Genomic DNA, 56,699 nt, shown 5'->3' on the forward strand with positions numbered 1-56,699 from the left:
GACGACGCGGGAATCGCCGAGGTGGCCCGCTCCTTCGGGGCGGAGGTCCCCTTCCTGCGTCCCGCGGAGCTTTCCGACGACCACACCGGCACCATCCCCGTGATCCGCCACGCCGTCGAGTTTGTGGCGGGGGAGGGAGAGCGCCCGGAGTATGCCTGCTGCATCTACGCCACCGCTCCGTTCGTGACGCCCGCCGACCTGAAGCGCGGCCTCGACCTGATCAGGGAGGCCGGCTGTTCCTACGCCTTCTCGGTGACCAGTTACCCGTTCCCGATCCAGCGCGCCATCAGGATCGACGGCAACGGCCGCGTCGGGATGTTCGATCCCGCCCAGTTCTCCACCCGCTCGCAGGACCTCGAGGAGGCGTTCCACGACGCCGGGCAGTTCTACTGGGGGCGCTCCGAGGCCTGGATCGCCGAAGAGAGGATCTTTTCCGATAAGGCGGTCCCCGTCCTTTTGCCGCGCCACCAGGTGCAGGACATCGACACCCTGGAGGACTGGCACCGGGCGGAACTGATGTTCAAGGCCTGGCGCGAACAGGCGGCATGACAAACAGCACGAGGTAACGATGCGCCCTGAAGAATTCAACCTGCGTCCCATCGAAGAGCGTGACCTCGACCTGGTCCTCTCCTGGCGCAATTCCGAGCGCGTGCGCTCCTACATGTACACCGACCACCTGATCGCCCCCGAGGAGCACCGGGCCTGGTTCGCCCGGACGCGCGACGCGGAATTCCCCGCGACCCTCATCTTCGAGTACCAGGGGCGGCCGGTCGGGCTGAAGAGCTTCAACCAGATCGATCGTCACTCCAACCGCTGCCACTGGGGGTTCTACCTGGGCGACGTGGAGCTGCCGCGCGGCTGCGGCACGGTGATGGGATTTCTCGCGCAGGAGTACATCTTCGAGAAGCAGGGGTTCAGAAAGCTCTGCGCCGAGGCCTTCGCCTTCAACGAGGGGAGCATCAAGTACCACACCCGCCTGGGATTCGTGCAGGAGGGGCGCCTGGTGCAGCACGTCTTGAAGAACGGGCGCTACGAGGACGTGATCGTCTTCGGCGCTTTCAAAGAGAACTGGCTGGCCAACAAGGAAGCGTTGGCGGCAAAGATATTCCGGGAGGACGCAGCGTAATGAGCTCTATCCAGATCGGCGGGAGGGCCATCGGCCCGGACCACGCGCCGTTCATCATCGCCGAGATGTCGGGCAACCACAACCAGTCCCTGGAGCGGGCCCTGGAGATCGTCGAGGCCGCGGCCGCTTCCGGCGCGCACGCCCTGAAGCTGCAGACCTACACCGCCGACACCATGACGCTCGACCTGAAGGAGGGGGAGTTCTTCATCGAGGACCCCAAGAGCCTCTGGAAGGGGCGCTCCCTGTACGACCTGTACCAGGAGGCGCACACCCCCTGGGAGTGGCACAAGCCGATCTTCGACCGCTGCCGCGAACTGGGCCTCATCTGCTTCAGCACTCCCTTCGACGCCACCAGCGTCGAGTTCCTGGAGGAGCTGGACGTGCCCTGCTACAAGATTGCCTCCTTCGAGAACACGGACCTGCCGCTGATCCGCAAGGTGGCGGCGACGGGAAAGCCGGTCATCATCTCCACCGGCATGGCGAGCCTCGCGGAACTGGACGAGACCGTGCGCGCGGCGCGCGAGGCGGGGTGTCGCGACTTGGTGCTCCTGAAGTGCACCAGCACCTACCCGAGCACCCCCGAGAACACCAACGCGCGCACCATCCCGCACCTGAAGGAGCTCTTTGGCTGCCAGATCGGGCTCTCCGACCATTCCATGGGGGTGGGGGTCTCGGTGGCGGCGGTGGCCCTCGGGGCCACGGTGATCGAGAAGCACTTCACCCTGTGCCGTGCCGACGGCGGGGTCGATTCCACCTTCTCTCTGGAGCCGGAAGAGTTGAAGAGCCTGGTGCTGGAGACCGAGCGCGCCTGGCAGTCGCTGGGAGGTATCAGCTACGGCCCGACCGAGAAGGAGAAGAAGTCTCTGGTGTTCCGGCGCTCGCTCTACGTGGTCGAGGACGTCAAGGCCGGCGAGCCGTTCACCGGCAAAAACGTCCGCGCCATCAGGCCCGGCAACGGCCTCCCCACCAAGTACCTGGAGACCTTCCTGGGCAAGCGGGCGGCGGTCGACATCCGCAGGGGGACGCCGCTCTCCTTCGATCTCTTGGGCGGGCTCTAGCGCCGGTCGTTTTTTCCTCTGCGGCTTGGCGTCGCGGACGATGCAACTTTCAGAAAGGGTTTTGTGACTATGGCAATGAGGCTCCTGTGCGTCTCCACATCTAAGAACACCAGCGTGATCTTGCAGAAGATCATGGACCAGTACCGCGATGAGATCGAGTTCCTGCTGCACGTAGGGGACAAGGACTCGGACCTCAAGGCGTCGTCCATGACCAGGATGACGAGGACCCGGGCGGTCGGCAAGACCCACATCATGGACGGGCAGAAGTTCAACGGTCTGCTACACTCGGTTATCACCCGGGACGACTTCGAGAAGGACATCTCGATTTTCATAGACCACCTGCATCGCAGGGACGAAAAGTTCTGTTATAAATCTCATAACCTCGCCTGCATGCAGGACTACCTGGATTACTACTACATCCTGTTCGACGTGATGGCGGAGAAGGTGATTGAGAACAACATCACGCACATGCTGTTCTTCAACGTCCCGCACCTGGCCTACGACACCATCCTCTACCAGATCGGCAAGAGCCTCGGGCTGAAGATCGTGATCGTGACCCAGTCGCTGTTCCCGAACAAGTACTTCTCCATGCCCTCCATGGACGCCTATGGCAGCTTCGAACCGAAGAAGCACCAGGCGCCGCCGGCGCACATCGAGAAGAACAAGGAAATCGACCTCTTCTACATGAAGAACGTGAAGCAGGAGCAGGGGGAGACCGGGAAGATCACGGCGAAGGCGATCGGCCACATCCTCTCCTTCCTGGCCATCAAGAAGCCCTCGTACCTGGCGAACCCCGTCAAGCTGTACGACATCCTGAAGCGGACCAACGACATCTACCGGCGGCTCCCCAAGTGGCGCGACCCGTTTGCACGCTTTTTCCACGTGAACGAGCTGGAGTACTTCGAGCACATCATCCAGTACGAGAAGACGGAGTACGACCTGGACGTTCCGTTCGTCTACTTCCCGCTGCAGCTGCAGCCGGAGATGACCACCTCCGCGCTGGGGGGGTACTTCAGGGACCAGGCGCTCGCCATCGAGTGTCTGGCCAGCATCCTGCCGGAGAACGTGAAGATCTACGTCAAGGAGAACCCGAAGCAGGGGGCCTACAACAGGGGGCCGCTCTTCTACCACCGCCTGCGGCGCATCAAGAACGTGGTGATCCTCCCCTCGTTCGCCAACACCCACACCCTGACCGACCGCTCCCTCTTTGTCTGCACCATCACCGGGACCGTGGGGTGGGAGGCGCTCATCAAGGGGAAGAAGGCGCTCATCTTCGGCAACACCTGGTACCAGTCCTTCCCCGGCGTGTTCAAGTACGGGGACAGCACCAGCTACGACGAGATCATGAACTACCAGGTCGACCACGCCGAACTGGAGCAGGCCTTCGGCGCGCTCCTCTCCAAGTGCCACGACGGCGTGGTGGACCGGCACTACACCAAGCTGGTCCCGGAGTACGACGCGGCAAAGAACGACGAAGGTGCCTGCGCGCTCCTGATGGACCTCCTGAGGGGGAAGGCGGAGTTCACCTTCACCCCCCGCCCCGCGTAGGAGCGGAAACAGGCGCCGCCGATTGCAGGGCGGGGCGCATCGATGCCCAAAGCCGGCGCCGGAAGCCGGCCTCCTGTTGCAGCCAGTACATTTTTGCCGTTCCAGAAATCTGGCCGCCCCCCGCGGCATAGGAGGAATCATGAGGAAGATGCTGGTTACCGGTGCCGCCGGTTTCATCGGCTTTCACCTGAGCAAGAGACTTTTGGCCGCCGGCGTCGAGGTGGTCGGTCTCGACAACCTGAACGACTACTACGACGTCAACCTGAAGTACGGCCGGCTGAAGCAGCTGGAAGAGACGCCCGGCTTCCGCTTCGTCAAGATGGAGCTCGCAGACCGGGAGGGAATGGCGGCCCTGTTCGAGCGCGAGCGTTTCGACGTCGTGGTGAACCTCGCCGCCCAGGCGGGGGTACGCTACTCCCTGATCAACCCCTACGCCTACGTCGACAGTAACCTCTCCGGTTTCATGAACATCCTGGAAGGGTGCCGCCACCACGGGGTGAAGCACCTGGTCTACGCATCCTCCAGTTCCGTGTACGGCGCCAACACCTCGATGCCCTTCTCCGTGCACCACAACGTGGACCATCCCGTCTCGCTCTACGCGGCCACCAAGAAAGCCAACGAGCTGATGGCCCACACCTACTCGAGCCTCTACGGCATACCCACCACGGGGCTGCGCTTCTTCACGGTGTACGGACCCTGGGGACGCCCGGACATGGCGCTCTTTTTGTTCACCAAGGCGATCATCGAGGGGCGTCCCATCGACGTCTTCAACTACGGCAAGATGCAGCGCGACTTCACCTACATCGACGACATCGTCGAAGGGGTCACCCGCGTCATCGACCGCGTCCCGGAGAAGGATGGCTCCTGGAGCGGCGCCCATCCCGACCCGGGGACGAGCTACGCCCCGTACAAGATCTACAACATCGGCAACAACAATCCGGTTGAACTGCTGCGCTTCATCGAGGTGCTGGAGCAGGCCCTGGGGAAGGAAGCGCAGAAGAACCTGCTCCCGATCCAGGCCGGCGACGTTCCGGCCACCTATGCCGACGTCGACGACCTGATGCGGGACGTCGGGTTCCGCCCCGCCACCTCCATCGAGGACGGCGTCAACCGCTTCGTCGCCTGGTATCGCGAGTTCTACGGGGGACAAGGCCTGTAACAGGCGCCCCCAATCGGCAAGCTCTCCAGTTTCCTCTCCAACACCCTCTCCCCCCGGGAGAGGGTGCCCGAAGGGTGGGTGGGGGGCTTTTGAAGCTGGAATGCCCTCACCCTGGCCCTCTCCCGGAGGGAGAGGGGATGCTGGATATTTACACCACCAAACACGCTGCAGAAAGGATCGCTGTGAAATACCGGCCACTCGATTTTTCTGGTGTCAGCACCTACCCGATAGCATCCCGCAAGAACAAGATGAACGTGCAGGAGCACTTCGCCAAGCCGGTTAGGCCCGGCATGACCGTTGCCGAACTCCTCGCCGCCATGCCCGACCAACTCGGCTCGCAGGCCCTGAACGGCGTCATCGACGCCGTCGTCGCCGCCCGCGCCAAGGGAAAGCCTGTGGTCCTGGCCATGGGGGGGCACGTGATCAAGTGCGGGCTCCAGCCGGTGCTCAAAGCCCTGATCGACGCCGGCGTCGTTACCGCCGTGGCGCTCAACGGTTCCGGCTCCATCCACGATTTCGAGATCGCCCTGATCGGGGCCACCAGCGAGGATGTGGGGGCCGTCCTTCACGCCGGCAACTTCGGCATGGCCGAGGAGACCGGGGCCCAGATCAACGAAGCGCTGAAGCAGGGCGTCGCGAAGGGGCTCGGGCACGGCGAGGCGCTGGGGCGTATGATACTGGAGCGCGAGCTGCCGTATCGGGAGCAGAGCCTGATGGCGGCGTGCGTGCAGAAGGGGATCCCGGTCACCGTGCATGTAGCCATCGGCACCGACATCACCCATCAGCATCCCTCCGCCGACGGCGCCGTCCTGGGAGCCGCGAGCTTCACCGATTTCCGGATCTTCACCTCCGTCGTGTCCGAGCTCGGTGACGGCGGCGTCTATCTCAACATCGGCAGCGCTGTGCTGCTGCCCGAAGTCTTTCTGAAGGCCCTTTCCATCGCGCAGAACCTGGGGCATCACGTCGACCGTTTCACCACCGCCAATTTCGACATGCAGCAGCACTACCGGCCGCTCACCAACGTGGTCAAGCGTCCAACCTCGGGCGACAGCCGCGGCTACACCGTCACCGGGCACCATGAAATCATGATCCCGCTCTTGGCGGCGGGGATCATGGATCGGATGGGCACCGCCACTTGATTCTGTCGTCCGACCTGTAGGGGCGAATAATCATTCGCCCCCGCCGCAGGCTATTCCACATTTGGAGGTGGCGATGCCCTACGACCCGCACCTGCACCATCGCCGCTCGGTTCGCCTGGAGGGCTTCGACTATTCTCAAAATGGCGCGTACTTCGTCACCGTTTGTGCCCATGAAAGACAAACTTTATTCGGTAGATTAGTGGCGGGCGATGCCGGAGTAACGGTGGAGCTGAGCGAGGCCGGTGCGGCGGCGCAGAGCTGCTGGCTGGAGATACCGCGACATTTCCCACTGGTCACCCTGGACGCTTTCATCGTCATGCCCGATCATCTGCACGGGATACTGTTCCTGTCGGGGCATGAACAGAGCTCGGGGCGGGTGAGGGGGGCGAATGATTATTCGCCCCTACAGGGAAACGGGACATCATTGACGGTAGGTTCAGTGGTTAGAGGATTCAAGATTGGTGTAACGAAATGGTTCAAAGAAAACCAACCATGTGCCGATAAGGTTTGGCAGCGCAGTTACTATGAGCACGTCATCCGAAACGACAACGAGCTGGATCTGGCCCGGCAGTACATACTTGAGAATCCAGCAAAGCTGCACGAACACCAATGACGTTGCAACGGGCTACACCTGTAGGGGCGAATAATCATTCGCCCTGCCAACCCCGCAAGGCTGCATGAACACCAATGACGCTGCAACGGGCTGCACCTGTAGGGGCGAATAATAATTCGCCCTGTCCACCGCCCCAAGCACCATCAGGAGAACCCATGGATAGGCGAGAAGTTGAATCCTTTTTCGAGCGTGCCGCCTCGGTGCGCGCCCTCGTCGTCGGCGATCTGATGCTGGACGAATACCTCTGGGGACGGGCGGAACGGATCTCGCCGGAAGCGCCGGTGCAGGTGGTCGAGGTGGCGCGCGAGGACCTGCGCCTGGGGGGCGCGGGCAACGTGGTCAACAACTTGGCCGCCCTTGGCTGCCGGGTGTCGGTCGGCTCGGTCATCGGCACGGACGAAGACGGCCAGATCCTGCGCCACGCCCTCGCGGAAAAAGGGGCAGGTGTCGAAGGGCTGGTCGAGGACCCGGAACGGACCACCAGCAAGAAGACCCGCGTCATCGCCGCCAACCAGCAGATCGTCCGGATCGACCGGGAGATGCGCTCTTCCATCGGCGCTGGCACCGAAAAGGCGCTCACCGACTACCTCCTCGCCCACCTGGGCGAGTTCGACGTGGTGGTGGTCTCGGACTACCTGAAGGGGGTCTTGACCCCGGCGCTTCTCGCCGCGCTCTGCCGCAAAGGGCGCGAACTGGGCGTGCCGGTGGTGGTCGACCCCAAAGGCGACGACTTCGCCAAGTATCGCGGAGCCACGGTGCTCACCCCCAACCGCAAGGAGGCGGAGGTCGCCTCGGGAACCGCCATCACCGACCAGGCCTCGCTGGAACTGGCCGCGGCCGACATCCTCTCCAAGCTGGAACTCGACGCGCTCCTCATCACCCGCAGCGAGGCGGGGATGTCGCTTTTCCCCGCACAGGGGGAGGCGGTGCACATCCCGACCGTCGCCCGCGAGGTGTTCGACGTGACCGGCGCCGGCGACACCGTCATCTCGGTCCTCTCCCTGGGGCTGGCCTGCGGACTCGCCCTCGCGGACGCCGCCTGGGTGGCCAACGTGGCGGCCGGAATCGTCGTCGGCAAACTCGGCACCTCCACGGTTTCACCGCGCGAGATCATCGCGGAGGTGGGGCACTCCCTGCGCGACAGCGATTCGAAGATCAAGAACCTGGATGTCCTGACCCACCTGATCACCCGGGAACGCGCCCGGGGGAAGGAGGTGGTCTTCACCAACGGCTGCTTCGACCTGTTGCACGTGGGGCACGTGAAATACCTGCAGAAGGCGCGGGAGCTCGGCGACCTCCTGGTGGTCGGGCTCAATACCGACGATTCGGTGCGCCGGCTCAAGGGGGAGGGGAGGCCGCTCATCGAGGAGAAGGAGCGGGCGCACATCCTGGCGGCGCTTGGGTGCGTCGACTACGTGGTGCTCTTCGACGAGGACACCCCGCTTCGGCTGATCGAGGCGCTTCGCCCGTCCATCCTGGTCAAGGGGGGGGATTACAGCATCGACCAGGTGGTGGGGCGCGAACTGGTTGAAGCCATGGGAGGGAGGGTCGCCCTGATCGAGTTCGTGGACGGCCGGTCCACCAGCCGCATCATCGACAAGATCCTCTCTACAAAATAAAGTTTCGACCGCACCGGTTGCCATACGGCCGCTGCATGTTATTCATTGTTGGATCAAATTTTATGGAGGCCTCATGAAGAAGGCATTTATCACCGGCATCACCGGGCAGGATGGATCCTACCTCGCTGAACTCCTGCTTTCCAAGGGGTACGAGGTGCACGGCATGATCCGCCGCTCCTCCTCCTTCAACACCGGCCGGATCGATCACATCTACCGCGACCCGCACGAGGCGGACACGCGGCTGTTCCTCCATTACGGCGACCTCAACGACGCCAGCTCGGTTAACCGCCTGCTGCGGGAGATCCATCCCGACGAGATCTACAACCTGGGCGCCCAGAGCCACGTCCGGGTCTCCTTCGACGTCCCGGAGTACACCGGGGAGGTGGACGCCCTGGGGACGGTGCGCATCCTGGAGGGGATCCAGGAGGCGGGAATCACGACCCGCTTCTACCAGGCCTCCTCTTCCGAGCTTTACGGCAAGGTGCTGGAGACGCCGCAGAAGGAGACCACCCCCTTCTACCCCCGCTCCCCGTACGCCTGCGCCAAGGCCTATGCCTTCTACATCACGGTGAACTACCGGGAAAGCTACAACATGTTCGCCTGCAACGGCATCCTCTTCAACCACGAGTCCCCGCGCCGCGGCGAGACCTTCGTGACCAGGAAGATCACCCGCGCCGCAGCGCGCATCAAGCTGGGGCTGCAGGACCGTCTCTACCTGGGTAACCTGGAGGCGAAGAGGGACTGGGGGTTCGCGGGCGACTACGTCGAGGCGATGTGGCGCATGCTCCAGGCTGACCACGCCGACGATTACGTGGTGGCGACGGGCGAGACCCACAGCGTCAGGGAGTTCGCCGAGCAGGTCTTCGCGAGCCTCGGCATGCAGCTCGCCTGGAAGGGGGAGGGGGAGCGGGAGCAGGGGGTCGACGTCAAAAGCGGCAAGACCCTGATCGAGATCGACCCGCGCTACTTCCGCCCCGCGGAGGTCGATCTGCTGCTGGGGGACGCCACCAAGGCCAGGCGCGAACTGGGGTGGGAGCCAAAGACGACCTTCCCGCAACTGGTCAAAATGATGACCGATTCCGACCTCGCCATCGCCGAAAGGGAGTTGAGAGCCGATGGAAAATAACGCCAGGATCTTCGTGGCCGGACACCGCGGCCTGGTCGGTTCCGCCCTGGTGCGGGAGCTGGAGCGCGAGGGATACGGCAACCTCGTGCTGCGCAAGAGCTCGGAGCTCGACTTGCGGGACCAGGCCGCGACGCGGGCCTTCTTCGAGGCCGAGCGTCCGGAGTACGTGTTCCTGGCGGCGGCCAAGGTGGGGGGCATCGTCGCCAATGACAGCTTTCCCGCCGAGTTCATCTACGACAACCTGATGATCCAGAACAACGTGCTGCACTCGAGCTACCTCGCCGGGGTGAAGAAGCTGCTGCTCCTGGGCTCCACCTGCATCTATCCGAAGCTCGCGCCGCAGCCGATCAAGGAGGAGGCCCTGCTCACCGGGCCCCTCGAGCCGACCAACGAGCCCTACGCCATCGCCAAGATCGCCGGCATCAAGATGTGCCAGTCCTACAACCGCCAGTACGGGACCCGCTTCATCTGCGCCATGCCCACCAACCTCTACGGCCCCAACGACAACTTCGACCTCACCACCTCACACGTCCTTCCCGCCCTGATCCGCAGGTTCCACGAGGCGAAGGGCGCGGGCGCTGAAAGCGTCACCATCTGGGGAACGGGGACCCCGTACCGCGAGTTCGTGCACGTGGACGACGTGGCCGGCGCCTCCCTTTTCCTGATGCGGCATTACGAGGGGTGGGACCCGGTCAACGTGGGGAGCGGCCAGGAACTCTCCATCGCCGACCTGGCGCAGACCATCGCGGCGGTGGTCGGCTTTTCCGGGGAGATCCGCTTCGACACTTCCAAGCCCGACGGCACCCCCAGAAAGCTCAGCGACGTGAGCCGCATCCACGAGCTGGGGTGGCGGCACAAAATCGAACTCGACCAGGGGCTCAGAGACACCTACGCCTGGTACCTCGCCAACCGCTGCTGATTCCGTATCCTTTCCCGACAGGCCCGGACGCCGCCGGTCCCGTTTTTCGAGCCGGGACCGGCGACGCATTAAGCTGCCGAATTCTCATGAATTCCTTGCCCAAATGTTGTTTTTTGTCTTCTTCAATCTTTGTGCCAAAAATTTCGAAGCGCACCAAAATGCGCTTTACAGTGAATTTTTTAGATGCTATACTTCCAGCGAAATCATGCATAACTTCAATAATTTCAAGCGATTCCTCGGCGTTCTGGCAGTTGTCGCCTCCCTGTTGGTGGTTGCCACCATACTCTTCCGCATGCAGCAGGAAGTGGCCCCGAAACTGTCGGTGCGCAAGCTTCCCCTCCAGGTGGATGTTTCCCTGCAAAAGTTCCATTACACGGAAACCAAACAGGGGATCAAGCGTTGGGAGTTGACGGCGGAACGGGCCGACTATAACAAGCAGGCCGACATCTCCTACCTCTCAGGCGTCATCATGCTGGTGCATGGCGCGGGCGGGGTTGGCGATCTGCAGATCACGGCGCAGCGCGCCGAATACCACAACGGCACCAGGGACGTCGTTCTGACCGGCGACGTGCGGGGGAAGAGCAGCAAGGGGTACCAGTTCTTCGCCCCCCGCGTCGATTACGTCGCGGCGCGTTCGCTGCTGAAAAGCTCCGAGCGGGTCAGGATGACGGACATCGGAAGTGAACTGGAAGGGACAGGTATGGAGTACTACACGCAGACTCGGAAGTTCAAGTTGCTGAAGGACGTAAGCGCCGTGTACCGGCAGGGGGGGGAGTGATGCGCCGTATCGTCTCCTGTCTCGCTCTGCTGCTCGCTTTGGCGACGGCGGGCAACGCCGCGCAGGGCGGCGCCAACAAAGAGCCATTAAAGATAAAGTCGGACACCCTCAATACCGATAACGACAAGAAGACCGCGATCTTCGAGGGGAAGGTGGTTGCCCGCCAGGGTGACATGACCCTGTACACGGACCGCCTGGTGGTCTCGTACAGCGGCCCCAACAACGAGGTGTCGCAGGTCGAGGCGTTCGGCAACGTGCGCATCGTCCAGGAGGAGCGCCAGGCGACCGGAGCCCACGGGGTGTACGATCCCAAGCTGGCGCGCATCATCCTGGACGGCAACCCCAAGGTGGTATCGGGCGAGGACGTGGTGACCGGCAGGATCATCACCTACTACGTCAACGAGCAGAAGAGCGTGGTTACCAGCGGCCCCAAGGAACGGGTGGAAGCGGTCATCCATCCGGGAGGAAAGAATGCCGGTGCCAAACCGTAGCACCCTCTACACCAAGGGGCTTCAGAAGGGGTTCAACAAGCGCATGGTGGTGAAGGGAGTGGACCTGGAGATCTCCTCGGGAGAGGTGATCGGGCTGCTTGGTCCCAACGGCGCAGGCAAGACCACCACCTTCTACATGGTGGTGGGGCTCACCCGCCCGGACCAGGGCGAGGTCTTCCTGGACGGGGACCCGATCACCGGGCTTCCCATGTACCAAAGGGCCCGCCGCGGCATCAGCTATCTCCCCCAGGAGCCGTCGGTGTTCCGGCGCCTCACCGTGCGGGACAACCTCCTCGCCGTGCTGGAGACCATGGAACTCGAACCGGTGCGGCGCAGAGAGCGGGTCGAGGAACTGCTGGCGGAGTTCCGCATCGAACACATCGCCGGGAGCCGCGGCTACGCGCTTTCCGGCGGGGAGAGACGCCGCGTCGAGATCGCCCGGGCGCTGGCCACCGATCCGAGCTTCATACTGCTGGACGAGCCGTTCGCCGGCATCGACCCCATTGCCGTGATCGATATCCAGAACATCATCACGGCGCTGAAGGGGAAGGGACTCGGGGTGCTGATCTCGGACCACAACGTCCGCGAGACCCTGGGTGTATGCGACAAGGCCTACATCATGAACGCCGGCGAGGTGCTCGAAGTGGGCGATCCCGTGCAGATTTCACAGAGCAAAAAGGCGCGTGAAATCTATCTGGGAGACAAATTCAGGCTGTAAAGAAAAAAGACGTTCTATGTTCCAGGATCCACGTTCTACGTTAAAATGCGAAATCGAGTCGCCAAAGTTTGTTGCCCGCGCTATAATGAGAACAAAGAGAACAGGTACTCCATGAACATCGGGAAATTCAATTCTCACACAGCACGCGCCCTCGTCAATTACACGGTTTTTCAACAGGTTTCCGTTTTTCAGCGTAGAACATAGAACGTAGAACGCAGAACGGTTTTCAAGGGTTTGTGAGGACTTATGGCAATTGAGATGCGCCAGCAGATGAAAATGAGTCAGCAACTGGTGATGACCCCCCAGTTGCAGCAGGCCATCAAGCTGCTTCAGCTCTCCCGGCTGGAGTTGCAGGACGTAGTGCGCCAGGAGCTGGAAGAGAACCCCATCCTGGACGAGGTGATCGAACAGGAGGAGATCCGCGAGCCCGAACAGCTCGAGTTGCGCGAGAAGGAAGCGGAGCCCGAAAGTTCCACCAGCGACTTCCAGGAGGTCCGCGCCGGCGAAGAGACCCGCGAGGCGGACTGGGACTCCTACATCGACGGCTACAACTACAGCTCCGGCGAGCAGTACTACGACGACGAGGACCGCCCCTCATTTGAAAACCTCCTCACCAAGAAATCCACCCTGTTCGACCACCTGCTCTGGCAGCTGAGCCTGACCCGTCTCACCGACCGCGAGATGGCGGTCGGGGCCGAGATCATCGGCAACATCGATGAGGACGGCTATCTCCGCGCGACCCTCGAGGACGTCGCCTCGGCCTGCGTGCAGGTGAGCCCCTTCAGCGAGGAGGCCCTGGAATGGGCGGGGCTCGCCGCGGGCGCGCCCGGGGAGCAGGTGGCCGAAGCGGCCGACGGCTTCGCTGAGAGCGTGCTGACGCCGCTGGTCGAGGGGGTCCTGAAGCGGATCCAGGAGTTCGACCCGGTCGGGGTGGGGGCACGCGACCTGCGCGAGTGCCTGCTGATCCAGGTGGCGAGCCTGGGGATGTCCGGGAGCCTGGTCGAGGCGCTTTTGCGCGACCACCTGAAGGACCTGGAGAGCCACAAGTACAAGCAGGCAGCCAAGGTGCTCGGCGTGGACGTCAACGACATCCTCGCGGCCACCCGCATCATCGCCGAGCTCGACCCCAAGCCGGGGCGGGTCTTTGGCAGCGACGACGTGCAGTACATCTCCGCCGACATCTTCGTCCACAAGGTGGGCGACGAGTACGTGGTGATGCTCAACGACGAGGGGATGCCGAACCTCCGGATCAACCCGATCTACGCCCCCGAAGCCAAGAGCACCCGCCAGGTCGACAAGGTGGCCGAGGACTACATCGGCGAGAAGATGCGCTCCGCCATCTGGCTCATAAAGAGCATCCAGCAGCGCCAGCGCACCATCTTCAAGGTAGCGAAGAGCATCGTCAAGTTCCAGCGGGACTTCCTGGACCGCGGCATCGAGCACCTGCGCCCGCTGGTTCTGCGCGACATCGCCGAGGACATCGGGATGCACGAGTCCACCATCAGCCGCGTCACCACCAACAAGTACATGCAGACCCCCCAGGGGCTCTTCGAGCTGAAGTACTTCTTCAACTCAGGGATCTCCACCGGCGAGGGGGATTTCATCGCCTCCGAGAGCGTCAAGAGCAAGATCAAGGAGCTGGTGGACAACGAGGACCCCAAGCGCCCCTACTCGGACCAGCGCCTGGCGGAGCTCCTTTCCGGCCACAACATCGTGATCGCCCGGCGCACCGTCACCAAGTACCGCGAAATGCTCCGCATCGGTTCGTCCTCGGAGCGCAAGAAGCATTTCTAACGCGAACGCCGCCAAGGCGGGCTCTTCGCGTGTATTGTCAATAAAGGGAGGTACTTCGTATGCAGATAACCACGACTTTCAGGCACATGGAACCGAGCGAAGCGCTGAAGAGCTACGCGGAGGAGAAGCTGGACCGGGTTAAGAAATATATAGACGAGCCGATTGTCGTCCAGGTATTTTTGACCGTTGAGAAGATCCGCCACATGGCTGAGGTGACCATCAACGCCAAGGGGATCACCATCAAGGCCGCGGAAGAGACCAACGACATGTACGCCTCCATCGATGCGGTATCCGACAAGATCGAGCGCCAGCTGCGCCGCTTCAAGGAGCGCATCAAGGCCCACAAGCCGGCCTCCGACGCGCGCGAGCGCCAGGTGCAGAAGGCGATCGTCCAGGCCCAGGGTATCGAGGAAGGGACCCAGGCCCCGGTCATCATCAAGACCAAGAGCTTCACCATGAAACCGATGTCCGTCGAGGAGGCGGTGATGCAGATGGAGCTTCTGCACAAGGACTTCCTGGTCTACACCGAGTCCTCCACCGAGACCATCAACGTGGTGTACCGCAGGAAAGACGGCAACTACGGCCTGATCTCCCCGGAGAACCCGTAGCGTTCTTTTGAACCGTAAAAGACGGCCCGGAGCGCGCGCTCCGGGCCGTAAAGGCGGATGGGAGGCGTCCCCGTGGCGCCTCCCATCGTGATAACGGCCCCTTCTGGGGCTGTTCGCGTGCACGGGGGAAAGGTCCCAGCATTGACAAGCATGAGCCTCAGCATCAAGGATCTGTTGGAAGACAAGGCGTACGGCCTCGACCTGCAGCTTCTGTGCGGCGAAGCGGGCCTCAGTAACCGGCTCTACAGCTCCCGCATCCAGAAACCCGGCCTGGCCCTCACCGGCTACACGGAACACCTGCATCCGGACCGGGTCCAGGTGCTGGGCAACACGGAGATCTCCTACCTAAGCCAGATCCCCGAAGAGGTCGGCTCCCGGCACATCGAGAAACTCTGCAGCTACCCCATCGCGTGCTTCATCGTCACCAAGGGGCTCGATCCCCCCGAGTTCCTGAAGCGTTCCGCCGAGGCGGCCGGCATCCCGCTTCTGGTGACCCACCACCAGTCCTCCACCTTCATAAGCCTCATCACGAAGTTCCTCGAAGAGAGCCTGCTCCCCTCCACGCACATCCACGGCGTGCTGGTCGACGTCCTCGGGGTGGGGGTGCTCCTTTTGGGCAAGAGCGGCATCGGCAAGAGCGAGTGCGCCCTCGACCTCGTGATCCGCGGGCACCGGCTGGTGGCCGACGACGTGATCCACATAAAGAAGAAGATGCCCGCGGCCCTGGTGGGGCAGGCGGGGGAGACCATCCAGTACCACATGGAGATCCGCGGCCTGGGGATCATCAACATCAAGGACTTGTACGGGGTCTCCTCGATCCGCGAAAAGAAGATCATCGACATGGTGCTGGAGCTCATGGAGTGGGACGCCAACCAGGAGTACGAGCGGCTCGGGATCGACGAGCCGGTGAAGACCATCCTGGGGGTGGACCTGCCGCACCTGAAGATACCGGTCCGCCCGGGGCGCAACCTCACCTCGATCATCGAGGTCGCCGCCAGGAACTTCCTGCTGAAGGGGATGGGGTACCATTCCGCCCGCGAGTTTCACGAGAAGCTCCTGGCCCGCCTGGAGTTCCGCCCCCTGGGCAACGAGGTGGAATAGCATGCGCATCGTCATCATAACCGGCCTCTCCGGCTCGGGAAAATCGACGGCGGTGAAGGCGCTGGAGGACGAGGGGTTCTTCTGCCTGGACAACCTCCCGGTCTCGCTGGTGAGCACCTTCATCGAGCTGGTGGAGCACTCCCGCGAGGACATCAAGGACGTGGCCCTGGTGATGGACATCCGGAGCCGCGACTTCATCAAGGGCTACGACCAGGTGTTCCAAGCCATCGCCTCGGCCGGGCACAGCGTCAAGATCTTCTACTTCGACGCCACCGACGAGGTCCTGATCCGTCGCTTCTCCGAGACCCGCCGCCGCCACCCGGCGCTGGAGGGTGCGAGCGTCCCCGAGGGGATCCGTTTCGAGCGCGACCAGCTGGCGGGCCTTAGGCGCATCGCCACCGCCATCATCGACACCTCCGAGATGAACGTGCACCGCCTGAAGGAGGTGGTGATCGGACTGGTCAAGGGGGGGGAGGGTGCCCTGGAGATGCAGGTGAACCTGCAGTCCTTCGGCTTCCGCTACGGCCTCCCTTTGGAGAGCGACCTGGTCATGGACGTGCGCTTTCTCCCCAACCCGTACTTCGTGGCCGAGCTGCGCCCCTATTCCGGCCTGGAGCCGGGGGTGCGCGACTACGTGTTGAAGCAGAAGGAGACCGAGGTGTTCCTGGAGCGGTTCCGGGACATGCTGGAATTCCTGCTGCCGGGATACCGCAGGGAGGGTAAATCCTACCTCTCCGTTTCCATCGGCTGCACCGGCGGAAGGCACCGCTCGGTGGCCATCGCAGAAGAGCTGTACCACTACTTCCGGCAGCGGAACGTGAACATAAAAATTTCCCACAGGGACATAGAGAAGGGGCTGGGATGATAGGACTGCTTTTGGTAGCACATGCCGGCGTGGCCAGTGAGCTTCTGACCGCGGCGGAGATGATAGTAGGGAAGCTGGAACTTGCCGAGGCGGTGGGGATCGCCCCCGACGCGTCGGCGACGGACGTCATGGCGGCCATAAAGGACGCCGTGGCCCGGGTATCCGGCGACGGAGCCATCATCATGACGGACATGTTCGGCGGCACTCCCTCCAACATGAGCATCTCCTTCCTGCAGGAAGGGAAGGTCGAGGTGCTGACCGGGGTGAACCTCCCCATGCTGATCCGCTTCACCCAGGAGCGCAACCGCTGCGGCGTCGCGGAACTCGCCCTGAAGCTCAAGGAGAGCGCCCAGGAGGGGATCACGGTGGCCGGGGATTTCCTGAAGAAGTAAGGACAAAGGAGGATTCGCCCTCCCCCGGCCCGTGCCGGGGAAGGCGAGTGCACGATATGATCGAAGGACAATTCGTAATACCGAACAAGTTGGGGCTGCACGCCAGGGCCTCCGCGCTCCTGGTGAAGACCTCCAGCGCTTTCTCCTCGGAGATCAGGATCGAGCGGGAGGGCGTCGAGGTGAACGGCAAGAGCATCATGGGGATCATGATGCTCGCGGCCGCCAAGGGGAGCACCGTCACCCTGAAGGTGGAGGGTGCGGACGAGGTCGAGGCCTATGCCGCAATCGGGGAGCTGATCCGGAATGGATTCGGAGAAGAGTGAGTCGAGGGAGCTGAACGGGATCGGCGCCTCCGCCGGGATCGCCATCGGGCAGGTGCGCATCACCGACCGGCGCCGGGTCGCCGTCACCGAGGTGGTGGTCGCCAACGAGGAGATCCCGGGGGAGCTGGACCGCTTCACCAGGGCGATCGAGCGCGCCAAGGGGGAGCTCTTCGCCCTGCGCGAGCAGCTCTCCAGCACCCACGGCCCCGAGCACCTCTGCGTCATCGACGCCCACCTGATGCTCCTTGACGACACCATGCTGGTCGGCGAGACCACGCAGTACATCGAGCGGCTCGGCATCAACGCCGAAGGGGCCCTGAAAAGGACCCTGGGGCGCTTCAAGGCCTTCTTCGAGGGGGTGGATGACGAGTACCTGCGCGAGCGCGGGGGGGACGTCGAGACGGTGGTCGAGCGCGTCCTCAGGCACATGGTGGGGCAGAAGCAGGAGCCCATCGACAACATCCAGGGGAAGGTGATCGTGGTGGCCCACGACCTCTCCCCCGCCGACATCCTGCAGATCGACAAGAACAGGGTGATGGGGGTCATCACCGACCTCGGGGGGAGGACCTCCCACACCTCGATCCTGGCCCGGGCCTTCGAGATCCCCGCTGTGGTGGGGCTCGAGCGGGTGACCGCCGATGTCCGCGACGGGGACACCCTGATCATCGACGGCTCGACCGGGGTGGTCATAGTCAACCCCGGGGCGGAGGAGTTCAAGGAGTACCTGCAGAAGAAGCAGCGCTACGAGTACGTGGAGCGGGAACTCCTGAAGCTGCGCGACCTGCCGGCCCAGACCCTGGACGGGCACCGGATGCGCCTGAAGGGGAACGTGGAATTCATCGAGGAGGTCGCCTCGGTGCACAAGCACGGCGGCGAGGGGATCGGCCTGTACCGCACCGAGATGCTTTTCATGAACCGCGGCACCCTTCCCACCGAGGAAGAGCAGTTCCAGGCCTATGCCGCGCTGGTGAAGGGGATGGCGCCGCAGCCGGTGACCATCAGGACGCTGGACATCGGCGGGGACAAGTGCCTCACCGACCTCGACCTCTCCGACGAGATGAACCCGGCGCTGGGGGTGCGTGCGATCCGCCTCTCGCTGCGCCAGCCCGCCGTCTTCAAGGCGCAGTTGCGGGCCATCCTGAGGGCGAGCGCCTTCGGGGAGGTGAAGCTCTTCTTCCCGATGGTTTCGGGGGTGGCCGAGGTCCGGGCCGCCAAGGCCATTCTGGAGGAGGTGAAGGAGGAGCTGCGCGGCACCCACCCCTTCGACGAGAAGGTGCAGGTGGGGATCATGATAGAGATACCCTCGGCGGTGGTGATCGCGGATCTCCTGGCGGCGGAGGTCGATTTCTTCAGCGTCGGCACCAACGATCTCATCCAGTACACGCTGGCCATCGACCGCACCAACGAGCACCTCTCCGCGCTGTTCCAGCCGCTGCACCCGGCGGTGCTCCGCTCGCTGAAGACCATCGTCGACGCGGCTCACGCCGCGGGGATCGAGGCCAGCATCTGCGGCGAGATGGCGGGAGACCCGGAGTACCTTCCCATCCTTTTGGGGCTTGGTTACGACGAACTCTCCATGAACGCGGTCTCCATCCCGCGGGTCAAGAAGATCATGCGTCGCTGCACCCTGCAGGAGGCGCGCACGGTGGCCCTGAAGGCCCTGAGCTTCGCCACCGCGGCGGAGGCGGACGCCTACCTGAAGGGTGAGATCGCCGCCCGTTTTTCCGAGAGCTTCGACTAAGGCTGGCTCTGCCGCGTCAGCGCCTGCAGCGCAAGTTCGACGGCCAGCGCCAGCCGCTTCCCCGCCCTCCGGCAATTCCCTGACAGCCTGATCAGTTGCGGAATCAACCAGGGCCGTTTCGAGATGGTCCACGCCACCCGCCAGGGGACCAGGTTCAGGTTGCCGTCGCAGAACTCCTCGATGGAAAAACCGAGCTCCTCGTCGGCCGCGTCGCTTACCCCCCGGATCGCAACCAGAGGAATCCCCGCGCCCTGCGCCTGTTCGAGCACCGCCGCCGTCTCCATCTCGAGCAGGGGGAGCGCTGTGCTCCCACCGAGCCGGCTCGCCATCTCCGCCTTGTTCCTGATCCCGCTGGCGGTGATGTAGCCTCCGCGCCGCAGCTGCAGCCCTACCTTGGCGCAGTGCTCCTGGAGCAGGGTGGCGAGGGCGGGGTCGGGCAGGGGGAGCTCGCTGAGCGCGCCCTGGTCCAGACGGAAGACGCGCTCCGCCAGCACCAGTTCGCCGACCTCGAGACCGGGAAGGACCGCGCCGCCAAAGCCGAAGTTGATGATGGCGTCCGGTTCCGCGTGCCTGATCAGCGCCCTGGTCGCAGCCGCCGCCTGCGCGGGTCCCATCCCCGACTCGATGAGGTAGACGCAGCTGCCGTTCACGGGGAACCGGTACAGGTTGCGCCCGTCGATGTTTCCCCGGGCGTATCCCTTTATGCGCGCCAGAACCGGCGCGATCTCCTGGGGCATGGCGGCCACCATGCCCAGGCTTTTGTTTTCGTTGGCCATTGGGCTTCTCCCTTTCGATCGGCCACTTTATCAGAGGGGAGCCGCCGCCGCAACGCTTTCCCGGACTTTGCCCCGGTTCGCCTTGACAAAAGGAGGCCGCCGTCTTATAGTCAGGGCTTCTTTTTTTGGTGTGCCGATATTAATCTGGAGGGGTGTATGAAGCCGTTGTTTTTGAACCCGCCGACCTTCGAGGATTTTGACGGAGGTGCCGGTGCGCGTTACCAGGCCTCGCGCGAGGTGACCTCTTTCTGGTTCCCCGGCTGGCTCACCTATCCGGCGGGGATGATCGAGGGGGCGCGCGTCGTCGACGCGCCGGTGCAGCGCCTCGATCTCGATGCCTGCCTCGCGATAGCCAAAGATTACGACATGGTGGTGATGTACACCTCCACCCCGACCCTCGCCATCGACGTGGAAACCGCGCGCCGGGTCAAGGCGCAGAAGCCGGGCACGGTGACGGTGCTTACCGGTCCGCACGTGAGCATCCTCCCGGAGGAAAGCCTCCGTTTCGCCGCCGGCGCGGTCGACATCGTCTGCCGCGGCGAGTTCGACTACTCCACCAAGGAGTTGTGCGAAGGAAAGCCCTGGGACGAGGTGGACGGTATCAGCTTCCTGAAAGATGGCAAGGTGGTCCACACCAAGGACCGCGCCCCCATCGCGGACCTCGACGTCCTTCCCTTCGCAAGCCAGGTCTACCAGCGCGATCTTCCCATCGAAGAGTACGTGATCCCGCATTTCAGGCACCCCTACGTCTCCATCTACGCCAGTCGCGGCTGCCCATCCCGCTGCATCTACTGCCTGTGGCCGCAGACCTTCTCAGGGCGCACCCTCAGGAAGAGAAGCCCGCAGAACGTCTATGAAGAGGTGAAGTGGATCAAGGAGAACCTCCCCCATGTGAAGGACATCTCCTTCGACGACGATACCTTCACGGCGGACAAGCAGCACGCCATAGCCATCGCGAGGGCCATAAAGCCCTTGAACGTCTCCTGGGTCATCAACGCCCGTGCCAACTGCGACTATGAAACCCTGAAGGAGCTGCGCGACGCCGGGATGCATCACGTGGTAGTCGGGTACGAATCGGGAAACGAGCAGATCCTCAAGAACATCAAGAAGGGGGTCACCAAGGCCCAGGCGATCGAGTTCACCAGGAACTGCAAGAAGCTCGGCATCACCGTGCACGGAGCCTTCGTGCTGGGGCTGCCCGGCGAGACCCGCGAGACCATCAAAGAGACCATCGCCTACGCCATCGACCTCGACCTCACCTCGATCCAGGTCTCCCTGGCCTCCCCGTACCCGGGGACCGAGTTCTACCAGATGGCCAAGGAGAACGGCTGGATCGCCTCCGACAGCTTCCTCGACGAGACCGGGCACCAGAAGTGCGTCATCAACTACCCGGATCTTTCCAACCAGGAGATCTTCGACGCCGTCGAGCTGTTCTACAACAAGTTCTACTTCCGTCCCCGCTACATAGCGCGCAGCATCTTCAGCATGCTGGTCAATTCCCAGGTGCGCCGCAAGCTCCTGAAGGAAGGGGCCCAGTACCTGAGCTACATGCGAAAGCGCAAGCAGGCCGCCTGCTAGCGATATCTGGATGAACCCGCACCGGTAGGGTCCCCTCCCCCGGAGGGGGAGGGTTAGGGAGGGGGAGCTGCGTGTTCGCCCCTCCCGGCCTCCCCCCTCCTGGGGGAGGAGATGATAGGGCACATGAAAGAGATAATACTTAACGCCGACGACTTCGGCCTGAGCGCCGGGGCGAACCGCGGCATCATCAGGGCGTGGCAGGAGGGGATGCTCACCAGCACGTCGCTCATGGCGGGAGGAGACGCCTTCGAGGAGGCGGCTGCCTTCGCGCGCGCGAACCCCGCCCTGCAGGTCGGGCTGCACCTCACCCTGGTGCAGGGAAGCGCGGTCCTGCCGCAGCAGGGACTGCCCGCCCTTACCGGCGCGGCGGGAGAGTTCACCGACGACGCGGTGCTGGCGGGGATGCGCTATTTCTTCCTGAAGGGACTGAGAAAAAAGCTCCGCCTGGAGATCGACGCGCAACTGGCGAGATGCCGCGACGCGGGTGTCGAGCTTTCCCACGTCGACGGTCATCTAAACATCCACATGCACCCGGTGGTGTTCGACATCCTGTGCGAACTGATGCCTGCCTACGGCATCAAGAGCTTTCGGCTCACCAGGGAAAACCTGCGGGCGAACCTGGCGCTGGACCGCACGAGGGTGGTGGGGAAGTGCGCCGACGCCTTCATCTTCGCCCGGCTCGCTGAGCGTTGCCGGCCACGACTGCAGCGGCTCGGCATCCGCTACGCAGGCGAGGTGAAGGGGCTGCTGAATTCCGGCCACATGACCGAGGAGTACCTCGTGCGGGCGCTGGACGGGGTGGGGGAGGGGCTCACGGAGATCTACTTCCATCCCGGCTGTCATCCCTGCTCCACGCTTACGCGCCGGATGCCTGATTACCAGCACGAGGCGGAGCTCGCGGCGCTCACGAGCCCGCGGGTGCGGCAGAAATTGGAGCAGGCCGGCATCACGTTGAGAAACTATCGGGGAGAGGAAAAGACGTATGTTTAAGACCGTAGTGGTCATGCTGGCCGCGGTGACCGCGGGTACCATCGGCGACCTGCTGCTGGCCAGCGGGATGAAGGAGCTGGGAGACATCTCCACCATGAACCTCAGGGGTATCCTGAGGGTCGCCGTGCAGGCACTCACCACCCCGAAGCTCGTCTTCGGCACCGCGATGCTGGCGGTTTTCTTTTTTCTCTGGCTTGCGGTCCTCTCCTGGGAGGACCTCTCCGTCGCCCTGCCCATGCAGGCCCTGAACTACATACTGGTCGCCTTCCTGTCCCAGTACTTCCTGCACGAGGTGGTGAGTCCGCTGCGCTGGGCAGGGACCGTGCTGGTCGCCATCGGCGTCATCATGATCACCAAAAGTAGCGGGGCCTAGTCCTCGGAACCGTCCACCTGCAGGGGCGAACCATCGTTCGCCCCTGCCCCCTCGCCCGCATCACTCCCCCGGCTCCGGTGCCTGTCATGTTTGAAACATCTAACATTAGGTAATCCCTAAGCTTTTTCCCTTGAAAAAAAATATCGCCAGGGGCTAATCTGTGGACATGAAAATTTCAGCCTTATTGTCCTTTTTCGCAGTTCTCGTCGTTTCCGCCCTTCCGGCCCGCGCCATGAGCCCCAACGAGAAGCTGGTCTACGAGGTGAGCTGGACCGGGATCAAGGCCGGGACCACGACCCAGGAGCTCAGCACCAAGGGGAACGAACTCCACATCGTCACCACTACCCGCTCCACGCCATGGCTGGACACTTTCTTCCGGGTGGAAGACCGTGCCGAGTCCGTGGTCGTTCGCGGCAGCGGCGACCGCTTCGGTTTCCCCAGGTACTTCCGCAACAAGATCAGCGAGGGGAGTCACCGGCGCCTCAAGGAGGCCAGGTTCGACCAGCAGAAGCTGAAGGTCGAGTCGAAGGATCTCCTGCACAAGACCCAGCGCGTCGACGACATCAGCGCGACCACCTACGATCCTCTTTCTGTTGTCTACTACGTCCGGACCCTGGACCTCGTGCCGGGACGTTCGCTGTTCGTGGACATCTACGATTGCAAGAAGCTGTGGAACACCGAGGTGAAGGTGCTCAAGCGGGAGGAGGTCGAGACGCCAGTGGGGCGGTTCAAGACCATCGTGGTGCAGCCGATGATGAAAGCCGACGGTTTCTTCGCCCGCACCGGTGACGTCAAAGTCTGGCTGACGGACGACGCGCTCAGGATCCCGGTCATGGTTTCGACCAAGGTGAAGATCGGCAAGATCAAGGCGGTCCTCGTCGGCGGGAGCTACTGGCCCCAGACGGCGCAAAAAGAATAAGACCAGGATAAGGATTAAGAACGAAGAGAGGCAAGGCGCCACGGGCCTTGCCTCTCTTCATATCTGCTTTCAGAGCTTCCTTCTTGCCAGAGATGCTGGATAACCGGATGTCCGGTGATCTTCCGCTCGTTCCCTCTCCCTCCGGAGAGGGTCCCCGAAGGGGGGGAGGGGATTTACCCTGCCCTCTCCCGGGGGAGAGGGGTAGGGAGCGCGTGCCTGGTCACGAATTTCAGAATTCCGCGTGCCTCGGCGTCCTGGGGAAGGGGATGACGTCCCTGATGTTCTCCATCCCGGTGAGGTACATGATCAGCCTCTCGAAGCCGAGCCCGAAACCGGCGTGCGGCGTCGAGCCCCAGCGCCTGGTGTCGAGGTACCAGGAGAGCGACTCCGGTGCGATCCCCGTTTCCAGCATGCGCTGTTCCAAAAGCTCCAGGCGCTCCTCGCGCTGACTCCCGCCGATGATCTCCCCCACCTTGGGGACCAGGAGATCCATGGCTGCGACGGTCTTGCCGTCGTCGTTCTGCCTCATGTAGAACGCCTTGATCTCTTTGGGATAGTTGAGGATGAAGACCGGGCCGCCCACTACCTGCTCGGTCAGATAGCGCTCGTGCTCGGATTGCAGGTCGAGCCCCCACTCAACGGGGAACTGGAACGATACCGGCGCCTTCTTGAGCCGTTCGATCGCCTCGCCGTACTCCATGCGTGCGAACGATGCCTGCGCCACTCCTTCGATCCTCTGGATCAGTCCCTTGTCGATCTGCGCATTGAAGAATTTCATGTCGTCGTCGCAGTGGTCCAGCGCGAAGCGGCACAACCTCTTGAAGAAGGCCTCCGCCAGGTCCGCGTCGTCGGCGAGGTCGGCAAAGGCCATCTCCGGTTCGATCATCCAGAACTCGGCCGCATGGCGGGCGGTGTTCGAGTTCTCGGCCCGGAAGGTCGGCCCGAAGGTATAGATGTCGGAGAAGGCCTGGGCGAAGAGCTCCCCCTCCAACTGCCCGCTCACGGTGAGCCCGGTGGCGGTGGCGAAGAAGTCCCTGGAGAAATCGACCGCGCCGTTCACCAGCGGAGGGTGGGCGAGGTCGAGCGTGGTTACCCGGAACAGCTCCCCGGCCCCCTCGCAGTCGTTGGAGGTGATGATCGGGGTGTGCACGTAGAGAAAGCCGCGCTCGGCGAAGAAGCGGTGCACCTCCTGGGCCAGCGCCGAGCGCACCCGGAACACCGCACCGAAGGTGTTGCTGCGCACCCTGAGATGCGCGATGGTGCGCAGGTACTCGAAGGTATGCCGCTTCTTCTGCATCGGGTATTCCTGATCCGCCCCGCCGACCACCTCGATCTGCTGCGCCTTCAGCTCCAGGGCCTGCCCGGCGGCCGGCGACTCCTGCAACAGCCCGGTCACCGCAAGCGCGCTGCCGGTGCCGATAGCGGTCACTTCGGCAAAATTCGGGAGATCCGGCTCGACAACCACCTGGATTCCGGAGAGGCACGAGCCGTCGTTGAGGGCGATGAAGGTGACTTCCTTGCTGTTTCGTACCGTGCGCGCCCACCCCTTGACGAGGATGGTGCTGCCGGCTTTACCTTCGTCCAGAGCCTGTTTCACCTTGGTCCTAGCAGTCATGTGAACAACTCCACTGGTGGATTTTAATGCATCACTTATAGCATAGAGGGGTGGGCTCGGCAAAAGCATAGTTGACAGCCGGGGGGGCTCTCGTATAACTTCACTGGCCATGTTCAGGATCATTCATGCCATACTGCTCTTCGCCCTGTTGCTGCTGCCGGCCTACAGTCATGCTGCCGCCGCTTTCGGCGGGGTGGGGATCGACGGCGTGCCACGGGCCGACGGCACCATCGTGGTGCGGCAGCTGGTCGCAGGGGGGCCGGCGCATCTGGCCGGAATAAAGGCAGGCGACATCATCACCCAGGTGGACAGCACGCCGACCGCCGGGAGTGACTTCAAATTTATCGTCGAGCGGCGGTTGCGCGGGCGTGCCGGGGCCCCGGTGCTGATCCTGGTGCGGCGTCCGGGAAATCCCAAGACGTTGAGCTTCAAGATGGTCCGGCGGCAGCTCAAAGTAACCGGCAGTAAAAACGAACAAAAGGGGGAGTAACATGCGCATCCTGCTTACCGCAATCCTGGCTTTATCCCTTTTAGCTCCAATCGCTGGACGGGCCGAACAGCTCCCGCAGAGCCCGCTCGGAAGCCACAGCGTCCAGACCAAATATCCGAAGATCGTTCTTTTCTCCACGTCCTGGTGTCCGCATTGCCGGGCTGCCAAGGAGTACTTCACCAGGAACAACATCCCCTTCATCAACAGGGATGTCGAGTTGGACAGTGCCGCCATGGAACTGGTCACCGGAAAGTACAAAAGCCAAGGTGTTCCCGTCATCGTGATAGGGGAGGACGCCAAAGTACTGAAGGGATTCGACCAGGCGCGTTTCGAAAAGGCGCTGGACGAGGTACGCAAGAAGAAATAACGAATGCGACGAGTTGTAGCAGGAATGAGAAGGGGGAGCACTGCCGTGCTTCCCCTTTATTTTTGTTGGTGCATTGACCGGGTGCAATGCCAGGTGTGGACCTCTCCTACGGTTTAACACCGATTTCTGAGCCCCATTACGGGTTTTTTCAGACCATTTCTGCAAAAAAACAGACTTGTTTTTGTGGTGTGGTCGAAATCGCTAATATAATTGGCCAGTTGGACCGACGAAAAACGAGTTTGATTTTGAGTTAAACGCGATCTGTTTTGTGAAAAACGAGTCTTGTTTTGGGCTGAACGAGTTTGGTTTTGAGAAGAACGAGTTTGGTTTTCAGCTGAACGAGTTTAGTTTTGGGCTGAATGAGTTTAGTTTTGGGTAGAACGAGTCTGGGCTTGGGAAGAACGGGTTTTCCAAAGGACGAGTTGTTTCCTGAAGAGGTGGGGCTATTCGCTGAGCGCTGGATGGCCCCTTGGGGCACGTGATCCTGTGACGGGAAACAAGAGGGGATCTCGTCGGAGATAGTGCTAGCGCAGCAATTTCCTGATTGAAACTGCACTATCGCAAGCCATTTTTGTCGCGAGCAAAGGACGCTTCGCGATTTCAGATCTCTGTCGGTGCATCCTCCGCCAGCAGGAAGAAGAGGGTCTGCACCAACTTGGGATCGAGGTTCGAGCCGCTCATCCCCTTCATGGTCCACATGACCTCTTCGCGGTTGAACCCCTTGCGGTAGGGGCGGTCCATGGTGAGTGCGTCACAGATGTCCGCGGTCGCGACGATCTGCGCCTCAATGGGGATCTTGCTTCCTGCCAGCCCGTGAGGATACCCCTTGCCGTCGAATCTCTCGTGGTGGTAGAGCACTATGTTCTGGACCGTCTTGGAGAGGTTCGCCTTTCTGACCACTTCGCACCCCCACTCCGGGTGCTTCATGACGATCTTGAACTCCTCCGGTGTCAGTGCGCGTTCCGCGTTGAGGATCGCCTCGGGAACGCCGATCTTGCCGCAGTCGTGCAGCCAGCTCCCGTACCTGATCTCCTGCTGGACATCCTCGGGGATCCCGAGCTTCGCCGCCACCCTCAGTGCCAGTGTGGCGACGCGGTCGCAATGCCCCTTGGTGCAGGCGTCCTTGAGCTCGATGGTCTGTGCCAGCGAGTGCAGGATGAACTCGTCCTCCCGCTTGATCGCCTGCAGCACGCGGTAGCGGCGGAGGCCGTCCTTCACGGCGCGGAGCATCTCCGCTTTCTTCCATGGCTTCAGGACGAAACGGAATACCTCGCCGCTGTTGATGGCAGCCAGGGTCGTGGAAAGGTCGGCACTGCCGGTCATCATGATCTTCACCGTGTGGGGCGAGACCTCCTTGATACGGGAGAGGAGCTCGATGCCGCGCATTCCGGGCATTTCGTTGTCGGAAACGACCACGGCGACCGACTGGTGCTCAACGATCTCCAGCGCCTCCATGGCCGAAGAAGCGGTGAGAATATGGAGCCCCCTGTTCTCGAAGAGCTCGCTGGTGTAGGCCAGGTAGCTTTTCTCGTCGTCCACGAAGAGGACCGTTTCACGTTGTGCTTCGTTGTTTTCCATGTGCCGTCTCCCGGCTACTCATTAAGTAGCCACCGTATTCTTATCGGCACAACTGCCGCGAAGAAAAGGGGAAAAACGCGCTTTCCTAAAAAGGTAGTGGTTTTGCGGTGCTACACCGCGTCCCTGCTTGACATGGAGACCATAAGCGATACCATCCAACGGTGGAATCTGTAATTAAAACCGAGGTGGCTGCGCTCTATTAGAGGGTACGCCCCAGCTCCGGGTGGGACCGAAGCGAAGGAGGAAACGATCATGCTGGCATCCAAGACTTGGTACACACCCGCCGAGGCCTGCGAAAAATTCGGTGTCGAGATGGAGCGTTTGCAGGTATGGATCGACGAGGGGGTGATCCGCACCGAGGAGAATAACGGTCAGGTGGTGCGGATAAACGGCGACGATCTGGAACTCAAGATCGAGGAGTTGACCGGGATATGAACCCCAATTGATACTGACGATTGACAATGTGGTGCGCCCACGGGACAAGTGACTAAAGCTTCCGCCGCAAGTGACGATACTGTAACTGACGTAGCCTTCGTGCTGGCGCGCTTTTCATTGTCAACTGTCAGCTGTCAATCATCCACCGATGTAAAGGGGGTTGCCTTGAGCAACAGCATAACGTTCGAAGAGATCATGTTCACCATCATGTCCGCCACCCAGGACACCTTCAAGAGCTACATGAATACCGACATCTATGCGGGGAAGGTGGAGAAGAAGATCAACCCGCTGCACAGCGACGTGGTGGGGATTGTGGGCGTCGCCGGAGACCGGGTCGGTTACATCATCTTCGCCACCGAGAAGGGGCCGGCCGAGCAGATCGCCAAGGACCTCCTGATGCTTGACGAGGCGGATGACGAGGCCATCAGCGACGCGGTCGGTGAGGTGGCCAACAACATCGCCGGGGTCTTCAAGACCAAGTACCATGAGCAGTACGGCAGCGTGGCCCTGGGACTCCCCCTGGTCCTCTCCGGGCGTCTGAGGCCGATGACCGATCCTCCCGAGCAGTCCACCATGGACGGGAGCATGAGCGTGCAATGCAAAGGGGTTACCATCCCCTTCACGACCATGGACGGGAGGCTCCACTTCCGGGTCATGGTCTATATGTAAGGGCAGGGGCTGGGGACTGGGGACTGGGGACTGGAAAGATCTCCCACCCGATCTGGCCGACACCATGTGACACACTAAAGCAAAAGCCCCCGCTGCCATGACGGCAACGGGGGCTTTTTTGATGCACCGCTGATCCTGTAGGGGCGAATAATCATTCGCCCCCTCTCACATCTGCAACTAAATCCCCAACTGTTTGAAGAAGTCGTTCCCCTTGTCATCCACCAGGATGAATGCCGGGAAGTCCTCGACTTCGATCTTCCAGACTGCCTCCATCCCCAGTTCGGGGAAGTCGATGCACTCGACCTTCTTGATGTTCTCCTCGGCCAGGATAGCGGCCGGGCCGCCGATGGAACCGAGGTAGAAGCCGCCGTGCTTCTTGCAGGCGTCGGTTACCTGCTGCGAGCGGTTACCCTTGGCGATCATGACCATGGAGCCGCCGTTGGCCTGGAGCAGGTCAACGTAGGAGTCCATGCGTCCGGCGGTGGTGGGGCCGAAGGAGCCGGACGGCTTTCCTGCCGGGGTCTTGGCCGGGCCCGCGTAGTAGATCGGATGGTTCTTCAGGTACTCGGGAAGCGGCTTGCCGGAGTCGAGGATCTCCTTGAACTTGGCGTGCGCGATGTCGCGGCCGACCACGATGGTGCCGGAGAGGAGCAGCGGGGTCGAGACCGGGTGCTTGGCCAGCTCGGCCAGGATGTCCTTCATGGGCTGGTTCAGGTTGATCCTGACACCGTGCTCGTGCTTGCCGCGGAAACGCTCGGGGATGAGGCGACCCGGGTTGTCGTCCATTTGCTCGACCCAGATCCCTTCCTTGTTGATCTTGGCCTTGATGTTGCGGTCCGCAGAGCAGGAAACGCCCATGCCGACCGGGCAGGAAGCGCCGTGGCGCGGCAGGCGGATGATCCGCACGTCGTGGGCGAAGTACTTGCCGCCGAACTGGGCGCCGATGCCGGACTCCTGGGCCGCCTTCAAGAGCTCAGCTTCGAGCGCGAGGTCCCGGAAGGCCTGGCCGTGCTCATTGCCGCTGGTCGGGAGCGCGTCGAGGTACTTCGCGCTGGCGAGCTTGACGGTTTTGAGGCAGGCCTCGGCGCTGGTGCCTCCGATGGCGAAGGCCAGGTGGTACGGCGGACAGGCGGCGGTACCCAGGGTCTTCATCTTGGCCACCAGGAACTTGACCAGGCTGTCCGGGTTGAGGAGCGCCTTGGTCTCCTGGTACAGGTAGGTCTTGTTGGCGGAACCGCCACCCTTGGCCATGAACAGGAACTTGTACTCGGCACCCTTGGTGGCGTACAGGTCGATCTGGGCCGGGAGGTTGGTCCCGGTGTTGGTCTCCTTGTACATGTCCAGGGCGACGGTCTGCGAGTAGCGCAGGTTCTCCTCGGTGTAGGTCCGGTAGACCCCCTTGGAGAGATACTCCTCGTCGTTTGCGCCGGTCCAGACCTGCTGCCCCTTCTTGCCCATGACGATGGCGGTGCCGGTGTCCTGGCAGATGGGGAGCTCGAAGTTCGCGGCAACCTCTGCGTTTCTCAAGAAGGCGAGGGCAACACCCTTGTCGTTCTGGGAGGCTTCCGGATCGGTCAGGATCTTGGCAACCATCTCGTTGTGCTCCGGGCGGAGCAGGAAGGAGAGGTCCTTCATGGCGGTGTTGGCCACCACGGTGAGGGCCTCCGGGGCTACCTTGAGCACCTCCTGTCCTTCGAAGTTGGCGACCGAAACGTACTGCTGGGAGTCCGGGATGAGGCGGTACTTGGTGGTGTCCGGCCCGAGCGGGAAAGCTTCCTGGTACTTGAACTCTGGAGTTGCCATCGGTTCTGTTCTCCTTTGCGTGGGATTGATGGTGACTGGTATCCGTAACCGTGCGGACGGCACGGTAAAAAATGTATACACGATTGGCGGAATATATTGCAAAAGGCCAATTTTGTCGAGAGCTAAGTTTGGGTGGGGAGTGCCTGCAAAGGATTTGGGGAGGGGGGAGTGCGGCGCGGGTGGTGCCGGATGGGGGGCGGGCCCCGCCTGAGGTGGCGGGGCCCGGCTGGATCATGACGGAGAGGCGAAGAGCCGCGATGCCGGCGCCGGGATCACCCGGTAGGGGGGCAGGGACGGCAGGGCGCGGCGCACTTTGGGGAGCGAGGCGGAGACGACGGCGGGATCGATCACCAATCCGGTGCGGACGAAGTAGGCCATCTGCCGCTGCCCCAAGAGGAAGCTCTGCGGCGAGGTGACCGGGTCGATGAGGAAGCCGTGGCTCACGTCGGGCTGGTCGAACTGGAAGTACCCTTCGCGCGGCCCGGCCGCGGCGGCATCTCCGGCGGCGGGAGCGACCTTCGGTACCACGGCGCCGCCGGAAACGGTCATCATGAAGGGGGCGGGAACCCGGCCGGAGAGACAGCTCAACTGGTCGAAGCCCGGCGCCACCGCGAGCGCCTCCGGGGTGCCCAGGACGCCGCGCCCACCCAGGGCGTTGCCGAGGTAGCGGGTGCTCCAGTTGGGAATGACCAGGTCGCCGTTGGTCGGGCGCCCGTTGGCGTCAAAGGTCGTGCTGGTAGCCTCCTGTATCAGCACCCTGCCGGAAAGCCTGGCGGGGAGCACGCTCCCGGTACGCAGGTCGGGGAGGGGGGTGGTCATGGTGGCGGGGTCGACCGGGTCGAAAACCGACTGGGTGAGCTGGAAGAACTTTTCGTAGGTCGGCGTCCCTGAGGTGATCCCGGCGCGGGCGAGGCCGGCGTTGATGCTGGGGCCGAAATCGACGCTGTCACGCAACAGGTAGGCGATGCGCGCGCCGGGGACGCTCAGGAGCCCTTTCATGTCGGCGTCGAGGGAGGACTGGGTGTAGGGAGGGGTGCCCTGCGCCGCGGAGAGGGTGGTGTTGCCGGCCAGGTAGTAGGCCCCGACTATGGAGCCCAGGCTCACGCCCACGTATTTCGGTTTCAGTCCCGGGTTGGGCGCGTTGGCCCCCAGGGGGGTGAACCCCTGCGCCGCGAAGGCGGGGTTGAAGGAGGGGGTTGCCAGCACCAGCTCCAGGCGGTCCAGGTTGAAGGCGGCCTGCTGGACGTTGGTCCGCGCGGCAAGCGGCGCCCCCAGGGCGATGAAGTCCTCTCCCCAGGCGGTGCCGGTGACGTGCCCCGGCACGGCGAGGGCGCCGTGCAGCGGGAGATCGATGGCGACCACCGCGTACCCCGCGGCGGTGAGGGTACCTGCTACGGCGATCGCCTGCTCCTTGCTGCCGTTGATGGCATGCTGGTAGATGGCCAGGGGCCACCCCCCTGCGGGAGGGGTGCCGGCGGGTGCGAAGTAGACGAAGGGGATCTGGCGGTCGCTGTAGTAGAACCCGGTGAGCCTTCCGGTTGCCGCGTCGCGATAGGGTAGCAGCACCGCGCTCGCCGCGCTGTAACTGCCGAAGGCGAGGTGCTGGTTCATGACCGGGTTCCCTCGGGCGACCACGGGGTTCATGGAGATGTCGGCGCTGGCGATGCTTCCGGTCACCACCGCTCCGACGCTTGCCGGCGCTGCAACGGGGATTCCGGTCCCCGCGAGGACTGCGCCCCAGTACGCGGCAGGAGTGAGGGTGCCGGTCACGGTGACCGAGTTGAGCCCGGCGCCGAGCCAACTCTTGCCGGAAAGCCCGCCGGGGAGGTCGCTGCCGGCGGCGAAGGCGCGCAGCGCGCTCTCCACCGGCACCAGGCTCCCCGCCGGGTCCGCCGGATCGGTCGCGATGAAACCTGCCGCGGTGGTGTTGAAGCGTCCGATGAGGGCAATCTGGCTGCGGTTCGACACGCTGCTCACCGATGACGCGGCGGTCAGGTCCTTCATCACCTTGGCGTAGCCTGAGAAGATCACGTTGCCGCTGCCGTCGACGCTGTTCCCCCTGATCTGCTCGAGCGGCGAGAACGGCCCGACCAGGGGAAGGTCCGATTTGAGGGCGGAGAAATAGACCGAACTGCTCACCGAGCCGCCGGTGGCGGCGTCCTTCACCCGGTCGGTGACCAGGTAGAGGTAGCGGCTGCCGGGGAGGAGCGGGAAGGTGGGGAACAGGGCGACGTCACTGCGCCCGGGAGTATAGCTGAAGCCGAAAGCGCCGGTAACGTCGGCGAAGCGCAGCGGGTTGTTCTCGGTCGCGGTGGGCGCCGCCGTGTCGGCCGCTACAAGGAACACCTTGATGTTCGCCGCGTTCACCGTGTCGGGCATAAGCGGGCGGGCGAAACGGAGGTAGATGGGGGCGTTGACGCCGGCCACCGCGTTGCTCCCGCCGACCTCGTAGCGGTTCACGTAGGCGAGCGCCTCCAGCGGGTTCATGGGGCGGTTAGCGGGTCTCAGCCCCACGGCCCCCGTGGCCGGGTCGGCGTACTGGGTGATGGGGTCCCGGGCCGTGGCCGTAGCCAGGACGTTGGGCAGGGGCACTTCCCCGGTGGTGGGGTCGAAAAGGGCGGAATTGGGGCTCACCGATTGGCTCATCCCTGAGTCCGAGCCGCACCCCGCCAGGGTGAGGAGGAAAAACAGCAGGATGCCGAGCAGGCGTAGCAGGTGTCGGGTCATATCGTACCTCCGCAGCCGGGTGCGACTCAGAATTTGAGGTTCAGGTTCGCGGCAAGCAGATAGGCGTCGCTCTTGAAGACGCCGTTTGAGCCGCGCAGGGTGGTCATCTCCTGGTTATGCACCGCACGGTCCACGAAGTGCACCCACATGTAGGCGAGGTCGACGGAGCCGAGCGTGGTCCCTATGCCGGTGCCGACCGAGAAGCTGTGCCGGTCGGCATCGGGGAGCAGCGGGTCCACGGTCTGGTCGGGTACCGGAGATTCGTCGAAGGAGTATCCCGCGCGCAGGGCCAGGCGCGGATTGACGACGTACTGGGCGCCGAACTTGTAGCTCCAGACGTCGCGCCATTTCCTGGGGTCGGGCTGGTTGTTGAACGCGGCGAACTGCGGGGAGTCGAAGTGGAACTCCAGTTTCTCGAAACTGCTCCAGCCGGTACGGGTGGCGTCGAATTCGAGGGTGATGCGATCCGTCGGCCGCCAGGCGATGGCGAGGTCCAAGGTGTCGGGGAGGGTGATGCTGGTCGAGGCGCTGCTGCTGGCGTGCGCCCTGGTGTAGGGGAAAAGGGCGGAGTCCGAAAGGCCGATGGCGCCCATACCCGTCGGCGTCGTCGCCAGGAAATTGGCGTCGCCGGTGATGTCGAGGGTGATCTTGCTGCGGTAGGCGAGGCCGAAGCTCAGGTCCCGGCGCGGCTTCCACAAAAGCCCGAGGTTGTACCCCATATAGATCGCGGTCCCGTTCAGGCCGAGCGATCCCACCTCGTAGGCCCCGAAAGGGGGTGCCGGCGCGGTGGGATCGATGACCGGGGAGTAGAGCGACTTTTGCAGCGATACCATTGCGTAGGTGATGTCGATCCCAGCTGCGACCCCCAGGTTGAGGGCGTCGACACGGTAGGCCACCGTGGGCTGGAAGTTGATCGGCTTGATCGACGCGATCTGCACCTGGTTACGGAAGACGCTGGAGTCATCCCAGGATTTCGACAGCGGGTAGGTCGCGTTGACGCCGAGGCCGAAGGAGAGGGGGAGGTTCTCCAGGGCATAGCTCGCATAGAGGGTGGGAGCTATGACGATGTCGCGCCTGGAATGTTCGGTGACCACCGCCGTCCCGGTATCCAGAGGCGGAGTGCCGGAAAGTGGCGTGGTGCCGTGAAAGTCGGTCTGGGGCACCAGGATCCCCAGTGCCCCGAGGCTCACCTGGATCCCGGGAAGAAAGGCGATACCCGCCGGGTTGAAGTACAAGGCGCTCGCGTCGTCGGCCTGGGCGGCGAAGGCGTTCCCCATCCCCATGGCCTTGGCTCCCTGCTCGCTGACCTTGAAGCCGGCGCCGTGACACACGCCGGAGAGCCCCGGGAGGGCGCAGAGGAGCAGAACGGAGACCAGCCACTTTCTCATTGGTTTCCCCCCTGCCGATCCTGCTGATATCCTGCCGGAGCCCGCCTTGCCGCAGGTGGCAAAGTCGCGTCAGCAGGAGGATTTTGGCCCGGAGGAGCAGCGCGCCGCGGAGCTGTCGCTTGCATGTGAACCCCAGGGGATCGGCAATAATTAGTGTCTGCTAATCCTACCGTCCATGAGGTCGAAGTCAAGCGAAGGGGGAAAGGTGCTCAATGCACGGTCTTTTCCTTTATCATACCTTCCAGCATCCGGCGCAGGGCGTCCTCCTCGACGAAGCAGAACAGAGCGCTGTCGCCGAAGGCGACCTCCACCGCCCCCCTTTTCTTTTTGAGGGTGACCTCCACTTCGTGCACGCCGTTGCCCAAGAGTCCGTGGTAGACCTGCAGGAAGGATTTTCCCGTGCGGAGTGCCTCCTTGCCCCGCATCTCGAAGTAAACCGCTTGGTCCAGCGCATCGTTGGTAAGGTAGATCATGGTGCACCTCCTGTTTTTCTACAGGAAACCACAGCCGAGCGACAGAATGTGTCGCAATTGTCGCGACCGCCGGATGCGCCGAGGTGGCAGGTGAATGCAGCGTTGTTGAAGTGAAAAGGGGACAGGCTACTTTTTGCTATGCCTCGCTTCGACTGTGCGGCTGAGTGAAGGGCTTCCCAGTCCCTCCCGGCGGGCGTGGAAAGGCTTGACAAGTGCTGCGAAAATGGGGAATTTGTGCTCGGCCTTTCAAGAAAAGGCAGGGGAGGGTGAGGGCATGGAATCCGATCGCATCAAATGGGACCAGCGTTACAGCGGCCCCGAGCATTTCTTCTCGCAGAGCCCCTCGCGGTTGCTGGCCGACACCCTGGAGCGCATCATGTCCCTGGTCCCGGGGCGGCGGTCGCTCGACCTCGCGTGCGGCGAGGGGCGCAACAGCATCTACCTCGCGCAGCATGGTTTCATCGCGACCGGCGTGGACATCTCGCCGCGGGGGCTGGAGCGCGCCAGGAGGCGGGCTGCCGAGGTCGGGGTGGCGGTGGAGTTCATCGAGGCGGACCTGGACTGCTGGCGTCCCCAGGGGGAGTACCACCTGATCCTCAACTTCAACTTCCTGATGCGGGAGCTGATCCCGTCGCTCATGGAGGCGCTCGTCCCGGGGGGGGTGCTCCTCATGGAGACCATACTGGACGCGCCGGGAATGCCGGGAGAGCACCGCAAGGATTTCCTGCTGCAACCGGGGGAGTTGGGGCGGATTTTCGCGGGGTATGGGGGGAGGATCCTGCTTCTGGAGGAAGAGCTCGACGCCCCGGAGATGCCGGTGGCGAGGATCATGTTTCAAAAGCAGGTTTAGGCCGCGGCATGGGACGTCTGAAATCCCCTGCGGGACGCCTGCGCGTCGGGGAAAAAAGAAAGGCTATGGTAGAAACCATAGCCTTTTTCTCTGCCCTGACCTAAACCCCGGCCTGGTTCTATTTCGTTCCGACGTAGACGGTGGCGATGCCGCCGGTGAGGTCGAAGTGGTGCACCTCTTTGAAGCCGACCTCTTCCATCATCCCCTTGAACACCTCACGCGAGGGAAACTCGAGGACGGAATCGGGAAGGTACTGGTAGGCACTGAACCGGGAGAAGGCACCGCCGATCTTGGGGAGCACCTTCAGGAAGTAGAAGTGGTAGATGTCCTTGAACACCGGCATGGTCGGCGTCGAGAACTCCAGGATCACGATCTTGCCGCCATCCTTGAGCACGCGGCGCATCTCGGTCAGCCCCTTAAGCCGGTCGACGACGTTCCTGATGCCGAAGGAGATGGTGGCGGCGTCGAAGCTGCTGTCCGGGTAGGGGATGTCCTCGCACGGGGCAACCTCGAGCTTGATGCGGCCGGCGTGACGCGACTCCTGCACCTTGACGCGCCCGAGTTCGATCATCTCCGGGGTGAAGTCGATACCGACGATGCTCACGGAAGCAGGGGTCTGGGTGGCTATCTCCAGGGCGACGTCACCGGTGCCGGTCGCGACGTCCAGCACGAGCCCCGGTCCGCGCAGCCCGATCTTGCCCACGGCGAAACGGCGCCAGCGCCGGTCGATGCCCAGCGACAGGAGCCTGTTCAACAGATCGTAGCGCGGAGCGATGCTCCCGAACATGGCGCGGATGCGCTCACCCTTTTCCGACAATGCGTACATATTTTCCTACCTTTTTGACGCCTGAAATGCTATAAATTTTGACCGCTTCCCGCGCCGGGAAGCCTTTTGGCAAGGCTTGATTTTTAGCACAAAGCGCCACGGCTTGCCAGCAAAAAGCGGCCCGCGCCGTTTATAACGCCGCCCGCTTCGAACACCCCGCCCGCGCCGTCGCCCAAGGAGGCACCCGTTGTACCCGCAAATCAGGCCGCAGGATATCGCCGACATACTGATCATGACCTTCCTGGTCTACCAGCTTTACAGCTGGTTCAAGAACTCGAAGGCGCTCCAGGTGGTGCTGGGGCTGTTGTTCCTCGGGGTGCTTTACTTCGTCACCAAGAGTTTCGGCCTGTTCATGACCAGTTGGATCCTTCAGGAGCTGGGGACCGTGCTCCTGGTTCTCCTGATCGTCGTGTTCCAGTCTGAAATACGGCAGGCGCTGTACCGTCTGAGCCTGCTGCGCAACCTCTTCGAGCATCAGGAGAGCGTGGTGCGGGTCGATCTTTTGGAGTTCTCCGCCACGGCCTTCTCGCTCGCTTCGCAGCGCATCGGGGCCCTGGTCGTGTTCCAGCGCGAGGAACTGCTGGACGACCTGATCCTGCACGGCGTCCCGATGGACTCGCTGGTGAGCGGTTCCCTGGTCACCAGTATCTTCATGCCGGGATCGCCGCTGCACGACGGAGCGGTCCTGGTGAAGGACGGCAGGGTCGCGCTCGCCTCCTGTCATCTGCCTCTGTCGGTGAGCGCGGAGGTGCCGCAGCACCTGGGGACCCGCCACCGTGCCGCATTGGGGCTCTCCGAGCGCTCCGACGCGGTCATCGTCGTGGTTTCCGAGGAACGGGGCCAGGTCTCCCTGTCGCTGCAGGGTGACCTCGAGGTGATGGCATCGCAGGCGCAACTGCATGGCCGGCTCACCTCGCTGCTGCAGCCGCTCTCCCGCGAGGAGCAGCGCGTCGGTCTGTTCAAGCGGCTCATCTCCAATTTCTGGCCCAAGGTCGGCATATTCTGCGTCGTCCTGGCGAGCTGGCTCCTGATAACCTACCGGCAGGGTGAGATCCTCACCGTGACCGCGCCGGTCACCTTCCACAATCTCCCCGAGAGCCTTACCCTGACCCGGAGCTACCCGGACGAGGTGGACCTGCAGCTCAAGTCCTTCTCCAACCTGGTCGCCTCCCCGAAGAACCTCGACATCGTGGTGGACCTCGACCTCTCCAAGGCGAAGGAGGGGAACAACAACATCCAGATCAGCAAGGATCTGATCAGGCTCCCCCCCGGCGTGGTGGTGGTGAACATGGACCGCTCCCTGGTGCGGGTTACCGTGGAAAAGAAACAGGCGAAGCTGCCGCCCCGCAAGCGCTGAAACAAGGAAAATCGCCTGGTTGCGTTTGCGGTGCTGCAGAGCGGAGGGCATTAAAGTTGACAGGGGGCGTCTTTTGTTATATAAATCGACGCACCCGCTTTTTTTTCTAAAACAATGAAGGAGGACTCATGATAAAAAGCCTGAAGCTCTTTGCCCTGTGCATCGTCATGCTCTCCATACCTTCGCTCGCCTTCGCCGCAAAGACCCATCGTGTAAAGAAGCACGAAACCTTATACTCACTCGCCAAAAAATATAACGTCACCGTCGAAGAGCTGAAGGCCGCCAACAACCTGGTCGGCAACAGCGTGAAGCCGCGCGTGCTCCTGGTCATCCCTCCCCGCTCCGTATCCGAGGGGAAGAGCGCATCGGCCGCCGACTCCAAGGTGTACAAGGTTAAAAAGAGCGAGACCCTTTCCCGCATCGCCAAGAAGACCGGTGTTTCGGTCGCCGAGCTGAAGAGGTTGAACGGTCTCAGCGGCAGCAGGGTGAAGGCGGGAAAGGTGCTGGTACTTAAGGAGAGCGAACCCGCGGACGAGCCGAAGGTCAAGGTGTCGAGGAAGCTGCAACTGCGTCACCCCGACCTTTTCAACGAGAAGGACTACGAGCAGGGGCTGCAGGAACTCGCCTCGCTCGAGCCTGAGCGTCAGGTCGATCTTTCCAAGAACACCGAACTGAAGGCAGACAGCATCAAGGAACTGAAGAAGTCCGCCTACGGCTTCCTGGGGACCCGTTACCGCTTCGGCGGGAGCTCGCGCTCCGGTATCGACTGCTCCAGCTTCGTGCAGCACGTCTTCAAGGAGCTGGAAGTCTCCCTGCCGCGCACGGCCCGCGAGCAGTTCGAAGTCGGCAACGCCGTGGCTCCGGGCGATCTGCAGAGGGGGGACCTGATCTTCTTCGCCACCTATGCCTCCTATCCTTCCCACGTCGGCATCTACCTCGGCAACAACAAGATGATTCACGCCTCCTCGCGTGACCGCAGGGTGGTGATCTCCTCCCTGAACACTTCCTACTACCGTTCGCGCTTCCTCGGAGCCAAGCGGATCGCCAAGGTCAACCCGGATGTCTTCAAGCTTGACGACCTGATCCTCGGGGTCGAGGAGGACAACTCTGAGAACTCCATGGAAGAGGACGGGCTCACCAGCAACTAGTCTCCGGCACAAGGTACCTTCCACGAATCCGGCCCTCGGGCCGGATTTTTTTATGAGCGCTGCATGAAGATTCTCCTGGCTTACAAATGCCATCCAGAAGGGGCGCGTGACCCGTTCACCTCGCTCTTGCCGGTAGGCCTGCTTTCCCTGAGCGCGGTGCTCAGGGATGCGGGGCACAGTGTGACCCTCGCCAACCTCTCCCGCCTCCCGTGGCCGCAGGTGCGTGTGCTTTTGCACCGGCTCTCGCCAGAGCTGGTCGGCATCTCCCAGTTCACCCACAACCGTTCGGAATCCATTCGCCTGGCCCGTCTTGCCAAGGAAGTCGACCCTTCCTGCTGCGTCGTCCTAGGCGGTCCGCACGCGACCCATTCCTGGCGCGAGCAACTGGAGCGGCACCGTGAGGTGGACGCCATCGTGCTGGGGGAAGGGGAACAGACCCTGCTGGAGCTGGTTGAGGCCCGCACGGACGGGGGGGCGCTGTCGCAGGTGGCCGGGGTCGCCTGCCGTGAAGGCGGGGGGATCCTGCTGGGACCCTCCCGCGCAGCCGTGGCCGATCTGGACCAATTGCCCCTGCCGGCGCACGACCCCGGCGCGACCATCGGCGTCGATCTGCGGCGCCAGCTCGAATTCGTGATCACCTCCCGCGGGTGCCCGGCTAGTTGCCTGTTCTGCTCGTCGCCGCTTTTCTGGGGGCGCGGCGTCCGTTTCCGCTCGCCGGCCTCGGTGGTTGACGAACTGCGGTTTCTGAAGGAACGCTACGGGCTGATCTACTTCTCCTTCCGCGACGACACCTTCACCGCCAACCGTGCTCGCGTGCTGGAGATCTGCCGCCTCATCGAGGAGCAGCGGCTGCACATCCTGTGGAACTGCCAGTCCCGCGTCAACGCGGTGGATCAGGAGATGCTGGTCGCCATGAAACGGGCCGGGTGCGAGTGCGTTCAGTTCGGGGTGGAATCCGGCTCCCCGGAGATGCTCAAGGCGCTGGGGAAGAAGATCCTTCCGGCGGACGTGGAGCGGGCGGCTGCCGCCGTGCGCAAGGCGGGGATCAACCTCTCCGTCTATCTGATCACCGGTATTCCCGGGGAGGACGACGAGGACCTGCAGCAGACCGTGCGCCTGATCGACCGGATCAGGCCCCAGGACGGGCAAGTCTCACCCCTGGTGTACTACCCGGGAACGGAACTGCTGCACGGCGCGGTGCGGCGGCACGAGGTGCCGGCCGATCTCTTCGAGGAAAAGGAGGGGGAGGGGTTCCTGGTACGCCGCGATCCCTTCGTGGAGCGCTCGCGCCAGTCCATACTGAAGGCGCTGCAAAAGGCCGGCAAAAAGGGGCGCTTCAGCCGTGCCGATTTCGTCGCGCAGCGGGAACTGGTGGGCTACTGCTTCGTGACCGAGCTGCTGCAGGCGGAAACCCTGGAGCAGGAGGGGGACTGGGAGGGGGCCGTCAGGCTCTGCAAGGGGATGACGCGGCAGGAGCCGGATAACCCGTGGGGGTGGCTGCAGTTGGCGGGCTTGCAGGAGCGGGGGGGCGACCTCGAGGGCGCAGCGCGCTCCTACCGGAAGCTCGCGCAGTTGGTTCCCAACCATCTCCCGGCTTTCGTGGCCCTGGGAGAGCTGGCCCTGGCGCAGGGGGATCGTGCTGCGGCGGCGCGCCACTACCAACGGGCCCTGGAACTCGACCCCGCTGACGAGGCGGCCCTCGATGGTGCCGCCCAGGCGGGCGTGGGGCGCGGGAAAAGGTCTACCAAGCGCTGAACGTGATCTTGAGTCCTTCCCTTCGACAGGGGAGGCTGGGGCGAGACGAGAACGCGTGGGATCTCTTTGTTTCCCAGGCTGACGAACAATAAAAAAGGCGCCTCCCTTGCGGGGGGCGCCTTTTTATATCCTTGCTGCGGAGGATGGCTTACTTGTTGACAGCCAGGCCCGGTGCGAAGATGATCTTGTCGAAGGTGCGCTTCAGAGTCTTGCTCTGGAAGTTGATCATCGGCGGGGAGTCCGGGAACTCGACGGTGTCGCCGACTTTCACCGGGGTCTGCATTGCTGCAACCCACAGCTTCTCGCCTTTCTCCTCGATCAGGACGTAGGTGTACCCGCCGGAGTCCATGGTCTCGAGGACCTTACCTTTGTGACCTGCGCCCGCCTTCACTTCCTGCGGCTTCAGACCAGCGTGCGGATCGGTACCCGGAGCTGCTGCGGGCATCTGGGATGCGGGGGCTGCAGCCGGTGCCTGCTGTGCAGGTGCCTGCGGAGCTTCTTCTTTCTTCTTGCAGCCGGCAGCTGCCACTGCAACGATTGCCAACAATACGACCAAAGTCTTCTTCACAGTTTCCTCCGTGTTGGATGAAATTAAGGAATTCACAACGGTTAGAAAAAATAGCACAACACTAACGGACTTTACAACTAAAAAAAGTCTGGTATACGCGAGCGCCCGACCGTTTAGCGCCCGATGATAACCTCTCCGGTGTCGGTGATAAGGCGCGCGGGGAGCTCGAAGACCCGTTTGAAGATGTTGAAAACCCCCTTGGCGAGCGATTTAACCGGCACCGCCGTTACCTGGGGGTCCTCGATGCGTCCCTTCGCCTCGAAGTAGGTGGTGATCAGCGATTTGTCCTTTCCCGTCAGTATCCACCCGAATATCGGGATCTTGCTCACCACCTTGTCCACCGTCTGCAGCGGCTGTACCCCGACGTTCAGGTCCAGTTCGTCCCTGACCAGGTCCACTTTCCCCACCGCGGAGATGTTCATCGCGTTACTGTCCACGAACAGGTTCTGCGTCGACGCGACTCCGTTGGTGAAAGCGATGTCCCCGGTGATCTTGTTGAAGGGCATCCCGCCCGAAACCATGTCGGGGAGTTCCCCCTTGAAGAGCTGCGACACGTTCAGGATGGAGAAGATCTTCGAGAGGGTGGAGAACTTCCTGATGCTTCCGCGTTCTATCCTGAGCTTCACGTTCCCCTGGAGGCTCCGCTTGAAATCGGCCGCACTCTCCCCGCGCACGTTCAGGTCGCCCTGCAGCGAGATGGCCCCGGTCACCTCCTGTTTCTTGACCCCCAGCGAGCGCAGGAGCGCTGCGGCCGAGACCTTCTGGACGCTGCAGGTGAGCGCGTGGTGGGCCGGCGCGGTGAGGTCGCTGCGCAGCCTGCCGGTGACCTCACCCTCGAAGGAGCTGAATTCGAAGGGGAGCAGTTGCAGCACGCGGTTCTCGTAGAAGACGCTGGTTCTTAAGTGCTGGAACGGGAAGTCCTTGAATTTCCCCTCGGTCGCGGTGACGTGGGCCCTGACGGTGAGGTGCCCATCCCCTCCGGGGCCGCCGAAGAGCGGCATCAGGTCGTCGGGGTTCAGGTAGGGGGCGGCGACCACCAGCTCCGCCAGCGGGTGCTGCAGGTCCTTGACGCTCCCCTTTACCTGGAGCGAGGTCTTGCCCAGCGAACCGGAGAGCGATGTGATCTGCAGGTTGTCCTTTTGGTAGGTGAGGTTCCCCTGCACCCGCTCCACCCGCACCGGAGCGCCGCCGGTGGCGATCCCCAGGTCGGCGGGATCGACCGAGGGAGAGGTGAAGATGAGCTGCCAGCTGGGATTCTGCACCCCGGTCAGCACCCCCCGCCCGGTGATGCTGGTGGTGCCGAGCCGGACCTGGAGCTGCGAGGTCTCGTAGGTTTCGCCGTTCACCTTCACCGTGCCGTTCACCCCGGTCAGGGGCTTGATCTTCTCCCCGGGCTTAAGCGTGACACCGCTAAGGCCCACGTTGCCGCCCCAGGTGAGCCGGTCCATGTCCGGGCCCGCGGCATGCAGGAGGAGCTGCACCATGCCGGTCGGATGGTACTTCTTCACCATGGGGACCAGCTGCCCCACCTCGGTGCTCTGGAATTGGTTGGTGCGGATCTCCATGCTGACCGGGCCGTCGTATCTGCTGACGGCGGTCGCTGACAGCGAAGCGGGGGGAAGCTGGTAGCGCAGCCCCGTGATGCGGAACTGCTCCTTGTCGAACTCCATGCTGAAGGAGACGCTGTTGGTGCGCCCGGCGGGCTTCGCGACCAGGTCCTTGAAGCTGTAGGAGGCCGTGGTGAGGTCGCTGTCGCCGGAGAGCTTGTAGAGTGAGGTCCCCCCCTCGCCCTTGAGGTTGACGATGCCGTTGGTGGTGAAGGAGCCGATTCCCTTGCCCAGAAGCCAGACCACTTCCGGCTGCCTCGGCTGGACCTTCGCGGTGAAGGGGTACTGGCACGGGTGGTCGAGCGGGTAGTCGGTGATGCGCCCTTCGAGGGTAAGCGGCGAGGTGCCGAAGCGCCCGGTCATCCCCTTGAGGAAGAAGTCCTTCCCCGCAAGCTCCAGCTGGCCTTTTATGCCGGTGAAGACGGGTATGCCGGAGCCGTAATTGACTACCCCGTCCTCGACGTGCGCCTTGATGTAGAGGACGTTGTAGTTCTGCCCCCGCTCCATGTGCAGGATCTGGCTCACCCTCCCGTCCAGGCGTCCCTGGTCCAGCCGGTACACGCCGCCGGTGATTTTCTGCTCGATGAAGTGCGAGGTGTCGTCGACGATGATGCCGTAGGGGATGTACTGGTGGTAGTCGCGCAGGTTGAAACTGTTGCTGCTGGCGGTCGCGGTGATGCGCAGGTCCCCGGAGTGCAGGTCCGAGAGCTTCACCTTGCCGCTCACCTTGAAGCCGTCCAGGTCGGTCTTCACGTGATCGATCTCGAGGTCGCGCTCGGTAAGCTGTAACGAACACGAGCCCTTGAAGGACTTCGGCGTCAGCCTCGCGTGGAACACCTGCGGGTAGTCGAGGTTCATCCTGGTGAAGCGGAAGTCGGTTTTTCCCTTGAACTTGTTCAGATGTCCCTTGAGGTTCGCCTCCAGCTCCAGTTGGCCGGAGAGGCTTTTAAACGGGACGAAGCGGCTGTAGTAGGGCCAGAAGTGGCCGACGTCGATGGGGCCGGTCTTGATCTTGCCGTGAACGGGCATCGAGGTGAACGGCACCCCGGCAGCAGGGATCCCCGCCACCCCGGAGATGTCTATGGGAACCCTGCTCTTCCCGGAAGCGAGCTGGCCGTTGAGCTTGAAGTCGCAATCCCTGCCGCGGGTGATCCGGCTCAGGAACAGGTCCGCATCCGAGAGTTCCGTGACCACCGGCCGCTCCCCGAAGGCGTAATCGGCGAAGTGGATCGTGGCCTTCTTGAGTTCGACGCCGTGGATGCCCGGGGCCTCGCCGCCAGTGGGGGTAAGGAGGTCCGCGATGTTGAACACCCCTTGCCGGTCGCGCCACAGCCTGATGGCCGGGTGATCCAGTTCGATCCGGGAAAGCACCAGTTCGCGGCGCAAAAGGGGGAGGATGGCGATTCTTACCGTGAGCCGGTCGGCGCTGGCGAAATTGGTCGAGCCGTCCTTCTCCTTGATGGTTACCCCGGTGAAGGTGAAGGCCGGGGTGAGCCGCATGGTGAAGGCGCCGGTCTGGTACTGCAGGTCTCGTTTCAGCGAGGCTTTCACCTGTGCCAGGATCTCGGCTTTGTAGGTGTCGAGGTCGAGCAGGCGGGGGATGAGGCTCACGCCCAGGACGATGACGGTCAGTATGGTGGCCAGAAGCGGCAAAAGCCAGGCCCGTATTTTCTTAAGCTGCATATCTTATCTCTGCGGGGCGGGTCAGTCGTGCCGACCCAGCACGCCCTTTCGTTATCAATACCCGAAACATCTTCTTCAGCAGTGCCCGGGCCTTCTGCTAAAACGCCCTCCTCCCCTTGCGGGAGGGGGTACGGGGGTGGCGGAAGGTGCCATCAGCGATGCCGCTGCCGGCTTCACCCACCCCCCGGCCCCCTCCCGTCAAGGGATGGGGGGGAGAGTTCAAGCGTCGGCGGGGAGCTCGATGATGAAGCGGCTCCCCTTGGGGTGGTTCTCTTTGGCACGGATGAAGCCGTGGTGGTCGGAGATGATGGTGTTGACGATGGCAAGGCCCAGGCCGGTGCCGCTCTTTTTCCTGGAGAAGTACGGCTCGAAGAGCCGGGGGCGGTCCTCTGCGGCGATGCCGTGACCGGTATCGGATACGGTGAAGGTGGCCATCTTGAGGGTGCTGTCGTAAGAGGTGGCGAGTTCGATCGCTCCCTCCCCCTCGATGGCGGCCACGGCGTTGTCCAGCAGGTTGATCACCACGCGCTTGATCTGATCACGGTCCAGCATGATGGGGGGCATCTTCTCGTCGGCGTTCAGGGTGAAGCGGATGTGGCGGTGCGCCTCCACGTAGAGGGTGAGCGCCTCCTTGAGGATGTCGTTCAGGTCGTTGGGCTTGGGTACCGAGGCCGGCATGCGGGCGAAGTTGGAGAACTCGTTCACCAGCCCCTTCAGCTCGTCCACCGATTTGATGATCATGGCGGTGCACTGGTCGAAGACCTCTTCCTCCCCCTCGAAACGTGAGAGGTAGCGCTTTCTGAGCCGCTGCGCCGAGAGCTGGATCGGGGTGAGCGGGTTCTTGATCTCGTGGGCGATCCTCCTGGCCACCTCGCGCCAGGCCGCCATCCTCTGCGCCTTGATCAGGGAGGTGAGGTCGTCCAGCACCACCACCATCCCCATGAAGGCGTCGTTCTCGTCCTTGAGGACGGTCAGGTTGGTGAGCAGGGTCAGTTCTCCGTCCCGCATCGGTATGGTCACCTGGCGCACGATGGCGTCGTGCTTGTCGAGCACCATGTCGCGCAAAAGCCCCTTGACGATGTCCAGGTGCTCGGCCTGCAGCACCTCGCGGAAGTTCTTGCCGGTGACCTTGTCGCTGTTGATCAGAAGAAGCTTCTCGGCCGACTTGTTGACCGTGGTGAGCAGGCCACCCTTGTCCACCGAGATGATGCCGGCGGTGACGTTGGCGAGCACCGCCTCCATGTAACGGCGCCGCTGTTCCAGTTCCAGGTTGCTCTTTTGCAGCTCCTCGTTGGTGTGCTGCAGGGCGAGCTGGTTTTCACGCAGGTCCTCGGTCATCCGGTTGAAGGAGGCGATCAGCATGCCGATCTCGTCGCCACCCCCTTCGCCCAGGTGCACGTCCAGGTTCCCCTCGGCCACCTGCCGGGTCGCCTCGGCCAGTTCCTGGATCGGGATGGTGAGGCTGCGGGCCAGGTAGACCCCGAACCAGACCGCGAGGAACACGATCACCATGGTGATCAGGAACAGGGTCAGGATATAGCCGGTGGCGATCGGATGCTTCATGATCTTCAGCTGGCGGAATTCGTGGTAGGAGGCGGAGATCTCCCGCATCTTGGAGACCAGGGAGTAGGGGACGTAGTAGTTGACCACGATGACCCCCACGACGTCCTTGTCGTTGAAGTTGCTCCGGATCGGGACGATGCCGCGGATCAGGTCGGCCTTGCCGATGGCGTTGACCCGGGTCAGCTTCTGTCCGGCGAGCCCCACGTTGATGTCCTCGGACGAGGGGTTGGTGAACTCGCCCATCGGGAGCTTGGGGTTGCCGGCGCGGAAGAGCTCCTCGCGCTGCGCGGAGAACACCTCGACCACCCCCAGGTTGTACTCCTTCTGCTTCTGGCGCACCAGGGCTTTCAGTTGGGGCAGGTTCTCCTCGTTGAGGAGTTTGCGTTCCTTGATCGCCTCGCTGATCTGCTCGCCGTAGTAGAGCGCGTTGGTGGCGGAGGTCTTGTAGTAGACCTGCGCCACCTCCATCGACTCGTTCAGGGATGTTTCCACCTGCTTGTTGAACCAGTTCTGGATGCTGTTGGTGATGAAGCCGGCGGAGACGAAGAAAAGGAGCATGGTCGGCACCAGCGACAGGGTGACGAAGGCGAGCACGAGCTTCGTGCGCAGCTTGGCTCCGGGCGTGTTCTTGCGCCGCTCCAGGAACAGCTTGGTGATGTTCCTGAACACCAGGTACACCAGGAGGATGATGAGCAGGATGATGACGTTGATGATGGCGAAGATGACGATGTTGCTCCCCATCGGCACCTCGGAGGAGAGGCGCGACAGGTGGATCTCGAGGTAGGTGAGGAGCACGATAGAGAGCAGCGACACGCAGACGATGATCGCCTCGCGCTTGCGCTTTCTGATCTCTCCGGCGGGTAATTCGGTACCCTGCATGTACGGGGGGAGCCCCCTTTTGGGTCGGACATCGGCATCTGGCCACTTTATACGAATGGGGCAGCAGTTTCAAGCAGTTCCATGCTGCGCCGGGAACGAAAAAAGCAGCCCCCGGAGGAGCTGCTTCGTGATTTTTCTTAACCTCGACCCTAACCTGCCCGTTACGCCTCCAGCCAGGCCAGTTCCGGCATGGCGAGGTTGAAGGGTGCGTTGAAGGCCTGCGGGGTGAACTCGATCAGGGTGTAGCAGTCCGGGCGCTTCAATATTTCCATGACCAGCTTGTGGTTCAGGTCGTGGCCGGACTTGGTTGCCTTCACGTGGCCGATCAGGCGGTGGCCGGCGAGGGAGAAGTCGCCCACCGAGTCGAGGATCTTGTGGCGCACGAACTCGTCCTGGAACCTGAGCCCTTCGGGATTGAGGACCCCGTTGTCGCCGATGACGACCGCGTTATCCAGCGATCCCCCCAGCGCGAGGCCGTGGGACTTCATCATTTCCACCTCGGCGAGGAAGCCGAAGGTGCGGGCTGCGGCGAACTCGTCGGTGAAGCTGGTCTGGCTGAATTCAAACGAGCGGAACTGGCTCTTCACCGCCGGGTGCGCGAACTGCATGTCGAAGGAGATCTTGTAGTGGCGCGACGGGATGATGGAGGCCTTCTTGTCACCCTCGGTCACGCTGACCGGCTTCTTGATCACCAGGTACTTGCGGGGCTTCTTGGATTCCTTGATTCCCGCCTTGACGATGGCGGCCACGAAGGGGGCGGCGCTGCCGTCCATGATCGGCACCTCGGGTCCGTTGATGTCGACGTGGGCGTTGTCGATGCCGCAGCCGTACAGGGCCGCCATGAGATGCTCTATGGTGGAGACGCTCGCCTCGCCGCGGCCGATGGTGGTGGAGAGCCTGGTGTTGACCACGTTGCTGCCGTGCGCTTCGATGGAGACAGCCGGGGTGAGGTCAACCCTGTGGAAGACGACGCCGGTGCCGGGCTCCGCCGGACGCAGCGTGATGGTGATCGTCTTGCCGGTGTGCAGGCCGATGCCGCTGAAGGTTACCTTGTTGCCCAATGTCTGCTGGAATATCATCTGCGTGCTCCCGATTGTCAGTATGCTTACTATCTAGCAAATAATGAGCCAAATCGGGCGCTACGCTTCTCATTGGAAAAAAGCACGCAGCTTCGGCGTTGTAGACGTTATCGCACCGGGAAGGGGAGCGGCCGGGGGGTGTGGTAAAAATGCCCGTGTGGTGCCTGCGCAACGGGGGGTGTGGCTTTTTTGCTACAGTCTGCCGGAGCGGAGAATGGCGACCATCCACCATACGCCGACGATCCCGGCGCAGCTGTAGCCGAAAAAGGCGAAGGCGGGCAAGCCCCAGAGCATGGGGCCGCGGTTCCCCTGCATGGCGATCGAGGATCCGATCAGAAGCGCCGCGATGATGAGGGAGAGGCAGAGCCGGTTGGCGGAGCGGTCCAGTTCCTTGGAAAAACGGTCCAGGCCGCGGTGCTCCAGGTCGATGCGGAACTTGTTCCGGTTCACCTTGTTCAGGATCTCCCGGACGTCGCGCGGCAGGTTGCGCGCCAGGGTGAGGTAACCCTCGAAACCCTGCTCCACCTCCCGGAACAGGCGGCCGGGGGAGCGCTGCTGACGGAATTCGCGCTCCAGGAAGGGGCGCAGGTGCCCGACCATGTCGAAATCGGGGTCGAGTTTTCTCCCCATCCCTTCGACCACCACGAGCACCTTGACCAGCATGGTCAGGTCGGGGTGCACCTTGATGCGGTGCGTCGAGACCAGGTCGATGAATTCAAGCAGCATGCGCCCGACCTCGATCTCCTTGAGCGGGATCTCGAAGTAGCTGTCCATGAACTCCGCGAGTGCCTTTTTCAGCGCCTGCATGTTGACGGTTTCGGCGGCGTCACCCGCCTCGACGATGACGTAGGCGAGCCCCTCGATGTCCCGGTTGATCACCGCCACCAGGACGTCGGTCAGGTAGCGCTTCACCGCCGGGTCGAGCCGCCCCACCATGCCGAAGTCGAGCAGGCAGATCACGTTCTCCTTCAGGATCAGCACGTTGCCGGGATGGGGGTCGCCGTGGAAGAAGCCGTGCTCCAGCACCATCTTCAGGAAGACCCTGGCGCCGCGTTTGGCGATCTCGCGCCGGTCGAGCCCCGCCGCCTCGATGGCGCAGATGTCGCTCACCTTGATGCCGTCCACGTACTCGGTGGTGAGCACCCCCTTTGAGGTCGCCTCCCAGTAGACCCCGGGGAAGTAGAGGTCCGGGTCACCCTTGAAGTTGTCCCGGATCCTCTCGATGGCGTGTCCCTCCCGGGTCAGGTCCATCTCGCGCCGGATGGTGTAGGAGAATTCGCGCACCACCCCGACCGGGTCGTAGATGTCGCTTCGGGCCATGTGGCGCTCCAGCAAGAGCGCCACCCCCATCAGGATGTCGATGTCCGTCTCCACCGCCTCGACGACTCCCGGGCGGCGCACCTTGACCACCACGTCCTCGCCGGTGATGAGCCGCGCGCGGTGCACCTGCGCGATGGAGGCCCCCGCAATCGCCTCCGGCTCCACGTACAGGAAACGCTGCTCCAGCGGAACCCCGAGCTCGTATTCGATCTGGACCTTGATCTCCTCGAACGGCATGCAGGGGATGTTGTCCTGCAGGTGGGCCAGTTCCTGGACGAAGGAGGCGGGGATGATGTCGGCGCGGGTGGAGAGGAGCTGCCCGAGTTTTATGAAGGTGGTGCCGAGTTCCTCAAGAGCAAGGCGCAGGCGCTCCGGCGGCGTCAGGTGTTCCGCCTTCGGGCTTCGCCGATTGAAGACACGTCGCGAGAAATCGACCACCTGGCCGAGGTTCAGATATTCCAGCAGGTGGCCGAGGCCGTACCCGCCGAGCACGGTGATGATCTGGCGGTAGCGCCGGATGCTCCTGACGTTGCGGTTGATGTTGACTATCCTAAGCACTCATCCTCCGGCTGAGAGGCGACGGTCTCGGCCGCGATTGCTTCAAGGGCCCTGACGCGCCGCTCCAGCCTGTCGAAGTCCTCCCTGGACACCATCCCCATCCGGTCCAGCGCCTTCTTCACCTCGGTCTCGGCGACCTCGGCTGTCTTTTGCTGCCCGGTGCGCGCCATCTCCTGGATCCGGTCCAGGAAGGCACGTCCTTCCTCCTCGCTGATCTTGTAGCGGGACTTCATCTCCTGGATCAGTTCCTCCCCCTTTTTCTGGGTGAGTGCTGCCGCGCCGAGCGCCGTAAGCACCGCCTTCTCGAACAGTTCGAACATGGTACCCCTCCTTTGGCATCTGTAGTGGCACGCCGATTCATAGGCGCCATTTAATGATATCGGCGAGGCGTCCGTTGTCAAACTTGCCACCTCCTTGACATCACTATGTTTCTCGCCGATAATCGCATACTTGTTCCCATTAAAAGGTGTCGGCCATGCAGAAAAAGAAGATGGTCACCATCAAGAACGTCGCTCAGATCCTGCTGCAGCGGGGCCTGATCGACGAGGTGCAGTCCGCGGAGCTGCTCGCCAGGGGGGATGCCCAGGCCCAGCGGCTGGCGGGCGCCCAGCAGGCGGGATACTCCCGGCGGTTGCAGCAGGGGCCGGAAAGACCTTCCCCCGCCGAGATCATCGCCTCCCTGAACCTGGAGATCCCCGGCTCCGGTGGGAAGCTCCTGACCGAAGATGCCATCACCGAGGTGCTTGCCGCCGCGGTGGGGCTTCCCTACCTGAAGATCAACCCGATGAAGCTCGACCTCGAGCTGGTCACCGCCCACATCTCCCGCCCCTTCGCCCTCAGGCACCTGATCGTCCCGGTTGGGTACGCCGACGGTGTGGTGACCCTCGCGGTAGCCGATCCTTTCAACGACGATGTCATCGAGGAGCTGAGGGCCCTGAAGAGGATGGAGTTTCGCCGGGTGCTCGCCTCGCGCAACGACATCCTCAAGATCCTGAGGGAGTTCTTCGGCTTCAGGGCCTCGGTGCAGGCGGCCGAGAGCGAGGTTTCCACGGCGGTGGACCTCGGGAACCTCGAACAGTTCGTGCGGCTGAAGAGCGGACACGAGATCGAGGGGACCGACCGCAACATCATCTCCGCCGTGGACTTCCTCTTGCAGTACGCCTTCGACCAGCGGGCGAGCGACATCCACATCGAGCCCAAGCGCGAGAAGTCGCTGGTGCGCCTGCGGGTGGACGGGGTGCTGCACAACGTCCACGTGGTGCCCAAGCAGCTGCATCCCCCCATCGTCTCCCGCATCAAGATGCTCTCCCGCATGGACCTGGCAGAGAAGAGACGCCCCCAGGACGGCAGGATCAAGACCAGCCACCAGGGGCGCGAGGTCGAGCTGCGCGTCTCCACCCTGCCGGTCGCCTTCGGCGAGAAGGTGGTGATCAGGATCTTCGACCCGGACGTCCTGATGCAGGACCTGGACTCGATCGGCTTCTATCCGCGCGAGTACCAGCTCTACAGTTCCTTCCTGCGCCGACCCAACGGCATCATCCTTGTCACCGGCCCCACGGGGAGCGGCAAGACCACCACGCTCTACTCGTCGCTTAGGACCCTCTCCTCGCCTGAGGTCAACATCGTCACCGTCGAGGACCCCATCGAGATGGTGATGGAGGAGTTCAACCAGGTGGGGGTGCAGGCCGGCATAGGGGTCACCTTCGACAAGGTGCTCAGGAACGTACTCAGGCAGGATCCGGACATCATCATGGTGGGGGAGATACGGGACAAGGAGACCGCCGAGAACGCGGTGCAGGCGGCCCTCACCGGGCACCTGGTGCTTTCCACGCTGCACACAAACGACGCCCCCTCCTCGGTGACCCGCCTGATCGACCTGGGGGTGCCTTCGTTTCTGATCTCATCCACGGTAATCGGCATCATCGCCCAGAGGCTGTTGCGCAGGATCTGTCCCGCCTGCAAGCGGGAGAGCCAGTTGAGTGCGGAGGAGCTGGAGTACCTGGGGCTGAAGCGTCCGGTTCCGGTATGGTCCGGTGAGGGGTGCGCCGAATGTCGCGGCACCGGCTACAAGGGGAGGACCGGGATTTTCGAGGTGCTGGACGTGAACGAAGCCATCAAGGCCGTGATCGGCGAGCGGGTCGACCTGGCCGGGTTGCAGGCCGTCGCCCGGAAAGACGGCCTTGTGACGCTGCGCGAACAGGCGGTGCGGAAGATGCTGGAAGGAATCACCACCTACGAGGAAGTCATCGCGGTCACCGGGTGACCTGTCTGACCTGCCTGCTGGCGCCAAGGGAGGAAACCATGAAAAACAGTGCCACCGGAACCGCCACCCAAACCGCCATCTTCGCCGGTGGCTGCTTCTGGTGCATGGAGCCGGTCTTCGACAAGATGCCCGGGGTGCTCTCGGTGCTCCCCGGGTACACCGGCGGCAGCACGCCGAACCCCAGTTACCGCGAGGTCTGCGAGGGGGAAACAGGCCACGTCGAGGCGGTGCGAATCATCTTCGACCCGGCACAGGTGAGCTACCGTGAGCTGCTGCAAGTTTTCTGGCGCAACATCGACCCCACCACCAAAAACCGCCAGTTTTGCGACTACGGCAGCCAGTACCAGACCGCCATCTTCTACCTGGACGAGGAACAGAAACGGCAGGCGGAGGAGACACGCGACGAAGCGGGGCGCGCAAACCTCGCGGGTGCCGCCGTTGTCACCGAAATCCGGCCGGCTTCGGAATTCTACCCGGCCGAGGAGTACCACCGCCAGTACTACAAGAAGGAGCCCTACCATTACCAGCGCTACCACGACGGGTGCGGCCGCAATTGGAGATTGAAGGAGCTGTGGGGGAGGGAGACGGAGTAGCCGGAAGGGGCGCCGGTCAGTGCCTGGACAGCACCCGCTCCAATGCCTGTTGCAGTTCGTCGCAGCGGTAGGGCTTGACCACGGCGGCGCAGAAGCCGTAGTCGGCATGTTCCGCCATGACGGGATCGTTGGAATAGCCGCTCGAGACGATGAGCCTCGCGCCCGGATCCAGCGCCAGGATCTGCTGCGCCGCCTCCTTGCCACCCATGCCGGCCGGAATGGTGAGGTCCATTATCGCGACCGCGAAAGGTTTCCCCTGCTGGGCCGCCTCACGGTACAGCCGCACCGCCTCCTCGCCGTCGGCGCAGGTCACTACCTGGTATCCAAGGTACTGCAGCATGTCCCGCGTCAGCGTCCTGATCGCCTCCTCGTCGTCCATGACCAGCACCGTTCCTTCCCCCGGCTTCCCCGGACGTTCCGGCTGCTGCGGCGCCTCTTCCGGCGCGGCTTCACCGACGGAGGGGAGGTAGAAGGTGAGGGTGGTCCCTGCACCGGGGGTGGAAGCCACCTCGACCCTGCCGCCATGTTTGATGACGATGGAGTGCACCGAGGCGAGCCCCAGTCCGCTCCCCCCGGGCTTGGTGCTGTAGTAGGGATCGAAGATGAACTTCTGATCCTCGTACGGAATGCCGCACCCCTGGTCGATGAAGGATACCTTGACGTAGTTCCCCGCGGGGAGCCCCAGTTCGTTGTTGGCGTGAAGGGGTGCATTCTCCGCGTTCACGGTCAGCACCCCCCCTCCCGGCATCGCCTGGCACGCGTTGATGACGACGTTGCTGAAGGCCTGGTTCATCTGCCCTTCGTCTGCCTCTATGGCGTGCAGATCCTCCTGGATGTTCAGCCGGGTCTGCACCTTGGTGCCGTGCAGGGACAGGGAGAGGGATTCCTGCAGGAGCTTTCCCAGCGGGATCACCTTCTTGATGGGCTGTCCTCCCTTGGAGAAGGTCAGCAGTTGGTGCGCCAGTTCGGCGGCGCGCTGCGACGCCTTCCCTGCGTTCTTCACCGCTCCCTGCGCCGGGTGGTCCGGGTCGAGCAGCAGTTCGGCGAAGGAGAGGTTCCCCAGGATTCCGGTGAGGATGTTGTTGAAGTCGTGGGCGATGCCGCCGGCGAGGACCCCGAGCGATTCCAGCTTCTGGGCCTTCAGCACTTCTTGTTGCATCGCCTCCCACTTGGTGATGTCGGTCAGGGTGAACAGTATGCGGTGGTGAACCAGGCGGGTGTTCAGGATGATGTGCTTGGAGGAGCCGTCGACGCAGGAGATCTTCGCCTCCTGCGGAGTGACCGGGACGCCGCTCTCCGGCGTTGTGCCGATCTCTTCGCGCCAGAGCGCCAGGACCTGGTCCCGGTAGGCGCGATCGGGAAGGGCGCGTTCCATCAGCTCTTCCAGGGTCGGGTGATCCCCGGAGACATAGCCCAGCCAGTCGTTGACGTAGCTGTTGAGGTACTGGATCCTGCCGCTCTCGTCGGCCCATCCCACCCCTGCCGGCATCTCCTCCATCAGGACCTGGAGGATCTCCTCGTTTTGCCGCAGCGCCTCCTCGATCTCCTGGCGCGCCGTGACGTCGCGCACCAGGACGATGATGCGGTCGCTGCCGCCGATGTCGGCCCGGCGCAGACTCACCTCGGACCAGAACAGCGACCCATCCTTTTTCCTGCTGCGCCACCGCACCGTCATCGGGGGACCCGACGCCGCCATTTTTAAAAGAAGGAGCGCGTCCTCCTCGGTGTAGGGGGGCTCCCCCAGGCTCAAGTCCCCGACGGTGAGCCCCCGGGCCTCCTCCGGGGTATAGCCGAACATCTCGCACATGGTGCGGTTCACGTCGACCAGCGCGCCGGTGGCGGCGTCATGGATGAAAAGCGCGTCGTTGACGCTGTGGTAGATGGCCTGGAAGCGCGCCTCGCTCTCCTCGAGCTTGGTCACCGACTCCGCCAGCCGCCGCGCGAAACGCCAGATGAGCTGGTAGAGCAGCGCGGAGGTGACCATGATGAACATGAGCCCCTTGTAGACCTCGATCTGCTCCGCGATGTGGCGGTCGGAAACCAGCCAGATCAGGGCGTAGCCGGAGAGATAGATCCAGGCGCTGCCGAAAAGGGCGTAGACCCCGACGATCTTGTTGATCTCGCGTCTTTGGTTTTGTTTCGATGCTGCCCGCATGCGTGCTCCCGCCCGTGGGGCGTCCGGCTGCGGTGGCCGAGGTCGTTGCGGCTTTTCCGGCGCTGCGGCCTGCTGCGCCCCAGCGCTACTTTGCTTCCGCCATCGAGACCACGACGATGCCCGATTCGGTGACCCGGTATCCCTTGGCGAGGTCTTCATCGTGGTCATAGCCGATCTCGGTGCCGTCGGGGATGACCACGTTCTTGTCGATGATGGTGCGCTTGATCTTAACGTGACGCCCTACGGTGACGTTCTCGAAGAGGATGGAATCCTCCACTTCGCTGTAGCTGTTCACCTTGCAGCGCGGCCCGAGGATGGTGCGGCGCACCGTGGCGCCGCTGGTGATGCAGCCGGCGCAGACGTAGGAGTCGATGTTCATGCCGCGCCTTCCCTCCTCGTCGAACACCGTCTTCGCCGGCGGCAGGTTCCCCTGGTTGGTCAGGATGGGCCACTTGTAGTTGTACAGGTTGAGCTGCGGCGAGACGTGGATCAGGTCCATGTTCGCCTCGTAGTACGACTCGATGGTGCCGACGTCCTTCCAGTAACCTTTCTCCTCCGCCTTCATCCCCGGGATGATGTTGTCGTTGAAGTTGTAGGCGAACACCTTGTCCTTTTTCTCCAGCATCATCGGGATGACGTGCTTGCCGAAGTCCAGGTCCTCGTACATCTTCTTTCCTTCCTGAAGCACCTCGATCAGTTTCTTGGTGGAGAAGATGTAGTTCCCCATGGAGGCGAAGCAGGTGTCCCTGCCCGGGATGCTCTCCGGGTGCTTCGGCTTTTCGGTGAAGGCGGTGATCTTGTAGTCGTCGTCCACCGAGAAGACCCCGAAGCGGCTGGCATCCTGGACCGGTACTTCGAGGGCGGCGACGGTCAAATCGGCCCGGTTTCTGCGGTGGTAGTCGATCATCTGGCTCACGTCCATCTTGTAGATGTGGTCTCCGCCGAAGATGGCCACGTAGTCCGCGTCCGAGGACTCGACGAAACGCAGGTACTGCAGGATGGCGTCGGCCGTTCCCTTGAACCACTCCTCGTTCTCCGAGCTGGTTTCGGGCGAGATGGCGACGAAGAACTCCCCCAGCCCGGTCCATTTGCCCCAGGACTCCCTGATGTGCTTGTTGAGGGAGTACGCGCGGTACTGGGTCAGGATGTAGACCTTCTTGATCCCGGAGTTGAACAGGTTGCTCAAGACGAAGTCG

50 protein-coding genes (2 of these 50 cut by a window edge) are annotated in these 56,699 nt (G+C 62.9%); 34 read left to right on the forward strand and 16 right to left on the reverse strand.

Going from position 1 to position 56,699, the window contains the following annotated elements; translation table 11 throughout:
* The 20 genes from pseF to ptsP all read left to right on the forward strand — a co-directional run.
* Positions 1–549: the 3' portion of a pseudaminic acid cytidylyltransferase gene (pseF, locus tag KP001_RS20250; protein ID WP_217287319.1), read on the forward strand. The gene continues 147 nt to the left of window position 1, outside the view; the window shows 549 of its 696 coding nt (coding positions 148–696); its start codon lies off the left edge, out of view; it ends in the stop codon at positions 547–549.
* A 19-nt stretch (positions 550–568) separates the two neighbouring features.
* On the forward strand, positions 569–1,126 hold the full coding sequence (pseH, locus tag KP001_RS20255; protein ID WP_217287320.1) for a UDP-4-amino-4,6-dideoxy-N-acetyl-beta-L-altrosamine N-acetyltransferase: 558 nt from the start codon (positions 569–571) through the stop codon (positions 1,124–1,126).
* Positions 1,126–2,184 carry a pseudaminic acid synthase gene (gene pseI, locus KP001_RS20260; RefSeq protein ID WP_217287321.1) on the forward strand — a complete coding sequence of 353 codons (1,059 nt, stop codon included), beginning with the start codon at positions 1,126–1,128 and terminating at the stop codon, positions 2,182–2,184. Before pseH ends, pseI begins: the two co-directional genes overlap by 1 nt.
* Before the next feature lie 69 nt (positions 2,185–2,253).
* Entirely contained in the window at positions 2,254–3,732 is a 1,479-nt protein-coding gene (locus tag KP001_RS20265; RefSeq protein WP_217287322.1) for a capsular polysaccharide export protein, LipB/KpsS family, read from the forward strand.
* A 139-nt stretch (positions 3,733–3,871) separates the two neighbouring features.
* Positions 3,872–4,891: an NAD-dependent epimerase gene (locus tag KP001_RS20270; RefSeq protein ID WP_217287323.1), complete on the forward strand. Its 1,020-nt coding sequence runs from the start codon at positions 3,872–3,874 to the stop codon at positions 4,889–4,891.
* Positions 4,892–5,073: 182 nt separating this feature from the next.
* On the forward strand, positions 5,074–6,030 hold the full coding sequence (locus KP001_RS20275; RefSeq protein WP_217289668.1) for a GSU2086 family protein: 957 nt from the start codon (positions 5,074–5,076) through the stop codon (positions 6,028–6,030).
* A 73-nt stretch (positions 6,031–6,103) separates the two neighbouring features.
* A complete protein-coding gene (locus tag KP001_RS20280) occupies positions 6,104–6,643 on the forward strand; it encodes a transposase (protein ID WP_217287324.1) in 540 nt (179 codons plus the stop codon).
* Positions 6,644–6,798: 155 nt separating this feature from the next.
* Entirely contained in the window at positions 6,799–8,262 is a 1,464-nt protein-coding gene (gene hldE / locus KP001_RS20285; protein ID WP_217287325.1) for a bifunctional D-glycero-beta-D-manno-heptose-7-phosphate kinase/D-glycero-beta-D-manno-heptose 1-phosphate adenylyltransferase HldE, read from the forward strand.
* A gap of 73 nt (positions 8,263–8,335) precedes the next feature.
* Positions 8,336–9,388, forward strand: coding sequence for a GDP-mannose 4,6-dehydratase (gene gmd, locus KP001_RS20290; RefSeq protein ID WP_217287326.1), 1,053 nt, complete (start codon positions 8,336–8,338; stop codon positions 9,386–9,388).
* Positions 9,378–10,307, forward strand: coding sequence for a GDP-L-fucose synthase (gene fcl / locus KP001_RS20295; RefSeq protein ID WP_217287327.1), 930 nt, complete (start codon positions 9,378–9,380; stop codon positions 10,305–10,307). The genes gmd and fcl overlap by 11 nt, the downstream gene beginning before the upstream one ends.
* Positions 10,308–10,512: 205 nt before the next feature.
* Complete coding sequence (gene lptC, locus KP001_RS20300) at positions 10,513–11,085, forward strand: LPS export ABC transporter periplasmic protein LptC (protein ID WP_217287328.1); 573 nt, start codon at positions 10,513–10,515, stop codon at positions 11,083–11,085.
* Complete coding sequence (gene lptA / locus KP001_RS20305; RefSeq protein ID WP_217287329.1) at positions 11,085–11,576, forward strand: lipopolysaccharide transport periplasmic protein LptA; 492 nt, start codon at positions 11,085–11,087, stop codon at positions 11,574–11,576. Before lptC ends, lptA begins: the two co-directional genes overlap by 1 nt.
* Positions 11,557–12,294 carry an LPS export ABC transporter ATP-binding protein gene (gene lptB / locus KP001_RS20310; RefSeq protein WP_217287330.1) on the forward strand — a complete coding sequence of 246 codons (738 nt, stop codon included), beginning with the start codon at positions 11,557–11,559 and terminating at the stop codon, positions 12,292–12,294. The genes lptA and lptB overlap by 20 nt, the downstream gene beginning before the upstream one ends.
* 246 nt (positions 12,295–12,540) lie before the next feature.
* Positions 12,541–14,088: an RNA polymerase factor sigma-54 gene (rpoN, locus tag KP001_RS20315; RefSeq protein ID WP_217287331.1), complete on the forward strand. Its 1,548-nt coding sequence runs from the start codon at positions 12,541–12,543 to the stop codon at positions 14,086–14,088.
* A gap of 59 nt (positions 14,089–14,147) precedes the next feature.
* Positions 14,148–14,696 carry a ribosome hibernation-promoting factor, HPF/YfiA family gene (hpf, locus tag KP001_RS20320; protein WP_183349769.1) on the forward strand — a complete coding sequence of 183 codons (549 nt, stop codon included), beginning with the start codon at positions 14,148–14,150 and terminating at the stop codon, positions 14,694–14,696.
* Between the two features lie 150 nt (positions 14,697–14,846).
* Positions 14,847–15,797 (forward strand): HPr(Ser) kinase/phosphatase, encoded by a 951-nt coding sequence (gene hprK, locus KP001_RS20325; protein ID WP_217287332.1) that lies wholly within the window; start codon positions 14,847–14,849, stop codon positions 15,795–15,797.
* Between the two features lies 1 nt (position 15,798).
* Positions 15,799–16,662: an RNase adapter RapZ gene (gene rapZ / locus KP001_RS20330; protein ID WP_217287333.1), complete on the forward strand. Its 864-nt coding sequence runs from the start codon at positions 15,799–15,801 to the stop codon at positions 16,660–16,662.
* Positions 16,659–17,054, forward strand: a complete 396-nt coding sequence (locus tag KP001_RS20335; protein ID WP_217287334.1) for a PTS sugar transporter subunit IIA — start codon at positions 16,659–16,661, stop codon at positions 17,052–17,054. The genes rapZ and KP001_RS20335 overlap by 4 nt, the downstream gene beginning before the upstream one ends.
* Before the next feature lie 56 nt (positions 17,055–17,110).
* Positions 17,111–17,377 carry an HPr family phosphocarrier protein gene (locus tag KP001_RS20340; RefSeq protein ID WP_217287335.1) on the forward strand — a complete coding sequence of 89 codons (267 nt, stop codon included), beginning with the start codon at positions 17,111–17,113 and terminating at the stop codon, positions 17,375–17,377.
* A complete protein-coding gene (gene ptsP / locus KP001_RS20345; protein ID WP_217287336.1) occupies positions 17,358–19,118 on the forward strand; it encodes a phosphoenolpyruvate--protein phosphotransferase in 1,761 nt (586 codons plus the stop codon). The genes KP001_RS20340 and ptsP overlap by 20 nt, the downstream gene beginning before the upstream one ends.
* Here the strand turns inward: ptsP and KP001_RS20350 are convergent.
* On the reverse strand, positions 19,115–19,894 hold the full coding sequence (locus KP001_RS20350) for a phosphorylase family protein (RefSeq protein ID WP_217287337.1): 780 nt from the start codon (positions 19,892–19,894) through the stop codon (positions 19,115–19,117). The genes ptsP and KP001_RS20350 overlap by 4 nt on opposite strands.
* 156 nt (positions 19,895–20,050) lie before the next feature.
* On the opposite strand from KP001_RS20350, the gene hpnJ reads away from it, so the two are divergent.
* The 4 genes from hpnJ to KP001_RS20370 all read left to right on the forward strand — a co-directional run bounded on the left by hpnJ (position 20,051) and on the right by KP001_RS20370 (position 23,754).
* A complete protein-coding gene (hpnJ, locus tag KP001_RS20355) occupies positions 20,051–21,472 on the forward strand; it encodes a hopanoid biosynthesis associated radical SAM protein HpnJ (protein WP_217287338.1) in 1,422 nt (473 codons plus the stop codon).
* A gap of 123 nt (positions 21,473–21,595) precedes the next feature.
* Positions 21,596–22,462: a hopanoid biosynthesis-associated protein HpnK gene (hpnK, locus tag KP001_RS20360; protein WP_217287339.1), complete on the forward strand. Its 867-nt coding sequence runs from the start codon at positions 21,596–21,598 to the stop codon at positions 22,460–22,462.
* Complete coding sequence (locus KP001_RS20365; protein ID WP_216799417.1) at positions 22,455–22,835, forward strand: EamA family transporter; 381 nt, start codon at positions 22,455–22,457, stop codon at positions 22,833–22,835. The genes hpnK and KP001_RS20365 overlap by 8 nt, the downstream gene beginning before the upstream one ends.
* A gap of 166 nt (positions 22,836–23,001) precedes the next feature.
* The gene (locus tag KP001_RS20370) at positions 23,002–23,754 is read left to right on the forward strand and encodes a DUF3108 domain-containing protein (protein WP_217287340.1); all 753 of its coding nucleotides are present in this window, start codon (positions 23,002–23,004) and stop codon (positions 23,752–23,754) included.
* A 229-nt stretch (positions 23,755–23,983) separates the two neighbouring features.
* Here KP001_RS20370 and asnS read toward each other — a convergent pair whose 3' ends face one another.
* The gene (gene asnS / locus KP001_RS20375) at positions 23,984–25,369 is read right to left on the reverse strand and encodes an asparagine--tRNA ligase (protein WP_217287341.1); all 1,386 of its coding nucleotides are present in this window, start codon (positions 25,367–25,369) and stop codon (positions 23,984–23,986) included.
* 109 nt (positions 25,370–25,478) lie between these two features.
* Between asnS and KP001_RS20380 the strand changes: the two genes are divergently transcribed.
* Positions 25,479–25,859 carry a S41 family peptidase gene (locus KP001_RS20380; protein WP_217287342.1) on the forward strand — a complete coding sequence of 127 codons (381 nt, stop codon included), beginning with the start codon at positions 25,479–25,481 and terminating at the stop codon, positions 25,857–25,859.
* A 1-nt stretch (position 25,860) separates the two neighbouring features.
* Positions 25,861–26,226 carry a glutaredoxin domain-containing protein gene (locus tag KP001_RS20385; protein ID WP_217287343.1) on the forward strand — a complete coding sequence of 122 codons (366 nt, stop codon included), beginning with the start codon at positions 25,861–25,863 and terminating at the stop codon, positions 26,224–26,226.
* A gap of 600 nt (positions 26,227–26,826) precedes the next feature.
* Here KP001_RS20385 and KP001_RS20390 read toward each other — a convergent pair.
* Positions 26,827–27,804 (reverse strand): HD domain-containing phosphohydrolase, encoded by a 978-nt coding sequence (locus KP001_RS20390; RefSeq protein ID WP_217287344.1) that lies wholly within the window; start codon positions 27,802–27,804, stop codon positions 26,827–26,829.
* Between the two features lie 252 nt (positions 27,805–28,056).
* Here KP001_RS20390 and KP001_RS20395 point away from each other — a divergent pair, with 252 nt between their 5' ends.
* Together KP001_RS20395 and KP001_RS20400 are read left to right on the forward strand one after the other, a co-directional pair.
* Complete coding sequence (locus tag KP001_RS20395) at positions 28,057–28,239, forward strand: helix-turn-helix domain-containing protein (RefSeq protein WP_217287345.1); 183 nt, start codon at positions 28,057–28,059, stop codon at positions 28,237–28,239.
* Positions 28,240–28,404: 165 nt separating this feature from the next.
* Positions 28,405–28,908 carry a chemotaxis protein CheX gene (locus tag KP001_RS20400; RefSeq protein ID WP_224963277.1) on the forward strand — a complete coding sequence of 168 codons (504 nt, stop codon included), beginning with the start codon at positions 28,405–28,407 and terminating at the stop codon, positions 28,906–28,908.
* Between the two features lie 177 nt (positions 28,909–29,085).
* Here the strand turns inward: KP001_RS20400 and KP001_RS20405 are convergent, their stop codons facing one another.
* The 4 genes from KP001_RS20405 to KP001_RS20420 form a co-directional block, all read right to left on the reverse strand.
* On the reverse strand, positions 29,086–30,711 hold the full coding sequence (locus KP001_RS20405; protein WP_217287346.1) for a fumarate hydratase: 1,626 nt from the start codon (positions 30,709–30,711) through the stop codon (positions 29,086–29,088).
* A 231-nt stretch (positions 30,712–30,942) separates the two neighbouring features.
* Positions 30,943–33,438, reverse strand: coding sequence for a hypothetical protein (locus KP001_RS20410; RefSeq protein ID WP_217287347.1), 2,496 nt, complete (start codon positions 33,436–33,438; stop codon positions 30,943–30,945).
* A 26-nt stretch (positions 33,439–33,464) separates the two neighbouring features.
* The gene (locus KP001_RS20415; protein WP_217287348.1) at positions 33,465–34,826 is read right to left on the reverse strand and encodes an OmpP1/FadL family transporter; all 1,362 of its coding nucleotides are present in this window, start codon (positions 34,824–34,826) and stop codon (positions 33,465–33,467) included.
* Positions 34,827–35,035: 209 nt separating this feature from the next.
* The gene (locus KP001_RS20420; RefSeq protein ID WP_217287349.1) at positions 35,036–35,299 is read right to left on the reverse strand and encodes a hypothetical protein; all 264 of its coding nucleotides are present in this window, start codon (positions 35,297–35,299) and stop codon (positions 35,036–35,038) included.
* 274 nt (positions 35,300–35,573) lie between these two features.
* Between KP001_RS20420 and KP001_RS20425 the strand changes: the two genes are divergently transcribed.
* The gene (locus tag KP001_RS20425; RefSeq protein WP_217287350.1) at positions 35,574–36,149 is read left to right on the forward strand and encodes a class I SAM-dependent methyltransferase; all 576 of its coding nucleotides are present in this window, start codon (positions 35,574–35,576) and stop codon (positions 36,147–36,149) included.
* Positions 36,150–36,267: 118 nt separating this feature from the next.
* Here the strand turns inward: KP001_RS20425 and ubiE are convergent, their stop codons facing one another.
* On the reverse strand, positions 36,268–36,975 hold the full coding sequence (gene ubiE, locus KP001_RS20430) for a bifunctional demethylmenaquinone methyltransferase/2-methoxy-6-polyprenyl-1,4-benzoquinol methylase UbiE (RefSeq protein WP_217287351.1): 708 nt from the start codon (positions 36,973–36,975) through the stop codon (positions 36,268–36,270).
* Positions 36,976–37,162: 187 nt separating this feature from the next.
* On the opposite strand from ubiE, the gene cdaA reads away from it, so the two are divergent.
* The 3 genes from cdaA (at position 37,163) to KP001_RS20445 (ending at position 41,235) form a co-directional block, all read left to right on the forward strand.
* The gene (gene cdaA, locus KP001_RS20435; protein WP_217287352.1) at positions 37,163–38,332 is read left to right on the forward strand and encodes a diadenylate cyclase CdaA; all 1,170 of its coding nucleotides are present in this window, start codon (positions 37,163–37,165) and stop codon (positions 38,330–38,332) included.
* A 128-nt stretch (positions 38,333–38,460) separates the two neighbouring features.
* Entirely contained in the window at positions 38,461–39,480 is a 1,020-nt protein-coding gene (locus KP001_RS20440) for a C40 family peptidase (RefSeq protein WP_217287353.1), read from the forward strand.
* A gap of 63 nt (positions 39,481–39,543) precedes the next feature.
* The gene (locus KP001_RS20445; protein WP_217287354.1) at positions 39,544–41,235 is read left to right on the forward strand and encodes a B12-binding domain-containing radical SAM protein; all 1,692 of its coding nucleotides are present in this window, start codon (positions 39,544–39,546) and stop codon (positions 41,233–41,235) included.
* A gap of 148 nt (positions 41,236–41,383) precedes the next feature.
* Here the strand turns inward: KP001_RS20445 and KP001_RS20450 are convergent, their stop codons facing one another.
* From KP001_RS20450 to KP001_RS20475, 6 genes are all read right to left on the reverse strand, one after another.
* On the reverse strand, positions 41,384–41,803 hold the full coding sequence (locus KP001_RS20450; protein ID WP_217287355.1) for a hypothetical protein: 420 nt from the start codon (positions 41,801–41,803) through the stop codon (positions 41,384–41,386).
* A gap of 113 nt (positions 41,804–41,916) precedes the next feature.
* Positions 41,917–45,093, reverse strand: coding sequence for a DUF3971 domain-containing protein (locus KP001_RS20455; protein ID WP_217287356.1), 3,177 nt, complete (start codon positions 45,091–45,093; stop codon positions 41,917–41,919).
* A gap of 219 nt (positions 45,094–45,312) precedes the next feature.
* A complete protein-coding gene (locus tag KP001_RS20460) occupies positions 45,313–47,535 on the reverse strand; it encodes a sensor histidine kinase (protein ID WP_217287357.1) in 2,223 nt (740 codons plus the stop codon).
* Positions 47,536–47,696: 161 nt separating this feature from the next.
* Positions 47,697–48,614 (reverse strand): UDP-3-O-acyl-N-acetylglucosamine deacetylase, encoded by a 918-nt coding sequence (gene lpxC / locus KP001_RS20465; RefSeq protein WP_217287358.1) that lies wholly within the window; start codon positions 48,612–48,614, stop codon positions 47,697–47,699.
* 192 nt (positions 48,615–48,806) lie between these two features.
* Entirely contained in the window at positions 48,807–50,492 is a 1,686-nt protein-coding gene (locus KP001_RS20470; protein WP_217287359.1) for an ABC1 kinase family protein, read from the reverse strand.
* Entirely contained in the window at positions 50,480–50,812 is a 333-nt protein-coding gene (locus KP001_RS20475; RefSeq protein WP_217287360.1) for a phasin family protein, read from the reverse strand. Before KP001_RS20475 ends, KP001_RS20470 begins: the two co-directional genes overlap by 13 nt.
* A gap of 155 nt (positions 50,813–50,967) precedes the next feature.
* On the opposite strand from KP001_RS20475, the gene KP001_RS20480 reads away from it, so the two are divergent.
* The gene (locus tag KP001_RS20480; protein ID WP_217287361.1) at positions 50,968–52,755 is read left to right on the forward strand and encodes a GspE/PulE family protein; all 1,788 of its coding nucleotides are present in this window, start codon (positions 50,968–50,970) and stop codon (positions 52,753–52,755) included.
* A gap of 38 nt (positions 52,756–52,793) precedes the next feature.
* Positions 52,794–53,348, forward strand: a complete 555-nt coding sequence (msrA, locus tag KP001_RS20485) for a peptide-methionine (S)-S-oxide reductase MsrA (RefSeq protein ID WP_217287362.1) — start codon at positions 52,794–52,796, stop codon at positions 53,346–53,348.
* A 16-nt stretch (positions 53,349–53,364) separates the two neighbouring features.
* Here msrA and KP001_RS20490 read toward each other — a convergent pair whose 3' ends face one another.
* Positions 53,365–55,503, reverse strand: coding sequence for a hybrid sensor histidine kinase/response regulator (locus KP001_RS20490; protein ID WP_217287363.1), 2,139 nt, complete (start codon positions 55,501–55,503; stop codon positions 53,365–53,367).
* A gap of 85 nt (positions 55,504–55,588) precedes the next feature.
* A protein-coding gene (gene glgC, locus KP001_RS20495) for a glucose-1-phosphate adenylyltransferase (RefSeq protein WP_217287364.1) crosses the window boundary here: on the reverse strand, positions 55,589–56,699 show its 3' portion. 131 nt of this gene lie beyond the right edge of the window; 1,111 of the gene's 1,242 nt are visible here — the last part of the coding sequence; its start codon lies off the right edge, out of view; it ends in the stop codon at positions 55,589–55,591.

The sequence above is a fragment of the Geomonas subterranea genome (genome assembly GCF_019063845.1).
Classification (GTDB): domain Bacteria; phylum Desulfobacterota; class Desulfuromonadia; order Geobacterales; family Geobacteraceae; genus Geomonas; species Geomonas subterranea.

What these genes read in the sequence shown, in the direction of transcription:
- fcl (WP_217287327.1), top strand. Translation starts at nt 9,378, where the DNA reads ATGGAAAATAACGCCAGGATCTTCGTGGCCGGACACCGCGGCCTGGTC.
- rapZ (WP_217287333.1), top strand. Translation starts at nt 15,799, where the DNA reads ATGCGCATCGTCATCATAACCGGCCTCTCCGGCTCGGGAAAATCGACG.
- rpoN (WP_217287331.1), top strand. Translation starts at nt 12,541, where the DNA reads ATGGCAATTGAGATGCGCCAGCAGATGAAAATGAGTCAGCAACTGGTG.
- KP001_RS20380 (WP_217287342.1), top strand. Translation starts at nt 25,479, where the DNA reads ATGTTCAGGATCATTCATGCCATACTGCTCTTCGCCCTGTTGCTGCTG.
- hpnK (WP_217287339.1), top strand. Translation starts at nt 21,596, where the DNA reads ATGAAAGAGATAATACTTAACGCCGACGACTTCGGCCTGAGCGCCGGG.
- KP001_RS20280 (WP_217287324.1), top strand. Translation starts at nt 6,104, where the DNA reads ATGCCCTACGACCCGCACCTGCACCATCGCCGCTCGGTTCGCCTGGAG.
- KP001_RS20475 (WP_217287360.1), bottom strand. Translation starts at nt 50,812, where the DNA reads ATGTTCGAACTGTTCGAGAAGGCGGTGCTTACGGCGCTCGGCGCGGCA.
- KP001_RS20340 (WP_217287335.1), top strand. Translation starts at nt 17,111, where the DNA reads ATGATCGAAGGACAATTCGTAATACCGAACAAGTTGGGGCTGCACGCC.
- msrA (WP_217287362.1), top strand. Translation starts at nt 52,794, where the DNA reads ATGAAAAACAGTGCCACCGGAACCGCCACCCAAACCGCCATCTTCGCC.
- lptB (WP_217287330.1), top strand. Translation starts at nt 11,557, where the DNA reads ATGCCGGTGCCAAACCGTAGCACCCTCTACACCAAGGGGCTTCAGAAG.
- KP001_RS20415 (WP_217287348.1), bottom strand. Translation starts at nt 34,826, where the DNA reads ATGAGAAAGTGGCTGGTCTCCGTTCTGCTCCTCTGCGCCCTCCCGGGG.
- asnS (WP_217287341.1), bottom strand. Translation starts at nt 25,369, where the DNA reads ATGACTGCTAGGACCAAGGTGAAACAGGCTCTGGACGAAGGTAAAGCC.
- hpf (WP_183349769.1), top strand. Translation starts at nt 14,148, where the DNA reads ATGCAGATAACCACGACTTTCAGGCACATGGAACCGAGCGAAGCGCTG.
- hpnJ (WP_217287338.1), top strand. Translation starts at nt 20,051, where the DNA reads ATGAAGCCGTTGTTTTTGAACCCGCCGACCTTCGAGGATTTTGACGGA.
- hldE (WP_217287325.1), top strand. Translation starts at nt 6,799, where the DNA reads ATGGATAGGCGAGAAGTTGAATCCTTTTTCGAGCGTGCCGCCTCGGTG.
- KP001_RS20390 (WP_217287344.1), bottom strand. Translation starts at nt 27,804, where the DNA reads ATGGAAAACAACGAAGCACAACGTGAAACGGTCCTCTTCGTGGACGAC.
- KP001_RS20385 (WP_217287343.1), top strand. Translation starts at nt 25,861, where the DNA reads ATGCGCATCCTGCTTACCGCAATCCTGGCTTTATCCCTTTTAGCTCCA.
- lptA (WP_217287329.1), top strand. Translation starts at nt 11,085, where the DNA reads ATGCGCCGTATCGTCTCCTGTCTCGCTCTGCTGCTCGCTTTGGCGACG.
- KP001_RS20365 (WP_216799417.1), top strand. Translation starts at nt 22,455, where the DNA reads ATGTTTAAGACCGTAGTGGTCATGCTGGCCGCGGTGACCGCGGGTACC.
- gmd (WP_217287326.1), top strand. Translation starts at nt 8,336, where the DNA reads ATGAAGAAGGCATTTATCACCGGCATCACCGGGCAGGATGGATCCTAC.
- lpxC (WP_217287358.1), bottom strand. Translation starts at nt 48,614, where the DNA reads ATGATATTCCAGCAGACATTGGGCAACAAGGTAACCTTCAGCGGCATC.
- KP001_RS20335 (WP_217287334.1), top strand. Translation starts at nt 16,659, where the DNA reads ATGATAGGACTGCTTTTGGTAGCACATGCCGGCGTGGCCAGTGAGCTT.
- KP001_RS20420 (WP_217287349.1), bottom strand. Translation starts at nt 35,299, where the DNA reads ATGATCTACCTTACCAACGATGCGCTGGACCAAGCGGTTTACTTCGAG.
- KP001_RS20405 (WP_217287346.1), bottom strand. Translation starts at nt 30,711, where the DNA reads ATGGCAACTCCAGAGTTCAAGTACCAGGAAGCTTTCCCGCTCGGGCCG.
- KP001_RS20445 (WP_217287354.1), top strand. Translation starts at nt 39,544, where the DNA reads ATGAAGATTCTCCTGGCTTACAAATGCCATCCAGAAGGGGCGCGTGAC.
- KP001_RS20460 (WP_217287357.1), bottom strand. Translation starts at nt 47,535, where the DNA reads ATGCAGGGTACCGAATTACCCGCCGGAGAGATCAGAAAGCGCAAGCGC.
- KP001_RS20440 (WP_217287353.1), top strand. Translation starts at nt 38,461, where the DNA reads ATGATAAAAAGCCTGAAGCTCTTTGCCCTGTGCATCGTCATGCTCTCC.
- KP001_RS20455 (WP_217287356.1), bottom strand. Translation starts at nt 45,093, where the DNA reads ATGCAGCTTAAGAAAATACGGGCCTGGCTTTTGCCGCTTCTGGCCACC.
- pseI (WP_217287321.1), top strand. Translation starts at nt 1,126, where the DNA reads ATGAGCTCTATCCAGATCGGCGGGAGGGCCATCGGCCCGGACCACGCG.
- KP001_RS20350 (WP_217287337.1), bottom strand. Translation starts at nt 19,894, where the DNA reads ATGGCCAACGAAAACAAAAGCCTGGGCATGGTGGCCGCCATGCCCCAG.
- pseH (WP_217287320.1), top strand. Translation starts at nt 569, where the DNA reads ATGCGCCCTGAAGAATTCAACCTGCGTCCCATCGAAGAGCGTGACCTC.
- ubiE (WP_217287351.1), bottom strand. Translation starts at nt 36,975, where the DNA reads ATGTACGCATTGTCGGAAAAGGGTGAGCGCATCCGCGCCATGTTCGGG.
- KP001_RS20480 (WP_217287361.1), top strand. Translation starts at nt 50,968, where the DNA reads ATGCAGAAAAAGAAGATGGTCACCATCAAGAACGTCGCTCAGATCCTG.
- KP001_RS20410 (WP_217287347.1), bottom strand. Translation starts at nt 33,438, where the DNA reads ATGACCCGACACCTGCTACGCCTGCTCGGCATCCTGCTGTTTTTCCTC.
- KP001_RS20490 (WP_217287363.1), bottom strand. Translation starts at nt 55,503, where the DNA reads ATGCGGGCAGCATCGAAACAAAACCAAAGACGCGAGATCAACAAGATC.
- KP001_RS20425 (WP_217287350.1), top strand. Translation starts at nt 35,574, where the DNA reads ATGGAATCCGATCGCATCAAATGGGACCAGCGTTACAGCGGCCCCGAG.
- KP001_RS20395 (WP_217287345.1), top strand. Translation starts at nt 28,057, where the DNA reads ATGCTGGCATCCAAGACTTGGTACACACCCGCCGAGGCCTGCGAAAAA.
- hprK (WP_217287332.1), top strand. Translation starts at nt 14,847, where the DNA reads ATGAGCCTCAGCATCAAGGATCTGTTGGAAGACAAGGCGTACGGCCTC.
- lptC (WP_217287328.1), top strand. Translation starts at nt 10,513, where the DNA reads ATGCATAACTTCAATAATTTCAAGCGATTCCTCGGCGTTCTGGCAGTT.
- ptsP (WP_217287336.1), top strand. Translation starts at nt 17,358, where the DNA reads ATGGATTCGGAGAAGAGTGAGTCGAGGGAGCTGAACGGGATCGGCGCC.
- KP001_RS20370 (WP_217287340.1), top strand. Translation starts at nt 23,002, where the DNA reads ATGAAAATTTCAGCCTTATTGTCCTTTTTCGCAGTTCTCGTCGTTTCC.
- KP001_RS20270 (WP_217287323.1), top strand. Translation starts at nt 3,872, where the DNA reads ATGAGGAAGATGCTGGTTACCGGTGCCGCCGGTTTCATCGGCTTTCAC.
- KP001_RS20265 (WP_217287322.1), top strand. Translation starts at nt 2,254, where the DNA reads ATGGCAATGAGGCTCCTGTGCGTCTCCACATCTAAGAACACCAGCGTG.